The sequence below is a fragment of the Exiguobacterium sp. KKT215 genome, assembly GCF_055635335.1.
Window position 1 is genome coordinate 2,327,501 of sequence record NZ_CM145756.1, and the last position, 56,873, is coordinate 2,384,373.

The 56,873-nt window shown below is 52.6% G+C and carries 58 protein-coding genes (2 of these 58 running past the window's edge); 27 read left to right on the forward strand and 31 right to left on the reverse strand.

Translation table 11 applies throughout. The annotated features are described in order from the left end of the window. A protein-coding gene (locus ACZ2GZ_RS12125; protein WP_214715624.1) for a nucleotidyltransferase-like protein crosses the window boundary here: on the reverse strand, positions 1 to 716 show its 5' portion. The gene continues 151 nt to the left of window position 1, outside the view; the window shows 716 of its 867 coding nt (coding positions 1–716); its start codon is at positions 714 to 716; the stop codon falls past the left edge of the window. A gap of 167 nt (positions 717 to 883) precedes the next feature. Between ACZ2GZ_RS12125 and ACZ2GZ_RS12130 the strand changes: the two genes are divergently transcribed. Further along, positions 884 to 1,243: a YgzB family protein gene (locus tag ACZ2GZ_RS12130; RefSeq protein ID WP_021067733.1), complete on the forward strand. Its 360-nt coding sequence runs from the start codon at positions 884 to 886 to the stop codon at positions 1,241 to 1,243. 29 nt (positions 1,244 to 1,272) lie between these two features. Here the strand turns inward: ACZ2GZ_RS12130 and perR are convergent, their stop codons facing one another. Further along, positions 1,273 to 1,704: a peroxide-responsive transcriptional repressor PerR gene (gene perR, locus ACZ2GZ_RS12135; protein ID WP_029596002.1), complete on the reverse strand. Its 432-nt coding sequence runs from the start codon at positions 1,702 to 1,704 to the stop codon at positions 1,273 to 1,275. Positions 1,705 to 1,895: 191 nt separating this feature from the next. Here perR and ACZ2GZ_RS12140 point away from each other — a divergent pair, with 191 nt between their 5' ends. After that, entirely contained in the window at positions 1,896 to 3,194 is a 1,299-nt protein-coding gene (locus ACZ2GZ_RS12140; RefSeq protein WP_470295293.1) for a glutamate-1-semialdehyde 2,1-aminomutase, read from the forward strand. Positions 3,195 to 3,228: 34 nt separating this feature from the next. Here ACZ2GZ_RS12140 and ACZ2GZ_RS12145 read toward each other — a convergent pair whose 3' ends face one another. Next, positions 3,229 to 4,866, reverse strand: a complete 1,638-nt coding sequence (locus ACZ2GZ_RS12145) for an ABC transporter substrate-binding protein (protein WP_470295294.1) — start codon at positions 4,864 to 4,866, stop codon at positions 3,229 to 3,231. Between the two features lie 92 nt (positions 4,867 to 4,958). Between ACZ2GZ_RS12145 and ACZ2GZ_RS12150 the strand changes: the two genes are divergently transcribed. Together ACZ2GZ_RS12150 and ACZ2GZ_RS12155 are read left to right on the forward strand one after the other, a co-directional pair. Beyond that, positions 4,959 to 6,191: an MFS transporter gene (locus ACZ2GZ_RS12150; RefSeq protein ID WP_470295295.1), complete on the forward strand. Its 1,233-nt coding sequence runs from the start codon at positions 4,959 to 4,961 to the stop codon at positions 6,189 to 6,191. Positions 6,192 to 6,244: 53 nt separating this feature from the next. Then, positions 6,245 to 6,661: a thiol-disulfide oxidoreductase DCC family protein gene (locus ACZ2GZ_RS12155; protein ID WP_214715425.1), complete on the forward strand. Its 417-nt coding sequence runs from the start codon at positions 6,245 to 6,247 to the stop codon at positions 6,659 to 6,661. A 13-nt stretch (positions 6,662 to 6,674) separates the two neighbouring features. Here the strand turns inward: ACZ2GZ_RS12155 and ACZ2GZ_RS12160 are convergent, their stop codons facing one another. The 5 genes from ACZ2GZ_RS12160 to mutY form a co-directional block, all read right to left on the reverse strand. Continuing rightward, positions 6,675 to 7,823, reverse strand: a complete 1,149-nt coding sequence (locus ACZ2GZ_RS12160) for a DUF3238 domain-containing protein (protein WP_470295296.1) — start codon at positions 7,821 to 7,823, stop codon at positions 6,675 to 6,677. 93 nt (positions 7,824 to 7,916) lie between these two features. After that, complete coding sequence (locus ACZ2GZ_RS12165; protein ID WP_214715429.1) at positions 7,917 to 9,665, reverse strand: ABC transporter ATP-binding protein; 1,749 nt, start codon at positions 9,663 to 9,665, stop codon at positions 7,917 to 7,919. 37 nt (positions 9,666 to 9,702) lie between these two features. Beyond that, positions 9,703 to 10,245 (reverse strand): nucleoside tri-diphosphate phosphatase, encoded by a 543-nt coding sequence (gene ntdP / locus ACZ2GZ_RS12170; protein WP_021067741.1) that lies wholly within the window; start codon positions 10,243 to 10,245, stop codon positions 9,703 to 9,705. An 89-nt stretch (positions 10,246 to 10,334) separates the two neighbouring features. Further along, complete coding sequence (locus tag ACZ2GZ_RS12175; RefSeq protein ID WP_029596009.1) at positions 10,335 to 10,760, reverse strand: SRPBCC family protein; 426 nt, start codon at positions 10,758 to 10,760, stop codon at positions 10,335 to 10,337. After that, on the reverse strand, positions 10,747 to 11,781 hold the full coding sequence (gene mutY / locus ACZ2GZ_RS12180; RefSeq protein WP_214715431.1) for an A/G-specific adenine glycosylase: 1,035 nt from the start codon (positions 11,779 to 11,781) through the stop codon (positions 10,747 to 10,749). The genes ACZ2GZ_RS12175 and mutY overlap by 14 nt, the downstream gene beginning before the upstream one ends. Positions 11,782 to 11,868: 87 nt before the next feature. Between mutY and ACZ2GZ_RS12185 the strand changes: the two genes are divergently transcribed. Then, positions 11,869 to 12,852: a metal-dependent hydrolase gene (locus ACZ2GZ_RS12185; RefSeq protein WP_214715433.1), complete on the forward strand. Its 984-nt coding sequence runs from the start codon at positions 11,869 to 11,871 to the stop codon at positions 12,850 to 12,852. Between the two features lie 26 nt (positions 12,853 to 12,878). Here ACZ2GZ_RS12185 and ACZ2GZ_RS12190 read toward each other — a convergent pair whose 3' ends face one another. Then, a complete protein-coding gene (locus tag ACZ2GZ_RS12190; protein ID WP_021067745.1) occupies positions 12,879 to 13,412 on the reverse strand; it encodes a YceI family protein in 534 nt (177 codons plus the stop codon). 221 nt (positions 13,413 to 13,633) lie between these two features. On the opposite strand from ACZ2GZ_RS12190, the gene exaC reads away from it, so the two are divergent. The 3 genes from exaC to ACZ2GZ_RS12205 all read left to right on the forward strand — a co-directional run bounded on the left by exaC (position 13,634) and on the right by ACZ2GZ_RS12205 (position 16,384). Further along, entirely contained in the window at positions 13,634 to 15,154 is a 1,521-nt protein-coding gene (gene exaC / locus ACZ2GZ_RS12195; protein ID WP_029596012.1) for an acetaldehyde dehydrogenase ExaC, read from the forward strand. A gap of 1 nt (position 15,155) precedes the next feature. Continuing rightward, complete coding sequence (locus ACZ2GZ_RS12200) at positions 15,156 to 15,515, forward strand: DUF779 domain-containing protein (protein WP_021067747.1); 360 nt, start codon at positions 15,156 to 15,158, stop codon at positions 15,513 to 15,515. Positions 15,516 to 15,664: 149 nt separating this feature from the next. Then, positions 15,665 to 16,384 carry a nuclease-related domain-containing protein gene (locus tag ACZ2GZ_RS12205; RefSeq protein WP_214715435.1) on the forward strand — a complete coding sequence of 240 codons (720 nt, stop codon included), beginning with the start codon at positions 15,665 to 15,667 and terminating at the stop codon, positions 16,382 to 16,384. Between the two features lie 49 nt (positions 16,385 to 16,433). Here the strand turns inward: ACZ2GZ_RS12205 and ACZ2GZ_RS12210 are convergent, their stop codons facing one another. From ACZ2GZ_RS12210 to recX, 12 genes are all read right to left on the reverse strand, one after another. Further along, positions 16,434 to 17,504 carry an ABC transporter substrate-binding protein gene (locus tag ACZ2GZ_RS12210; RefSeq protein ID WP_021067749.1) on the reverse strand — a complete coding sequence of 357 codons (1,071 nt, stop codon included), beginning with the start codon at positions 17,502 to 17,504 and terminating at the stop codon, positions 16,434 to 16,436. Then, positions 17,501 to 18,301, reverse strand: a complete 801-nt coding sequence (locus ACZ2GZ_RS12215) for an ABC transporter permease (RefSeq protein WP_214715437.1) — start codon at positions 18,299 to 18,301, stop codon at positions 17,501 to 17,503. The genes ACZ2GZ_RS12210 and ACZ2GZ_RS12215 overlap by 4 nt, the downstream gene beginning before the upstream one ends. After that, positions 18,298 to 19,119: an ABC transporter permease gene (locus ACZ2GZ_RS12220; protein WP_034780994.1), complete on the reverse strand. Its 822-nt coding sequence runs from the start codon at positions 19,117 to 19,119 to the stop codon at positions 18,298 to 18,300. The genes ACZ2GZ_RS12215 and ACZ2GZ_RS12220 overlap by 4 nt, the downstream gene beginning before the upstream one ends. Continuing rightward, the gene (locus ACZ2GZ_RS12225; RefSeq protein WP_029596016.1) at positions 19,106 to 20,212 is read right to left on the reverse strand and encodes an ABC transporter ATP-binding protein; all 1,107 of its coding nucleotides are present in this window, start codon (positions 20,210 to 20,212) and stop codon (positions 19,106 to 19,108) included. Before ACZ2GZ_RS12225 ends, ACZ2GZ_RS12220 begins: the two co-directional genes overlap by 14 nt. 13 nt (positions 20,213 to 20,225) lie before the next feature. After that, complete coding sequence (locus ACZ2GZ_RS12230; RefSeq protein WP_021067753.1) at positions 20,226 to 20,765, reverse strand: helix-turn-helix domain-containing protein; 540 nt, start codon at positions 20,763 to 20,765, stop codon at positions 20,226 to 20,228. Between the two features lie 165 nt (positions 20,766 to 20,930). Next, positions 20,931 to 21,200 (reverse strand): YfhJ family protein, encoded by a 270-nt coding sequence (locus ACZ2GZ_RS12235; RefSeq protein WP_021067754.1) that lies wholly within the window; start codon positions 21,198 to 21,200, stop codon positions 20,931 to 20,933. Then, the gene (locus tag ACZ2GZ_RS12240; RefSeq protein WP_214715439.1) at positions 21,197 to 21,511 is read right to left on the reverse strand and encodes a YfhH family protein; all 315 of its coding nucleotides are present in this window, start codon (positions 21,509 to 21,511) and stop codon (positions 21,197 to 21,199) included. The genes ACZ2GZ_RS12235 and ACZ2GZ_RS12240 overlap by 4 nt, the downstream gene beginning before the upstream one ends. Before the next feature lie 68 nt (positions 21,512 to 21,579). Next, positions 21,580 to 22,758, reverse strand: a complete 1,179-nt coding sequence (locus ACZ2GZ_RS12245; protein ID WP_214715441.1) for an RtcB family protein — start codon at positions 22,756 to 22,758, stop codon at positions 21,580 to 21,582. Between the two features lie 9 nt (positions 22,759 to 22,767). After that, on the reverse strand, positions 22,768 to 24,813 hold the full coding sequence (locus ACZ2GZ_RS12250; protein ID WP_214715443.1) for an ABC transporter ATP-binding protein: 2,046 nt from the start codon (positions 24,811 to 24,813) through the stop codon (positions 22,768 to 22,770). A 22-nt stretch (positions 24,814 to 24,835) separates the two neighbouring features. Beyond that, a complete protein-coding gene (locus tag ACZ2GZ_RS12255) occupies positions 24,836 to 26,560 on the reverse strand; it encodes an ABC transporter ATP-binding protein (RefSeq protein ID WP_214715450.1) in 1,725 nt (574 codons plus the stop codon). 314 nt (positions 26,561 to 26,874) lie between these two features. Beyond that, entirely contained in the window at positions 26,875 to 28,512 is a 1,638-nt protein-coding gene (locus tag ACZ2GZ_RS12260) for an L-lactate permease (protein ID WP_082665790.1), read from the reverse strand. Between the two features lie 49 nt (positions 28,513 to 28,561). Beyond that, on the reverse strand, positions 28,562 to 29,374 hold the full coding sequence (recX, locus tag ACZ2GZ_RS12265) for a recombination regulator RecX (protein WP_021067760.1): 813 nt from the start codon (positions 29,372 to 29,374) through the stop codon (positions 28,562 to 28,564). A 152-nt stretch (positions 29,375 to 29,526) separates the two neighbouring features. Between recX and ACZ2GZ_RS12270 the strand changes: the two genes are divergently transcribed. The 5 genes from ACZ2GZ_RS12270 (at position 29,527) to ACZ2GZ_RS12290 (ending at position 34,762) form a co-directional block, all read left to right on the forward strand. Then, positions 29,527 to 30,435 carry a TIGR01777 family oxidoreductase gene (locus ACZ2GZ_RS12270; protein ID WP_214715452.1) on the forward strand — a complete coding sequence of 303 codons (909 nt, stop codon included), beginning with the start codon at positions 29,527 to 29,529 and terminating at the stop codon, positions 30,433 to 30,435. Between the two features lie 13 nt (positions 30,436 to 30,448). Next, entirely contained in the window at positions 30,449 to 31,753 is a 1,305-nt protein-coding gene (locus ACZ2GZ_RS12275) for an amidohydrolase (protein ID WP_470295297.1), read from the forward strand. 201 nt (positions 31,754 to 31,954) lie between these two features. Next, entirely contained in the window at positions 31,955 to 32,521 is a 567-nt protein-coding gene (locus tag ACZ2GZ_RS12280; RefSeq protein WP_021067763.1) for a GNAT family N-acetyltransferase, read from the forward strand. Positions 32,522 to 32,690: 169 nt separating this feature from the next. Continuing rightward, the gene (locus tag ACZ2GZ_RS12285; RefSeq protein ID WP_021067764.1) at positions 32,691 to 33,380 is read left to right on the forward strand and encodes a response regulator transcription factor; all 690 of its coding nucleotides are present in this window, start codon (positions 32,691 to 32,693) and stop codon (positions 33,378 to 33,380) included. Continuing rightward, positions 33,377 to 34,762: a sensor histidine kinase gene (locus ACZ2GZ_RS12290; RefSeq protein ID WP_214715458.1), complete on the forward strand. Its 1,386-nt coding sequence runs from the start codon at positions 33,377 to 33,379 to the stop codon at positions 34,760 to 34,762. The genes ACZ2GZ_RS12285 and ACZ2GZ_RS12290 overlap by 4 nt, the downstream gene beginning before the upstream one ends. Positions 34,763 to 34,792: 30 nt before the next feature. Here ACZ2GZ_RS12290 and ACZ2GZ_RS12295 read toward each other — a convergent pair whose 3' ends face one another. Beyond that, positions 34,793 to 35,080 (reverse strand): hypothetical protein, encoded by a 288-nt coding sequence (locus tag ACZ2GZ_RS12295; protein ID WP_021067766.1) that lies wholly within the window; start codon positions 35,078 to 35,080, stop codon positions 34,793 to 34,795. A 121-nt stretch (positions 35,081 to 35,201) separates the two neighbouring features. On the opposite strand from ACZ2GZ_RS12295, the gene ACZ2GZ_RS12300 reads away from it, so the two are divergent. Next, complete coding sequence (locus ACZ2GZ_RS12300; RefSeq protein WP_031200364.1) at positions 35,202 to 35,417, forward strand: hypothetical protein; 216 nt, start codon at positions 35,202 to 35,204, stop codon at positions 35,415 to 35,417. 31 nt (positions 35,418 to 35,448) lie between these two features. Here ACZ2GZ_RS12300 and ACZ2GZ_RS12305 read toward each other — a convergent pair whose 3' ends face one another. The 3 genes from ACZ2GZ_RS12305 to ACZ2GZ_RS12315 form a co-directional block, all read right to left on the reverse strand. Continuing rightward, positions 35,449 to 35,856: a cytidine deaminase gene (locus ACZ2GZ_RS12305; RefSeq protein ID WP_021067768.1), complete on the reverse strand. Its 408-nt coding sequence runs from the start codon at positions 35,854 to 35,856 to the stop codon at positions 35,449 to 35,451. A gap of 96 nt (positions 35,857 to 35,952) precedes the next feature. After that, entirely contained in the window at positions 35,953 to 37,329 is a 1,377-nt protein-coding gene (gene rlmD / locus ACZ2GZ_RS12310; RefSeq protein ID WP_131472984.1) for a 23S rRNA (uracil(1939)-C(5))-methyltransferase RlmD, read from the reverse strand. Beyond that, positions 37,326 to 37,535, reverse strand: a complete 210-nt coding sequence (locus tag ACZ2GZ_RS12315) for a hypothetical protein (protein WP_016510454.1) — start codon at positions 37,533 to 37,535, stop codon at positions 37,326 to 37,328. Before ACZ2GZ_RS12315 ends, rlmD begins: the two co-directional genes overlap by 4 nt. 85 nt (positions 37,536 to 37,620) lie before the next feature. Here ACZ2GZ_RS12315 and yfkAB point away from each other — a divergent pair, with 85 nt between their 5' ends. The 3 genes from yfkAB to ACZ2GZ_RS12330 are packed head-to-tail and all read left to right on the forward strand — an operon-like array spanning position 37,621 to position 40,163. Further along, positions 37,621 to 38,727 (forward strand): radical SAM/CxCxxxxC motif protein YfkAB, encoded by a 1,107-nt coding sequence (gene yfkAB, locus ACZ2GZ_RS12320; RefSeq protein ID WP_214715460.1) that lies wholly within the window; start codon positions 37,621 to 37,623, stop codon positions 38,725 to 38,727. A gap of 53 nt (positions 38,728 to 38,780) precedes the next feature. Beyond that, on the forward strand, positions 38,781 to 38,975 hold the full coding sequence (locus ACZ2GZ_RS12325) for a hypothetical protein (RefSeq protein ID WP_470295298.1): 195 nt from the start codon (positions 38,781 to 38,783) through the stop codon (positions 38,973 to 38,975). A 45-nt stretch (positions 38,976 to 39,020) separates the two neighbouring features. Beyond that, the gene (locus ACZ2GZ_RS12330) at positions 39,021 to 40,163 is read left to right on the forward strand and encodes an MFS transporter (protein ID WP_021067772.1); all 1,143 of its coding nucleotides are present in this window, start codon (positions 39,021 to 39,023) and stop codon (positions 40,161 to 40,163) included. 37 nt (positions 40,164 to 40,200) lie between these two features. Here ACZ2GZ_RS12330 and ACZ2GZ_RS12335 read toward each other — a convergent pair whose 3' ends face one another. Next, positions 40,201 to 40,503: a hypothetical protein gene (locus tag ACZ2GZ_RS12335; protein ID WP_058765743.1), complete on the reverse strand. Its 303-nt coding sequence runs from the start codon at positions 40,501 to 40,503 to the stop codon at positions 40,201 to 40,203. Between the two features lie 137 nt (positions 40,504 to 40,640). Beyond that, positions 40,641 to 41,576, reverse strand: a complete 936-nt coding sequence (locus ACZ2GZ_RS12340; protein WP_214715462.1) for a DMT family transporter — start codon at positions 41,574 to 41,576, stop codon at positions 40,641 to 40,643. A 199-nt stretch (positions 41,577 to 41,775) separates the two neighbouring features. On the opposite strand from ACZ2GZ_RS12340, the gene ACZ2GZ_RS12345 reads away from it, so the two are divergent. The 4 genes from ACZ2GZ_RS12345 to ACZ2GZ_RS12360 all read left to right on the forward strand — a co-directional run bounded on the left by ACZ2GZ_RS12345 (position 41,776) and on the right by ACZ2GZ_RS12360 (position 46,240). Further along, the gene (locus tag ACZ2GZ_RS12345) at positions 41,776 to 43,683 is read left to right on the forward strand and encodes a heavy metal translocating P-type ATPase (RefSeq protein WP_214715464.1); all 1,908 of its coding nucleotides are present in this window, start codon (positions 41,776 to 41,778) and stop codon (positions 43,681 to 43,683) included. Positions 43,684 to 43,793: 110 nt separating this feature from the next. Next, complete coding sequence (locus tag ACZ2GZ_RS12350) at positions 43,794 to 44,720, forward strand: carbohydrate kinase family protein (protein ID WP_021067776.1); 927 nt, start codon at positions 43,794 to 43,796, stop codon at positions 44,718 to 44,720. Between the two features lie 66 nt (positions 44,721 to 44,786). Next, positions 44,787 to 45,224 carry an NUDIX domain-containing protein gene (locus ACZ2GZ_RS12355; RefSeq protein ID WP_035385765.1) on the forward strand — a complete coding sequence of 146 codons (438 nt, stop codon included), beginning with the start codon at positions 44,787 to 44,789 and terminating at the stop codon, positions 45,222 to 45,224. Between the two features lie 68 nt (positions 45,225 to 45,292). Then, positions 45,293 to 46,240 (forward strand): YihY/virulence factor BrkB family protein, encoded by a 948-nt coding sequence (locus ACZ2GZ_RS12360; RefSeq protein WP_021067778.1) that lies wholly within the window; start codon positions 45,293 to 45,295, stop codon positions 46,238 to 46,240. A gap of 41 nt (positions 46,241 to 46,281) precedes the next feature. Here ACZ2GZ_RS12360 and ACZ2GZ_RS12365 read toward each other — a convergent pair whose 3' ends face one another. Beyond that, positions 46,282 to 46,833 (reverse strand): beta-class carbonic anhydrase, encoded by a 552-nt coding sequence (locus ACZ2GZ_RS12365; RefSeq protein ID WP_021067779.1) that lies wholly within the window; start codon positions 46,831 to 46,833, stop codon positions 46,282 to 46,284. Positions 46,834 to 46,851: 18 nt separating this feature from the next. Beyond that, complete coding sequence (locus ACZ2GZ_RS12370) at positions 46,852 to 47,751, reverse strand: 1,4-dihydroxy-2-naphthoate polyprenyltransferase (RefSeq protein WP_214715466.1); 900 nt, start codon at positions 47,749 to 47,751, stop codon at positions 46,852 to 46,854. Between the two features lie 166 nt (positions 47,752 to 47,917). Here ACZ2GZ_RS12370 and ACZ2GZ_RS12375 point away from each other — a divergent pair, with 166 nt between their 5' ends. From ACZ2GZ_RS12375 to menC, 6 genes are read left to right on the forward strand one after another with little or no spacing between them, the layout of a single operon-like run. Next, on the forward strand, positions 47,918 to 49,303 hold the full coding sequence (locus ACZ2GZ_RS12375; RefSeq protein WP_058765741.1) for an isochorismate synthase: 1,386 nt from the start codon (positions 47,918 to 47,920) through the stop codon (positions 49,301 to 49,303). Further along, positions 49,300 to 50,949 carry a 2-succinyl-5-enolpyruvyl-6-hydroxy-3-cyclohexene-1-carboxylic-acid synthase gene (gene menD / locus ACZ2GZ_RS12380; protein ID WP_214715468.1) on the forward strand — a complete coding sequence of 550 codons (1,650 nt, stop codon included), beginning with the start codon at positions 49,300 to 49,302 and terminating at the stop codon, positions 50,947 to 50,949. The genes ACZ2GZ_RS12375 and menD overlap by 4 nt, the downstream gene beginning before the upstream one ends. Beyond that, positions 50,949 to 51,722, forward strand: coding sequence for an alpha/beta fold hydrolase (locus ACZ2GZ_RS12385; protein WP_214715632.1), 774 nt, complete (start codon positions 50,949 to 50,951; stop codon positions 51,720 to 51,722). Before menD ends, ACZ2GZ_RS12385 begins: the two co-directional genes overlap by 1 nt. Beyond that, positions 51,723 to 52,547, forward strand: coding sequence for a 1,4-dihydroxy-2-naphthoyl-CoA synthase (gene menB / locus ACZ2GZ_RS12390; RefSeq protein ID WP_021067784.1), 825 nt, complete (start codon positions 51,723 to 51,725; stop codon positions 52,545 to 52,547). Positions 52,548 to 52,596: 49 nt separating this feature from the next. Beyond that, entirely contained in the window at positions 52,597 to 53,967 is a 1,371-nt protein-coding gene (gene menE, locus ACZ2GZ_RS12395; RefSeq protein ID WP_470295299.1) for an o-succinylbenzoate--CoA ligase, read from the forward strand. Next, positions 53,951 to 55,018 (forward strand): o-succinylbenzoate synthase, encoded by a 1,068-nt coding sequence (menC, locus tag ACZ2GZ_RS12400; RefSeq protein ID WP_214715471.1) that lies wholly within the window; start codon positions 53,951 to 53,953, stop codon positions 55,016 to 55,018. Before menE ends, menC begins: the two co-directional genes overlap by 17 nt. Positions 55,019 to 55,067: 49 nt before the next feature. On the opposite strand, the gene map is transcribed toward menC, so the two are convergent. Together map and ACZ2GZ_RS12410 are read right to left on the reverse strand one after the other, a co-directional pair. Continuing rightward, on the reverse strand, positions 55,068 to 55,817 hold the full coding sequence (map, locus tag ACZ2GZ_RS12405; protein ID WP_021067787.1) for a type I methionyl aminopeptidase: 750 nt from the start codon (positions 55,815 to 55,817) through the stop codon (positions 55,068 to 55,070). Positions 55,818 to 55,828: 11 nt separating this feature from the next. Further along, positions 55,829 to 56,873, reverse strand: the 3' portion of a protein-coding gene (locus ACZ2GZ_RS12410; protein WP_029596040.1) for an EAL-associated domain-containing protein. The gene runs 140 nt beyond the window's last position; the window shows 1,045 of its 1,185 coding nt (coding positions 141–1,185); the start codon falls outside the window, past its right edge; the stop codon is at positions 55,829 to 55,831.

Here is a 56,873-nt window from a genome sequence, read left to right on the forward strand (position 1 = left end):
AACGGCCACGGTTCGTCGCGTTGTTGCATCGTTTGCAGTAGCAGAAGCGTGCCCGGCAACACTTTTGATTGAATCAAATGTTCCATTCCGATAATCACCAAGTGAATCCGTTGTTCAAGCGACTCTTGTCCGCTCACGAGTTCCTCGTGGAGTTTATATATTTCTAAATCGAGTGTGCGTACTTGTTTCCATAATACGATTTCAGGATGAATCCCGGCCTCTAAGACCGATAATCTGGCCAAATGAGTCAAGGCATGATGAATTTGGGTGAAGGCGTCTTGGTGTTCCTCTTGCAAAAATAAGCTTCGGCCGTCTTCAAAGCGTCGCAGCAATTTCGCAAAAGCAAGCGATAGTTGCAGACGTTGCTCATCGTTTGAGAAATTACGAAGACGTTGTCGCAAGTCTAATAAAAACGTATTTCGTTCAAACAACACCATTCCATCTTCAATCCAGTGGATGGCCCGGCGATTCTCGTTCATCAAAATCCAGCGGTCCATCATCGAATCACTCACCAAATGGAGAATGATTTTTTCTTGTCCGACCTGATAGTGTTTCACTGTCCAGAACGGTTCTTCTTTGGCTTCAATCACAATCAACAACCGGTCCGATTGGTCGGTCAACGGATCGCGTGGTCGTTTCTTCTTCACTTCGATGATGCCAAGCGTCGTCTTCAAGGCTGCATATTCCGAATAGATCGTGCGTGTGGCATACTCCATAGTCACCTTGATACCTTCTTTCTATATGATGAACTTCAAACGTCCACCCAATAATCTGATACGAAAATGATTCGCCTTCTTTTAAAATTCTCCTGCCAGCGATTGTATGAACTTCTCACGATCGAGCAGATGAGCTATAGTAAAGACAGACATGGAGGGATTACGAAATGAAAAAACGGGGGAATAAAATCAACCGCGCTCGAAACCTTGCGTTGTTGCTCGTCTTTGCGGGAATCGGGGTCATGTATCTCGGCCTGTTGGCGAAAAGCATCACATGGCTGATGATTATTTTCATGTTGCTCGGCTTCGTGATGGTGTTATCGAGTTCAGCGCTCTACTTTATTATTGGGATGGCATCCACGAAAGCCATCGTCGTCACTTGCCCGAATTGTGAGAAACAGACAAAGATGCTCGGTCGGGTCGACTTATGTATGCATTGCGACGAACCGCTCACGATCGACCAATCGCTCGAAGGTAAAGAGTTCGACGAAAAATATAACAAACGCCAATCACATTCACACGAATAAAAAAACATCCTCAGGCAGAGGATGTTTTTTTAATGTTTATGCGCTTGTTCAGCTTGGCACGCCGGGCATGTCCCGTATACTTCGAGACGATGGCGGTCGACTTTGAACCCAGTCAATTGAGATGCGACCGATTCGATTTCATCGAGGACCGGGTAGTTGAAGTCAACGACTTTCCCACACGCATCACAGATGATGTGGTAGTGACGCGACGTCACGAAATCAAACCGGCTCGATGCGTCTCCGTAATTCATCTCTTGGACGAGACCGACTTCTTTAAAGACGCGCAAGTTGTTATAGACGGTAGCGACACTCATGTTCGGAAATCTCGCCGAAAGTGCCTTATAAATGTCATCCGCTGTCGGGTGACTGTGCTCCGTGACGAGGTACTCCAAAATGGCCTGGCGCTGAGGCGTCATTCTGACTCCATGTTCTCGGAGCGACTGAACAGCATGGTCAAGCATTTCGCTTCCCACGTCAATCCCTCATTTCTTCTATAGAATTCATTCGAAGTGTTAGTAGTAATTAACCTATTTCTTACATAGTAATCTTTATAAATAGTGTACTGATTTCTGGAACGGTCGTCAAACGTTGAGCTTAAGCGGTTGACGGCTGTGATACAATAAGTGCGAATTTGTAAAAGGAGGCAATACATATGGCAACATCATCTACACGTAACAATTCAGACGTTTTGTATACCGACGCCTTGACGCATATCGTCGGCGGGGTCAACAGCCCTTCCCGCTCATTCAAGGCAGTCGGCGGAGGTGCACCCGTCTATATGGAACGAGGAGACGGCACCTATTTCTATGACGTCGACGGCAATCGTTATATCGACTATTTGGCGGCGTACGGTCCGATTATCACGGGCCACGCCCATCCGCATATCCATAAAGCGTTAATCGCGGCTTCGTCTAAAGGACTCCTTTACGGGACACCGCATGCGCTTGAAGTCGAGTTCGCGAAAAAACTAAAGGCGGCCATCCCGTCAATGGACAAGGTCCGTTTCACCAACTCGGGGACCGAGGCGGTCATGACGACCGTACGTGTCGCCCGTGCTTACACGGGACGCGAACTCGTCGTCAAATTCAGCGGTTGCTATCATGGCCACTCGGACTTGATGCTCATCGCAGCAGGCAGCGGACCAGCCACGCTCGGCTCACCAGATTCGGCCGGCGTCACACGGGCCACGGCGAAAGAAGTCATCACCGTGCCGTTCAATGACGTCGAGGCGTTCCGAGACATGATGCGCGAATGGGGCAGTCAAATCGCCTGTGTCCTCGTCGAACCGATTGTCGGAAACTTCGGCATCGTCGAGCCGAAACCTGGATTCCTCCAGGCCATCAACGACATCACCCATGAACATGGCGCCCTCGTTATTTACGACGAAGTGATCACGGCGTTCCGCTTCACATACGGCAGTGCCCAGCAAGTATATGGCATCGAGCCGGATATGACCGCCCTCGGGAAAATCATCGGCGGAGGCTTGCCGATTGGTGCCTATGGAGGTAAAGCTGAAATTATGGAAACGGTCGCTCCGCTCGGTCCAGCTTATCAGGCCGGAACGATGGCCGGTAACCCGGCATCGATGGCAACAGGGATTGCTTGCCTCGAAGTACTCGAGCAACCGGGTGTGTATGAAAAGCTTGACGCGCTCGGTGCCCAGCTCGAGGCCGGGATTCGTGAAGCCGCTGAAACACACGGCGTGACCATCACATTGAACCGTCTAAAAGGCGCACTTACGGTGTACTTCACGGACGAGGTCGTGACCGACTATGAGGGAGCCGAGAAGTCGGACGGTGAAGTGTTCGGACGCTTCTTCAAATTGATGCTCGAGAACGGTGTCAATTTGGCCCCTTCTAAGTATGAGGCTTGGTTCTTGACGACTGAGCATAGCGAGGCAGATATCGAAGAGACGATTGACGCGGTGAATCGTGCCTTCGCCCAACTATAAGCAAAAGGAGATGCCGCGGCATCTCCTTTTTTAATTACACCGAAGGTCGAATCCACAGCTGATCGTAGCGTGGATGACCGAATATATCGACCGGCACGTCGCCTAGAAAACTTGGGAAGCTCCGCTCCCGCTCGACATGGTACAGCGGAATGACGAGCGCCGACTCCGTCAAATAGCGTTCGACTTCCCGATGGAGCAACGGCCAAGTGCTCATATCGGTTTGACGGTAGCGGTCCATCATCGTTCGCAGTTCCGTTTCATTCGCGACGAGCTTGCCGACGAGCGACAGTTCACTCGTCAAAAAAGCGAGAAACGCCAAATCCAAGTCTTCGCTCATCATCTCCCCGCATAAAATCAAATCGGCGCGGCGAAGTGTCTCCTCCTGCAGTAAACAACTTAGCGTATACGTCTCGGTCTCGACAATGAAACCAGCAGCCCGCAACTGTGATGCGACAAGCGCAGCGTCTTCCGTCGATACGTCGAACGGCAAGTGTAATAGTCGGAGCGGACGTTTGGAACTTCGACCTGGCTCGTCCAGTGGAATCGGGCGACTCGTTTCCGGGAAGAAGCCGTGGGCCACTTGATGACGCTCTCCACCCAATTCGACGAACGCCTGTTTATGAATCGCTCGTTGAATCGCGCGTCGCGCCGTCACGTCCTCTTTCAACCAGGAGTGCTGCAAGTTGAACATAAGATAGCGTGCTCCGGCCTCGGCAATCCATTTCACGACGCTATGATCGTCCCGGGCGCTCCATTTGGCGTGGTCCGCTTCCGAGAACGTGACAAATTCAACCACGTCCAATGACGGGCGCGGGCGCAACCCACGCTCGAACGCCCGTAAGCGCACGACGTCGCCGGATTGTTTCTCCAATTTGAAAGGCCCCGTCCCAACAATCCCTTCTGCTCCTTCATACGTAACGGATGCCGGTGTTTGAGCAAGCAAGCGCTCGATATAGGCCCGGTGTGCTTTCGTGTAGAGATCAATCACATACGGTGCGGGCGAATCGACCCAATCAATCGGCGCGAACAACCAGACTTGTTTGCCGCGAGCCAAGAGTCGGCTCAACGAGTAGACGACGTCTTTTGCCGTTAACGTCATCCCGTTGTGGAAAGCGACGCCTTTACGGATGTAACAGCGAAATCCAAATGGCGTCTCCTCCATATGATGGGCTAGCGACGGTTGAACCGTGGTCCCGTCCCATTCGAACAGGCGGTCGAAGACGTGACGCGATAACGACGCCTCCATCGCGATGTGGATATCAAGCGGATCAAGTGACTCGAGTGTCCGCGTCCTCGGGAAAATAAAACGGTCTTCTTCCGTCTGTTCGAAACCAAATCGGTTCCAAATCCGCGCTTGGATCAGTTCCCGTAATGCGGGTGGCCAATCCCACTCCAACCATTTGGCCGCCTGCGCCATTGTAGCCTCAGAAAATGAGGTTACGACCCACGCCTGGAGCGTCTCGTCAAAGTCCGACTGAAAACGAAGCATCGATTCATGGCCGCGCCCTTTGCCGGCTTGATAGGTCACCCACCCCACCGCCTCCCATGCCTTGATATCGCGCTTCACTTGTTTCTCACTATAGCCGACCACCTCGACGGCTTGCCGGAGTGTCACGTCCATTCTGTCTGCCTGTAACGCATAGCGATAAATGGCCACTAGTTTTGCATTCATGTCATTCCCCCTAAAAGTGGACATGTCCAGATAATTTGTCTCTTTTTACCAAGTGTAGTCCACGTTTAAAGTAGTGACAAGGAGGTGCTCACATGAAATTCAAAGATTTCCCAACTAACGTCCGACTTCGACTCGTCTGTGGATTTTTTATTCGCATCGTCGGCTCGGCCATCTTTCCCTTCATGGCTTTATATTTTTCAGAAGAACTCGGCAAAATCGCTGCCGGAATCATCATGACGTCATTCGTCATCGTCGGGTATATCACCGGTTTGTTCGGTGGGTACTTCTCGGACCGCTTTAATCGCAAGCACGTCTTACAAATCGGCCAACTCATTCAAATCCTTTGCTTCGTGGGGATGACAGTGGCGATTCACCCATCAAATAACTGGGCACTCGTCGTGGCCATCCTCTATTTCGGTCATGCCGTCGCCAACGGCTTGAATTATCCGGCTCTCGAAGCGATCGTCATCGACTCGATGGAACCATCGAATCGGAAAGCGATTTATGTATATGATTATTGGCTCGTCAATTTAGCGATCGCCGGCGGTGTCATGCTCGGCGGTGCGTTCTATCGCGACTACCGGTTTGGTTTATTTATCGGTATGACGCTCGTATTGACCATCACAACGGTCGTCTTGCAACGCTATCTCGTCGATTCACATCAAGGTAACCGGTCGACGCCGGCCAACCCGATCGTCGGCGTGATTCAAAACTATCGGATTGCCTTGAATGACCGACGCTGGATGCTCTTCGTGCTCGGTAGCATGCTCGTCTTCTCGACAGAGTTTCATATGGCAAACTATATCGGCGTTCATTTGGCCGAATCGTTCCAAGAACGTGCGATTATCGGCGTGCCGTTCGACGGTGTCCGGATGATGGCGTTCATGCAGCTCGAGAACACATTGCTCGTCGTCGCCATCACGTTCGCCGTCACCGCCTTTGTGAAACGGTACCGGGAGAAATACGTATTCTTCATCGGCTTGTCACTCTATATCACAGCGTATGCGGCCATCACATCGATGAACTCATTTCTGATTCTCGCCGTCTTGGCCGTCGTCTTCACGGTCGGCGAGTTGCTATACTCACCAATCCGCCAAGTGAAGCAAGTCGACCTGCTCGACCCAGAGCGTCGCGCTTCGTATCTCGCTTTTGGGGGACTCACATTCCATGGGGCCAAACTCGTGGCCGCGGCCGGCATCGTCGTCGGGGCGTTCATCGGACCTGTATTCATGAGCGGCTACATCTTCTTGTTCGGGGCGCTCGGGGCGTATCTTTATTACGTCTCGCTCTATAAAATGGAATCGGTGCGCCAGCTTGCCGCATGACGTTTGAACTGACTCCGGAACGGAAACAGGCAAGAGTGAAGGGGGCGAACCAAATGCTAGCCATTGTATTGTTTGATGGAGACTGTAATTTTTGCGACGCCAGCGTCCAATTCATCTTGAATCGGGACACAACAGGGAACTTCCACTTTGCCTCGCTTCAAGGCGACGCTGGGAAGACGCTACGTGAACGTCACCGCATCAGCGACTCGGTTGACAGCATCGTCTTGATTCGTGACGGCGTGCCTTATATCAAATCCGACGCGGCCATCCGGATTGCAGAAGGATTGGATGGGATGTGGCGATGGCTCCGGTTCGTGAAAATCGTCCCAAAACCGATTCGCGACTTCGGCTATGATGTCATCGCCAAGCATCGTTACGAATGGTTCGGACAAAAACAGACGTGTAAACTGCCGACACCGGAAGAACGAAGCCGGTTTCTCGATCAACAACCAAAACCGCCGACTCGATGAGTCGACGGTTTTTTTAGTCCATACACGTCAAGTACGTCCAATGGCACTCCGGCATCGGATTGCCCATGAAACTGACACCGAGGTCATCGGCCCGGTGAATCGTCGTCCACGGGGCATCCCCGACTTGAAGATACACTTCATGGTGCGGCGATTGCGTATGACTACCGGACAGTTTGAACGTGGCAGTGTCCTTCAATTGTGCGACAATCGTGTACTTGATGTCCGGCGCGATGACGAGCGGATTGCCGACCGAATGGTGCAAGCGGTATGCGGTCCGCCCCCGGTCAATATCGATATCGTCAAGATACACTTGATCGACCGAAGCGACATCTTCTCCTGTCAGTTGATGACGGGCGTTGTATCCGCGCGTCACTCCGGCATCTTTTTTGATAGAGACGATCGGAATGTCGTGCATCCCTTCGACTTTCACTTCCGTCCGCGTCCGATAGTCGTTCGCATGAACGTTGTATGGTCGTCCATCCCCTTCAAAATAAGGGTGAGGCGACAATAAGTTCGGATTTTTAATCATCGGCGGACGAATGAACGTCTGGACGCGAAGCTGAATCTGATTGACCGTCTCCAAATCAGGACGGAGCGGACTGACAAGAAAATACATGACGAACAGTTCTTTGTCGCGCCGCGTGTCCGTCTTCAGCTCTTTGGCGAGTGACATTGCTTTGCCGACAGCGTGAATGAGACGCGTCCCCGGTTTCGCGTCCCGCTTCACCGGGCGGAGCGCCCGAACTTCATACATCGTCGGTTCGTGTAGCGGTGTGTCGTCCAAATAGGCGTTCCCGACGACCTCGGCGATTCGTCGTCCTTGTCGATAGATCGCATACGTCTCGACGTCAGGAATCGGATCCCATTGGAGATGGGTACCGGTCGACGCGACGACGGCCGATGTGATATGTCGATTCCAATACAAATCATCGCTCGGGTCGACAGCGGCCGTATACACTTTCGCCACTTCCCCTTGCTCATCCGTGAGACGATAGGCGACTTGCTCTCCGACGGCCGTCTCATGGTCGACATAGTGCTGGTCAGTCCCTTCATACACATACTTCCCGTTCCGCGTAAGCCGGACCTTCCCCTCCACTGACCACGTCAGCTCGAGCGCATCCTTAAGCGGTTTTACTGTGATTAAACCTTCCCCGTTCATCATTGGACTCTCCCCCTTTTGGCATGTCGTTTCTTCATTCCCGTCTCACTGTCACGGAAAACAAAAAAAGGCCCCGAGTCTCCTCGAGGCCGCGTCTCATTCGACGACTGCCAAATCTTGAATCATATACAAATCGTAATAGGCTCCGCGGCGACGCATCAATTCTTCATGCGTCCCGGTCTCCATAATTTGTCCGTTATCGACGACGACAATCTTATCGGCATCGGTGATGGTCGACAATCGGTGCGCGACGATGAGCGTCGTTCTCCCTTTCGTCAAACGCGCGAGCGAATCCTGAATCATCGCCTCACTCTCAAGGTCCAGCGCACTCGTCGCTTCATCGAGAATGATGATTGGCGGATGTTTCAAGAAGACACGGGCGATGGCAAGCCGTTGTTTCTGACCGCCTGACAGTTTGACACCTTTTTCCCCGACCGGCGTATTGTAGCCATCCTGCAAGTTCGAGATGAACTCATGTGCGTTCGCTGCTTTCGCGGCGGCGATCACATCTTCGTCACTCGCTTCCGGATTCCCCATCCGGATGTTCATCGCGACCGATTCACTGAACAGAACCGAATCTTGCATGACCATCCCGATTTGATCGCGCAGAGCCCGCAATTTGAAATCACGGACGTCGGTGCCATCGATTTTGATGCTACCCGACGTGACGTCATAAAACCGTGGAATCAAGCTGACGAGCGTCGACTTTCCGCCACCGGACATGCCGACGAACGCAACCCGCTCTCCAGAGCGAATATGCAGGTTGACGTCACGGAGGGCGCGGGTACCGTCTTTCTCGTACGCAAAGCTGACCTGCTCGAGTTCGATCTCGCCTGCCGTTTTCACGGGAACGAACGCACTCGATTTTTCTTCGATGTCATACGGCTCATCGAGGAACTCGAAGACCCGGTCCATCGAAGCGACCGACTGCGTGAGCGTCGTCGCCGAGTTGACGAGACGACCGAGCGGTGCGTAGAGACGATCGATATACGCGATGAAGGCGACGAGTGTCCCGAGTGAAACTTGTTCTTGCAGGACGAGCCAAGAAGCCGATGTGAAGATTAAAATCGGGGCGATGTCCGTGATCGTCGAGACGACGACGTACGTCTTCGCGTTCCACCCTGTATGACGGAGCGCAGCCTTCAAGAAGCCACCGTTCTGTTCTTCGAACGCCTTGTTCTCATACGGTTCGAGGGCGAAGCTGCGGATGACGGCCATCCCGTTGACGCGTTCGGTCAAATGACCTTGAAGGTCCGCAAGGGCGGCCGAGCGTTCCCGCGTGAGCCGGCGCAGTCGTCCGTAGAAGTAACGGACGGCGATGGCGTAGAACGGGAGCGGCAAGATGGCGATGAGCGTCAATTGCGGGTCGATCGTGTACATGATGGCGATCGCGATTAAAATCGTGACCATATCGAGCCAAATGTTCATCAAACCGGTGATGACGAAGTCTTTCGTCTGTTCGACATCGTTGATGATGCGCGAGATAATCTGTCCCGTCTTATTGTTCGAATAATAGCGGAGCGATAGTTTTTGGACGTGGTCGAACAATCGGTTCCGGACGTCGAACAAAATCCGCGTCGCTGCCCATTGCGCCAAATATTGGCGCAAGTATTCAATTGGCGGCTTCAAGACGAGGAAGACGAAGAAGACGATGCTGAACAGCCAGACGAGCTCGGTATAATCTCTAGCCGGTTCCGGGTCTGTCAAATAGTTATCGATGACATATCTATAAAGGAGCGGCAACCCGAGTGGGATGGAAAATTTCAAAATCCCGACGAAAATGGTCAGTGCGATTTGTTTCTTATACGGTTTAACGAACTGTAAATAACGTTTAATACTACCCATTAGTTCCTCCTTCAAGAAAAAAAGCGGAGATGAGCGATCATCTCCGGTAACGTGCTTCGTATTCGCGATACCATTCATCGACGAATGTTGGGTTGAACGGCCCTTTCCGTCCTCGAATCCAGTTAATAAGTTCTTGAACGTTCTGTTTCAAGATTCGATCAATCGCTTTCGGATAATTCATCTCGCGACGATGCCGCTCATATTCATCCTCATCTAAAATCGTGTACGACATATCCGGGAACACCTTGATGTCCAAATCGTAATCGATGTACTTGATGGCACGTTCTGCCCCATCGAACGTTGTCGGCGAACCTAGATTACAGTAGTAGTAAATCCCATCTTCGCGAATCATGCAGATGACATTGAACCAAAACTCAGATGAAAAGTAGCAAATTGCCGGCTCACGTGTTCTCCATTGCCGGCCGTCTGACTCACTGACCATGATGCGGTCATTGAATCCGATCATATCCGTTTTTGACGACTGAAGGACGAGCGTTTCTTCCCAAACGCGATGCAAAGTTCCGTTGTGCTTGTAGCTCTGTATCTCGATCTTGCTACCTGCTTTGGGAAATAAGCTCATAAGCTCCTCCTTTCCGCTATGATGCTATACAATTCTCATATTTAATTATAGCGACTTTCAGAACCAATGAAAAAGGAAATCTCTTATTTTCACGAATTTAGTGTTTTTTGGAATGCCTCGGCTCGCGCTTTGAACATCGGCCGGAGCACGAAGTACTCGACGAGGACAGTCGGCACGTAACTGTCGAACGTGACCTCATCGACCATAACTGCTTGCCCGTCCACTTGTTCGACGCGGTGGACGTGACTGAAACGACGGAAAGGAAACGGCAACTTTACGCCTTGATCACAAAAGGCACGGTCTCCAGCCAATGTGATGGCGCTATTCCAAGGCAAAGAGACCGGCCCAACCCCGATACGGAGCTGAACGACGTTCCCCTCGACCGAAGCCCCATCTCCAACGAGCGTCACTTTCGGGAAGGACGTCAGTTTTGATAAGAGCGAAGCGTCTTGAAGCAACGTCCATAATGTGTCCACAGACGTGTCGAATGGTGTTCGTACGTCAAACTGTCTCATCTTTCGCACCTGCCATCTGCTCTAATTTTTGTTGGGCGACCGATACCGTCACCACGTCGCGTGCCTCTTCGTCGAGCCAAGCCCACTCGCCGTCCGGTAGCTTCTCGACCTCGTATAAGTCGATGTACCAGACGATATGGGAAAACACATGTTTCACTTGTCCAATATAGGTTCCGTTTAACTGTTCCCCCGTTCCGCGGTCTGTAAGCGGATATTGCCACATTCCAGCGAGAAGACCGGCATCCGGGCGCTTCACGTATGCGGTCCGGCCGTCCTGGCGACAGTAGAGCGCATCATACATCTCAATCCGAGCCGCCCCTTTTTTCGTCTTGACCGGGAGTTCATCTTGAACGTTATGGGTATAAGCATAACAATCATCTTGAACGGGACAGAGCGAACACATCGGGTTTTTCGGCGTACATACCGTCGCCCCGAGCTCCATGATGCCTTCGTTAAAGTCTGAGGCATGCGCCGGGTCCATGAGTCGGCGCACGACTTGCTCGAACAGTTTTCGAGTTTTCGGGACGGCGATGTCGTCATAAATCCCGAATTGACGGGACATGACGCGCATGACGTTGCCATCGACGGCCGGTTCCGGCTGATTGTAGGCAATCGATAACACCGCCCCAGTCGTATACGGTCCGACACCTTTCAGTTTTTCGAACCGTTCTTTTTCCTCGGGGACAATCCCGTCGTACACGGCAACGACTTCTCGGACGGCTTGATGAAGGTTTCGAACCCGTGAGTAATAACCGAGTCCTTCCCAATATTTGACGACCTCATCGGGTTCGGCCGCTGCCAATGCCTCAATCGTCGGGAACCGCTCCATGAAACGGTTATAGTATGGGATAACGGTATCGACGCGCGTCTGTTGGAGCATGACTTCGCTCACCCAGACCCGATATGGATTTTTTCCGTGACGCCATGGCAAATCACGCTTTTCGCGATTGAACCACGTCACTAAATTTGTGTTGAATTCTTGAATATTATAATTTGTGAACAATTTATCAACATCGAGCATTTTGTTTCCCCTCGTTTTAAAAATATTGTATGATGTAGTGGATTAAAATATGCGGTTTTTCTACTTTTATGGAGGTGCTGAAGCACATTGGATACTGCTACTCACATTGGGATGGGACTAGGTTTAAGTGCAATCGCGACACTCAGCCCGGAGGTGTCAGGCGACGCACAAATGTTTCTAGCCATGACAGCGACGGCGCTCGTCGGCTCACATGCTCCGGACTTTGACACGGTCTTCAAACTAAAAGGAAATAGCACGTATTTACGCCAGCACCGCGGTCGTTCACACGGAATAACCGCACTACTCGCCTGGCCGATCATCGTCAGCGCCGTCATCGGACTCGCGCTTGGCGTCAACCCCGCTTCATTATGGGTCATGGCACAAATCGCCGTGTTGTTACACGTTACGGTCGACTTGTTCAACGCCTACGGGACGCAGGCCCTTCAACCGTTTTCGAAAAAATGGATTGGCTGGGGCGTCATCGGGACGTTTGATCCGTATTTGTTCTCTGCCTATTATGGGGCATATGTATTATGGCTTATCACAGGGGCGACTGTCCCGATTTTTGCACTGCTCATTGCGCTCGTCATCAGCTATTACGCGATTCAATTCAAGTTGCGTAACCGCGCCCTCGCCACGGTCGCCCGTCACTTCGCTGGTGCACACGAACTGTTCATCTCGCCAGGTATCGGTTGGGATGACTGGCATGTCGCCGTTCGATTCCGCAACGGTTTAGGTGCCGTCAAAGTGAAAAAAGGAACAGTCATCGAATGTGGTAGTTTCCGTGACAAGCCGATGCCAGGTGAAGATGACCTTCACTTCGTGGAAGCCCGTAAAAATGCGGATCTTCAATCGTTCCTCGAATTCTCGAAGATTCACACGTATACGGTCACGCGTCACAACGGTATGATCGAGTATCGCTTCACGAACTTGCGCTATTTCGCGAAAGATATTTATCCGTTCGTCGCCGTCGTCATCGTCGACGAAGAATCGAATGAAGTGCTGTCTTCATTCACTGGCTGGGTGTTCAGTGAAGAGAGCTTGCAAAAGAAATTGGCCTACGAACAGTAAAAAGTCGCTCACAGGAGCGACTTTTTTTATGCCTCTGACTCCGTGAACTGGAGCTCAAAGTCAAATTTGACTTTTTTATCGACGAGAACGCCACCCGCTTCGAGCGCCTGGTTCCACGTCAATCCGTAATCTTCTCGGTTGATTGACCCGTCCCCGGTAAAAGCGTGTTTCATATTGCCCCACGGGTCTTTCGCGCTTCCCTCGTACTCGACTTCGAACGTCTCTTCCCGGGTCGTCCCGCGAATCGTTAAATTCCCGGTCAATTCGAATTCACCGCCACCCTTTGAGCGGAACGATGTCGATTCGAACACGATGTCCTCATGTTGCTCCACATCGAAGAAGTCTCCAGACCGCAAATGGTTGTCGCGGTCACTGTTATTCGTATCGATTGATGCCGCCTTGATCGTCACCTTCACGCTCGCGTTCGCGAGATCGTCCGGTTGTCCGTTCGCCTCGACGTGAAAATCTTTGAACTCCCCTTTTACTTTCGAAATCATCATATGCTTGACCGTAAATGTAATCGAACTGTGTGCCGGGTCGACTTGATATGTTTTTGCCATGAATCTGTCCACTCCTTCGATTTGGAATTGATACTAATATGATGTTTACCACAAATCTTGACTTCAAAACATTTCCGTTCAAATGTGACAAATTATTGTCGAAAAATTTTGACTTTTATCACGCCGACCCGTTACGATAAAAAAAGGGAGCTGTTGACTTACAGTAAAATGTAAGCGCATACATAGAATCCCTATACTTTACGGAAAAGGGAGGAACGACCATGATTTATGAAGTCCCAAACTCGACAGGCACGAAAGTTCACTTTAAAGACCGCTATGAGAATTACATCAACGGAAAGTGGACCGCGCCTGCAGGGGGAGAATATTTTGAGAACACCTCTCCGGTAAATGGTAAAGTTTTATGCGAAGTCGCCCGCTCAACGAAAGAAGATATCGAGCTCGCCTTGGATTCGGCCCATGCTGCCAAAGACGCCTGGGGCAAAACGTCGGTCACTGAACGCTCTGTCATTTTAAATAAAATCGCCGATCGTATGGAAACGAACCTCGAAATGCTCGCATACGCCGAGACGTGGGAAAACGGGAAAGCCGTCCGCGAGACGCTCAATGCCGATTTACCGCTCGCTATCGATCACTTCCGCTATTTTGCGGGCGTCATCCGGTCACAGGAAGGCGGCATCAGTGAACTCGACAACGACACGGTCGCTTATCATTTCAATGAACCGCTCGGTGTCGTCGCCCAAATCATCCCATGGAACTTCCCGATTTTAATGGCGGTCTGGAAAGTCGCGCCGGCTCTCGCTGCCGGAAACTGTATCGTATTGAAACCAGCCGAACAGACGCCGGCTTCGATCATGGTGCTCATGGAATTGATTGAAGACCTACTCCCGCCAGGCGTGTTGAATATCGTCAACGGGTTCGGACTCGAGGCCGGCAAACCGCTCGCGTCGAGCGACCGCGTCGACAAAGTCGCCTTCACGGGTGAGACGACGACAGGTCGACTCATCATGCAGTACGCCTCACAAAACATCATCCCGGTCACGCTCGAACTCGGTGGGAAGTCACCGAATATCTTCTTCGCGGACATCATGGATGCGGATGATGATTTCTTTGACAAGTCGATCGAAGGGCTGGTCATGTTCGCTTTGAACCAAGGCGAGGTATGCACGTGTCCATCACGCGCGCTCATTCACGAGTCGATTTATGAGCCGTTCATGGAACGGGTGCTCGAACGGGTCAAAGCCATCAAGCTCGGCAATCCGCTCGACCCTGACGTCATGATGGGTGCCCAAGCTTCGAATGAGCAGATGGAAAAGATCTTGTCGTATTTGGAGATCGGAAAGTCGGAGGGCGCGGAGTGCCTCATCGGCGGCGAACGCAACATGATGGACGGCGAACTCGCCGACGGCTATTATGTGCAGCCCACCATCTTCAAAGGTCATAACAAGATGCGCATCTTCCAAGAAGAGATCTTCGGACCGGTCTTATCGGTGACGACGTTCAAAGACGATGCCGAGGCGCTCGCCATCGCGAATGACACGTTATACGGACTCGGTGCCGGCGTCTGGACGCGTGACATGAACCGCGCCTACCGGTTCGGTCGCGAGATTCAAGCAGGTCGCGTCTGGATCAACTGCTATCACCAATATCCGGCCCATGCCGCGTTCGGCGGATACAAGATGTCTGGGATCGGCCGCGAGAACCATAAGATGATGCTCAACCATTATCAACGGACGAAAAACATGCTCGTCAGCTATAGCGAACAAAAACTCGGGTTCTTCTGAGATGGTGAACCGCGTCGAGGCCACCCCCGCCACGCTCGCGCTCCTCGAACAGCTGAAACGAAAACATGGACCGCTCTTGTTTCACCAGTCGGGCGGTTGTTGTGACGGGAGCTCCCCGATGTGTTTCCCGCAAGGCGAGTTCATGATTGGAGATCATGACGTCCTGCTCGGCGAAATCGGCGGTTGTCCGTTCTATATGCACGAGAAGCAATACGACTACTGGAAGCACACCCAGCTCATCATCGACGTCGTCGAGGGCCGGGGCGGTATGTTCTCGGTCGAGGGCGTCGAAGGAAAACGGTTTTTAAGCCGTTCCCGCGTGTTCACGGACGAAGAGCGGGCCGAGTTGCAACAGAGTTGAATGTAGAAGACCAGCCATCTCGAGGGCTGGTCTTTTTTTAGTCAAAGGGCACCCTTTTCTCAAAATCACATTTCCAATTTAACCCAAAAACCAACCTAACAATCGACTCGATTCGATATAGTAAAAAGAGACACGAAAGGAGGCAGCCTATGTCCGAGCTTCTCACGAGCATGCTTAACGGTATGATGATTTCATTGGTCAGTCTATTCGGTCCTCTGTTCCTGGTGATGAGCGGTATATTGTATACGAAGGTCAAGCGTTATAAACGGAGCCGCTATTACGCCCAGACCGGACACAGCTATTTCAAAGTCGTTCAAGACACCGGCTTATACGGCGAATATTTATGTGTCGCCGCCATCGAGGAGCGCGTCCCGAATCCTTTCATCTTGACGAATCTATATTTGCCCCATCCAAAAAATCGAGAGCGTACGACTGAAATCGATGTGGTCTTCATCAACCAGAGCGGTGTCCACGTGATTGAGTCGAAAAATTATAGCGGCTGGATTTTTGGACATGAACAAGAACGGCATTGGACCCAATCGATGCCGAACCGAAAGAAGTTCCGGTTTTTCAATCCGATCAAACAAAATGAGTTACATATGAAAGCGATGGAACAAACGCTTGCTGTGGAGCGGAGTCTATTACACTCTTGGATCGTCTTCAGCGACCGGTCGACCTTGAAACGCATCGACGTGGCGGACGTTCCCGTGTTGAACCGGAAGACATGGAAACAACAGATTGCCTTGCCAGGTGAGGCCCGGTTGACGTTGGCGGAACAGACGGCCATCTACGAGCACCTGCTCCAATTCGCATCTGCTGACGAAGCCGTCAAGGAAGCCCATATCGCCGCCAAGCAACGGGTGACGTGATGGGCTGTCCCATCCAAAAAAGTCCCGCTCACGGTGAGCGGGACTCCTTTTATTTACTCTGCATTTTAAAGCGCAAGTATAGTTCGTTGTAGTACGCGTTCATGCGTTTGCCTAAGTTCTCATACACTTCGAGCTCATCCGTCACTTCTTTTGTCGGATAAAAACGTTCGTCTGACGTCACTTCTTCATCTAAAAATTCAAGTGCCGCTTCGTTCGGTGTCGAATATCCGACATAATCGGTGTTTCGGGCCGCGATTTCCGCGTCAAGCATAAAGTCGATGAACTGGTGCGCGCCTTCGATGTTTTTCGATGTGTTCGGAATGACGAGGTTGTCGAACCAGAGATTCGTCCCTTCTTCCGGGATGACGTACGTCAGCTCTTCGTTCTCGTACATGATTTCGGAGGCGTCACCTGACCAGACGACGGCCGCGGCCGCTTCGCGATTGGCCATGAGCATCTTGATTTCATCGCCGACGATCGCTTTAATGTTCGGCCAGAGCGTCTCGAGCTTCTTCTCCGCTTCGAGCAACTCATCTTTGTCCGTCGTGTTGAGCGAGTAACCGAGTGAGTTCAGACCGAAGCCCATCACTTCACGAGTCCCGTCTGCAAGCAAGATGTCATTCTCGAGCGGCATGTCCCATAGGTCGTTCCACGACGTAATCTCACCGTCGACGAGTTCAGGGTTATACACGATGCCGACCGTCCCCCAGAAGTAAGGGACCGAGTACGTGTTGCCCGGGTCGAACGACTTGTCTAGGAAACGTGGGTCAATGTTATCGAAGTTCTCGAGCTTGTCATAATCAATCGGCAAGAGCAGGTCTTCTTCAATCATTTTACTGATGGCGTAATCCGATGGGACAGCGATGTCGAACGCCGTACCGCCTTGCTCGATTTTCGTGAGCATCGCCTCGTTCGAGTCGAACGTCTGATAGATGACTTTCAAGCCCGTCTCTTCCTCGAACTCTCCAATCAAGTCTTCATCGATATAATCGCCCCAGTTGTAGACGACGAGCGTGTTATCGCCGCCGAACCCTTGCGCCATATTGATTTGATACACCCAGAGCAAGAGGCCGAAACTGACGACGACCGGTACCGTCAACATGATGACCAATTTTTTCATCGTCTTACCTCCTTCGCTTTACCACCGCGTTGGGCGAGCACATAATACCCAAGGACGAGAATGAGTGTGAACAAGAACAAGATGGCTGACAAGGCATTAATCTCGAGCGAGATGCCTTGACGGGCGCGTGAGTAGACTTCAACGGCAAGTGTCGTGAAGCCGTTTCCGGTCACGAAGAACGTGACGGCAAAGTCATCGAGCGAATACGTGAGTGCCGTGAAGAACCCGGCAAAGATACCCGGTGTGATATATGGCAAGATGACTTTCGTCAAGACGTCCCACGTACTTGCCCCAAGGTCACGCGACGCATCGATGAGCGTCGGGCTCATCTCTTGCAGCTTCGGCAAGACCAAGATGACGACAATCGGTACCGAGAAGGCGATGTGCGCCAATAGAACCGAGTAAAAACCGAGCTGAATCCCGAGCATCGTGAACAAGATGAGGAACGACGCCCCGATGATGACATCCGGGCTGACGATCAACACGTTGTTGAGTGATAAGAGTGACGTCTTCGTGAAGCGTTGTCGCGCCGTATAGATAGCGAGCGCCCCGATGACGCCGAGCACGGTTGAAATCGTCGCCGACAGCAAGGCGATGACAATCGTGTTCAAGACGATGACGAGCAGGCGCGTGTCGGTAAAGAGCGACTTGTACCAATCGAGCGTAAAGCCTTCAAAGTTACTCATCGTCCCGCCACTGTTGAACGAGTAGACGACCAAATAGAGAATCGGTGCATAGAGGATGAAGAACACCGCCATCAAATAGAGGGTGGCTAATTTAAATTTTTTCGGTTTCATCGACGCACCGCTCCTTTCGCGCCCCAGTCACGTGTGATGACCATGACGAGGACCATCGCCAAAATCAAGAACACGGCAATCGTCGAGCCCATGCCCCAGTTTTGCGTGACGAGGAATTGTTGTTCAATCGCCGTCCCGAGCGTGATGACACGGTTTCCAGCAATCAGTCGAGTGATCATGAAGAGCGACAACGCCGGGATGAAGACGATTTGAATCCCCGACTTCACACCGTCGAGCGTGAGCGGGAAGATGACCCGGCGGAACGTCGTCCAGTTCGAGGCCCCGAGATCGCGCGACGCATAGACGAGCGACGGCGGGAGCTTCTCGATGGCGTTATAAATCGGCAAAATCATGAACGGGATGAAGATGTAAACTGACACGAACACAAAACTGAAGTCCGTAAACAAAATCTGTTGTGTCCCGATGCCGATCGCCTCTAAAAACTGGTTCGTGATGCCGTACGTCCCAAAAATGCCAAGGAACGCATAGGCTTTGAGCAATAGGTTAATCCATGATGGCAAAATGATGAGCAAAAGCCAAAGTTGCTTATGCTTTGTCTTCGTCAATAAATAGGCGGTCGGATACCCGATCAAAAGCGAGAAGAACGTAATCAAGAACGCATACCAGAAAGAAGATAACGTCATCGTCAAATACGTCGACGTGAAGAACATCTGATAGTTCTCTAAACTCAAGTTCCCTTCGATATCAAAAAACGAGTAGTAGACGACGAGCAGGAGCGGCGCGATGACGAACAGCGCAATCCATAACCAGTAGGTCGTCAAATAGACCGTCTTCGCGGTTTGACTAGTTTGATTCATGAGCGACCTCCTCATAGGACTCGAGACGACGGTCGAACTCTTCCTCCGTCTCTCCTAAGCGCATGACGTGAATCGCCTCATCATCAAACGTGAGGCCGATTTTCGAACCGACGACCGATTTTTTCGTCGAATGAACGAGCCATTCGTTGCCTTCTTGGTCATAGCAGCAAATCTCATAGTGAACGCCTCGGAACAGTTGCGAGTCGACGTCGACGACAAGTTTCGCAGATTCGACCGATGTCATCTCTAAATCTTCCGGACGGATGATGACCTCGACTTTCTCGTTGCGGTCAAACCCTTGGTCGACGCAATCGAATGTCTTCCCGGCGAACGTGACGACGTTATCTTCTGGCATGACGCCCGGTACGATGTTCGACTCCCCGATGAAATCGGCGACGAAACGGTTAATCGGCTCATCGTAAATATCAGTCGGTGTCCCGCTTTGTACAATTTTCCCGTTATTCATGACGAAAATCTCATCCGACATCGCGAGCGCTTCTTCTTGGTCATGCGTGACAAAGATGAACGTGATGCCGAGACGCTGTTGCAATTCGCGGAGCTCATATTGCATCTCGGTCCGGAGTTTCAAATCGAGCGCCGAGAGCGGTTCATCAAGCAAGATGACTTCCGGTTCGTTGACGATGGCCCGGGCGATGGCGACACGTTGGCGCTGCCCGCCTGACATTTCATCGATTTCACGTGACTCATACCCTTTCAAGTTGACGAATTTGAGCGCCTGTTCGACTTTCGTCTTCACGTCCGCTTCTTTCATCTTCTTGATGCGCAGACCGAACGCGACGTTCTCGAACACGTTCAAGTGCGGGAAGAGCGCATAGTCTTGGAACACGGTGTTCACTTGACGTTTGTTCGCCGGGACGTCGTTGATGCGTTTCCCGTTGAACTGGATATCGCCTGCTGACGCATCCGTGAAGCCGGCAATTAAGCGTAAAATCGTCGTCTTCCCACATCCAGATGGCCCGAGCAACGTGTAGAACTTCCCTTTCTCAATCTCGAAGCTGATGTTTTCTAAGACGACGGTGTCATCGTAACGCTTCGACACATTGTCAAAGCGAATAATCGTTTCTGGGTTCATTTCAGTTCCTCCCTTATAAATATGAATGGGTCGCGACGATTAAACATTCACTCTCGCCGTCGTAGTCATTGACGAGTTGATGCGAATCGGAGGCGACGTAATAGAGTGTTTCTCCGGTCTTGGCGAAGTACGTATGATTGCCAAGTTTTAGCGCGATGTGCCCCGATAGGACATAGACAAACGTCTCCGATCGCGACGGCTCATATCGTTTGAACTCGCCCTGCTTCGAGAACGTTAGTAAAATGGGTTCCATCTCTTTTTCGTTCGATTCCGGGATGAGCCATTCAGTCCGATATTTCCGCTCCTCGTCGACGTAGACGGTCCGATCGTCCTCGGTATAGATCACTTTTTGATTCACATCTTCATCAAAAAACTCTTTCGGCGAACATCCGAGCACTTCCAACAAGTCGAATAGCGTCTCAAGCGAAGGTGAACTCAAATCACGCTCGATTTGAGAAATGTAGCCTTTACTCAAATCCGTGCGCTCGGCCAACTCTTCTTGCGTCAGCCCTTTCTTGACGCGGAGCCGCTTGATTTTTTGACCGACTTCCAAGTCACAATCCCTCCTTTCAGCTTTGATTCAAGTTTAGTGAAAGATGATTCCAACTAAAGAAAGTTTATAAATACTTAACTACAAAGCGAACTAATAGCGACCTTTATTATAACGGATTGTGTGCAGTTTGCAAGTAAAAAATCACGCCGATTTCCGGCGTGATTTTTAATGGATGTCGCGCTTAGACATCAAATGTTTGAACTTCTCATTTTTTGTTTGAAACAGGTGGAGCTGGGGGCCGTACGCATCGATTTGTTGCACGACATATTGGAACGATTTTGCTTCCCCAGGATACGGTTCGCCGGCACGGGCAAGCGTCGTCTCAAAATCCTCCCACAGCACTTCAACCCACGTCAACGCCTCAAGCTCGCTCAAGACATCGTTTTTCTGTTTCAAGATTTCGGCCAAGCGCTCGTATTGTTCGGTCCGGTTCATGCTTTCACCTCCGACAACTCCGAGAGCGGAATCGCATGTTCAGCCGTCTCCCCTTCAAACGTCCCCCAGCCCATGACACCGTTCACGAACTTCAAGCGGAACGGGCGCTCGTTATAGTTGACGATATACGTCGCCCCCGGCTTGAACGATTTCGGGTCAATCAAATAACTCTCGGCAATCGCGATCCGTCGCAAGACGACCTCAGTCTCACTGACCATGCCCATCTGTTCGGCTTTCCGCTTCCGTTCATGGAGCGCTCGAATTTCTTGTTCAAGCTCATATTTTGATAAATCGCTTAATCGTTTTTCCATTTCGCTCACCTCTCTTGTAGCGTATCAGATTTTTCGTGGAAAAGAAAAAGGCGAAACTGAAACGATGTTCAGTTCGCCTTGAAGTTGTAGAGCGGTTTGATGATTTGATTGATGGTGACGGCCGGCTCGATATAACGGACGATTTCCTTCATCGACTTATAGACGAACGGTGACTCGTCAATCGTCGATGGTCGGACCGAACTTGACCAGACATCTGCCATCGACTTTTTAAATTCGTTGAAGTCGACGCGTTTTCGCGCGGCCGAGCGTGACATGACGCGACCGGCGCCGTGTGGTCCCGAGAAGTTCCAGTCGGGGTTGCCCTTGCCAGTACAGATGAGCGAGCCGTCGCGCATGTTCATCGGAATGATGACCCGCTCGCCGTCCCGCGCCGAGATGGCCCCTTTTCGAAGCATCATCGCGTCGTGATCGATGTAGTTGTGGACCGTATCGAATTGATCGACGACGTTCCAGTTCATCGCCTCGACGATGACGTCGGTCATGGCGAGACGGTTGGCGGCCGCATATTGCTGTGCGATGCGCACGTCGTGCATGTAATCTTCCATCGCTTCCCCTTCGACGTAGGCGAGGTCGCGGAAACGTTTCCGTGCCTCGCGCTCCGTCTCGAGATAGGCCGAGATGTCCTGCTGCCGCCCCGTTGCCTTCATCCGTTCAATCTCGTCCCGAATGTCGACCGTGTTCATCATGTGCTCGACCGCCAACTGTTGATAATGGTCAGCGATTTGGACACCGAGGTGGCGTGAGCCGGAGTGGATGACGAGAAACGTGCGTCCGGCTTCGTCCCGGTTCACTTCGATGAAATGATTGCCCGAGCCGAGCGTGCCGACTGAGCGGAGTGCCCGGTCCAGCTTATACGGCGCCCGCACGTCCTCGAGCGGGAGCTCAGAGGCGTACGGGTGTGCTGTATCCCGGATGCTCATCCCGCTCGGTACGTATTGACGGATGACGTCATCGAGCCGTTGAAAGTCGATTCGCTTCACCTTGATTTCCGTGCAGAGCATGCCACACCCGAGGTCGACGCCGACGAGGTTCGGTACGACCTTGTCGTGAATCGTCATCGTCGTCCCGACGACCGACCCTTTGCCGGCATGCATGTCCGGCATGATTCGAATCGAGGCGCCTTGCGTGAACGGTTGGTCGACAAGCGTTTGGATTTGGGCCCGCGTCGTATCGTCAATCCGTTCATTGAATACTTTGGCCCGGTTATGCTTTCCGATAATCTCCATAAGACCTCCTCAACTGATGGCTTGTTGTTTACTTTGCAGCTCATGCATCCGGGCGTAAACGCCGCCTGCCGCGATGAGCGACTGATGGTTGCCCCGCTCAATGATGTGACCGTGGTCGAGGACGAGGATTTGGTCCGCTTCCCGAATCGTCGAGAGACGGTGCGCGATGACGAACGTCGTCCGGCCGTACGTGAGCGTTTTGAGCGCGTCTTGGATGAGCGCTTCCGTCTCTGAATCGACGCTTGCCGTCGCTTCGTCTAAGACGAGGATGGCCGGGTCGAAGACGAGGGCGCGGGCGAAGCTGATCAACTGGCGTTCTCCGCTCGAGAGCGAGGCGCCGCGTTCGATGACCGGCTCGTCAAGCCTGTGTGGCAACTGTTTGACGAAACGATCGGCTCCGACCGCCGTCAATGCGCGCCATACGCGGTCGTCCGAGATCGTCTCGTCGCCGAGCGTCACGTTCGTCCGAATCGAGCCTGTGAACAAGAACGGGTCTTGAAGCACGATGCCGAGATGGGCCCGGACGGCTTGGGTCGGTAGTTTCGTCACGTCCATACCGTCAATGTTGAGCGTTCCTTCTGACGGGTCATAGAAGCGCATGAGCAAGTTCATGATCGAACTCTTACCGCTGCCGGTATGTCCGACGAGCGCCACCGTCTCACCTGGTGCCGCATGGATATCGATGTGTTGGAGTACCGGTTTCCCGGCTTCATAGCTGAACGACACGTCGTCGAACACGACCTCACCTTTAAAGCGTGCGATGCGTTCTGCCGACACGTCTTCCCCTTTCTCGTCAAGCAACTGGAACATCCGGTCTGCCGAGACGAGTGCCTGTTGGAGCGGAGACAGTTGGTTCATGATTTGCGTCACCGGCTCGAAAATCCGTGACACGTAATCGATATAGGCGTACAAAATCCCGAGCGTGAGCACGCTCCCCGTTCCGAGCGTCTGCGCACCGACGACCCAGATGAGTAAGGCGAGTGCCATGTTGCGGAAGAAGTTGACCAAGTTGTGCGACATGAGTGCATCCAGTTTGAGCAGCTTCCGTCTTGTTTGGAAGTTGTCACTGTTTTTCTCGTTGAACTCGTCATAGACGAGATCTTCTTTGACGTATGACTGAATGATTGGCATCGTTTGGATGCTCTCATTCAATTGGGCGTTCATATCCGCGACGAGGGCGCGGACACGAAAGTTGTTCCGGGTCGACAGGCGTTGGAACAATTTAATCCAAACGATGACGACCGGGATGATGATGAGCGAGACGAGACCGAGGCGCACGTCCAAGAAGAACATGGCGATCAAGACTCCGATCATCATGACGACGCTTTGGAAAACACGTGCGAGGACGCCCAAATATAGGTCGCGAATCGTCTCGGTGTCGTTCGTGACCCGGCTGACGATTTTCCCGATTGGTGTCTGGTCGAAGTAACGGACCGGAATCGTCTGCAAATGCCGCATGACGTCAAGGCGCATCGTTTTGACGATGTTATGGGCCGAGCGTTGGAGAAGCATCTGTTGCCCCCAGTTCAACCCTGCCGCGATAAGAAGCAAGACGACGTACAGACCAGACAGCAACAGCACGGCCCGCAAATCCGTCTCGTAAAAACGGAAGACGTCGGTCGACGAGAGCGGCACGATGTTGTCATACGTCGCCGTCTCTTCGCTTCGCGTGATGGTGAGCACGTCATCTTCGACCTCACGGACGCCACCACTCATGACGGCGTCAGGGACGAGATAATAGCCGTCTGTCGTCTGCACAATCGAGACGGGACGGACGACCGTCTCTCCGTCAATCCTCGTCTCTTTTTCATAGGAGTTTCCGTCAAAAGCGACACTCCCGCCTGACTCGACTTGTACCCAATCCCGCTCAATGGCGACAATGTGGTCGTCGATGATGATTTTGGCGATGTACGGTCCGGCCAATTCGGCGCCGACCGCTAAAAATAGTAAGGTCAAACCGAGGAAAATCGAGCGTCTCACTTGTTTGGCATAGCCGACGAGTGAACGGATCGTTTTCTTCCTGCGGACTGGATCTAATTCATATTGATCGATCATGAGAGATTCCCCCTTTCCCGGATTACTCCGACTCTCCTTGTCGAACGTATTGTTCATAATACCAACCGCGTCGTTTCATCAGTTGGTCATGCGTGCCCCGTTCCGTCACACGACCGTCTTGTAACACAAGAATCTGGTCGGCGTGGGCGACCGCGGATAGGCGGTGCGCGACGATGAACGTCGTCTGTTCGGCCCGGCTCGTCCGGACCGAATCGATGATGCGCGCTTCCGTCTTGGCGTCGACCGCTGAAAGCGAATCATCGAGCAAAAGGATCTCTGGATCTTTCAAGAGGGCGCGGGCAATCGAGAGCCGTTGTTTCTGACCGCCCGAGAGCATAACCCCTTGCTCCCCGACGACCGTGTCGAGACCGTTTTCCAAATGTTCGATATCGGTATCGAACGCCGCGAGCCGGATGGCCGTCTCGAGATCTTGTGCCGACGCATCGTTTGAGCCGAACAAGATGTTGTCGCGGACCGTCTTCGAGAACAGCAAATGTTCTTGCGAGACGTAACCGCTCCAACCGCGTACCGTATCGAGTTTGATGTCTTGAATCGGGACACCGTTGACGAGTAACGAGTCATCAATCGGATACTCCCGAAGCAATTGACGCAACAGCGTCGTCTTGCCGGCCCCGGTCGGTCCGACGACCCCAATCGTCTCACCACGCGACACGTGCAAAACGATGTCTTCGAGCGAGGCGCGGGTCGATCCTGGATATTGGAACGACAATGATTTGAACGTGATTTTCTCCGGGACGCCGACTTCGACCGTGCCGGTCGAGACGACATCCGGTGTCTCGTTCATCGTCGCTTCGATTCGTTCGAGGCTAGCCGTTCCCCGTTGTACGACGTTAATCAGTTCCCCGAACGCGTACATTGGCCAAATGAGCATCCCGAGATAAATATTGAACGAGACGAGCTGTCCGAGCGTGATGTCATTCGTGAACACGAGGTACGTGCCGAACGACAACCCGATCAAATAGCTCAAGCCGACGAGCAGTTTAATGACCGGTTCGAACAAGACGTCGATTTTGGCGACGTGCATGTTTTTGGCCATGACGTCGTCGGTGATTGTATCGAACTTTTTCGTATCCGCGTCTTCTTGGACGAACGAGCGGACGACCCGAAGGCCTGAAATCGATTCGACGACTTGGTCGTTCATCACGCCAAACGCATCCTGCGCCGCTGTGAAGCGGGCATGGATTTGGCGGCCAAGCTTATTCATCGACCAGGCAAGGAGCGGCATCGGCAGGAGTGCCGCGAGCGTCAATTTCCAATCGATGAACACTCCCATGATGGTGAGAGCGATGAGTGTCATATTGAACGAGTCGACGAGTGTCATGACACCGAATCCAGCCGTCCGTTCCACCGCTTTTAAATCGTTCGTCGCGAGCGCCATCAAATCACCCGTGCGGTGCTGTTGATAAAAGCGCGGTGTCTGCCGGAGCAGATGTCCGAAGAATCGGGCCCGCAGTTTTTTCTCGAGCAGGAACGCCGTCCCGAAGAGGCGGGCAATCCATACATACGAAAGGACGTACGATAATACCATGATGCCGAGCAATGACCCGACAATCATAACAAGCCGTTCTGTCGTCAGGCTGCCTTCGCGAATCGCATCAATCGCCTGTCCGATGATCCACGGCGGGAGCATATCGACAACCCCGGTGATAATCAACAAGATGATGGCGACGATATACGTCCGCTTTTGTCTTTTAATAAACCAATCTAATTGTTTAATCAGTTTCATGACTGATTCCCCCTTTCGTCCTTTCCGCGCACGCAAAAAAGCGCACGTCACCTGATTGTGCAACCAATCGGATGAAGTACGCTTCTGAGTCTTCAGTCTTTTGCATGGTCAGGGAAAGGACACTACCCCTATCCAGCTGCCAAATTACGCAGTCAAATACGAGTAGCCATATGATGTTGTGTGTGTGCGTTGTAGTGTTGGGATGTACTTCATCATGCTGGCTCCTCTCTGTTCATAGTTTGAAAATCTACTAAAACCTTAGCAGACTGTTCAGAAAATTGTCAATATTATTGTCGTAAATAATTTGTAACTTTTTACAAGAAGAATGCAGCGAGCATCAAACCGACAAGACCGGTCGCTGTCACGTAATAAATCATTGGCATGAGCGTATAGCGGATAATCGTTCCTTCTTTTCCGAGGAGCCCTGCCACTGAGGCGACTGCGACGACGTTCAAGACGCAAATCATGTTACCGGCGTTCGCCCCCGCCATCTGCATCGACAAGGCAAGTGTCTCGTTGACTCCAACCGACTCGGCGACATTCGTCGTTAAACTCGAGAACATCATGTTTGAGAACGTAGCCGACCCGGAAACGAACGCCCCGAGCGCACCAATCCACGGTGCGACGAGCGGCCAGACGCCACCGAACGTGTCGGCCGCAGCCGTTGCGAGTTCGACCGGCATCGAAGCGAGACCTGCCCCACCGTTTTCCGAATGAATGAAAATCCGAACCATCGGTACTGAAGCAGCGAGCGTGATCGCCGTCCCGACGACACCGAGCGTCGTCGCTTTAAACACCGAGGTCACTTGCGACCAACTCATGTTATGGAGGAAGAACGTCGCAATCATCGTCAAGATGAACATGAAGCCTGGTGAATAGAACGGTTCCCACGATGTCGAGATGCCTTCGATACTCAAAATGTTCGGCAAATCGATGCGGACGCTACGCGTCAGTTCGTTCAAGAACGGCACGGTCCGCGTCAACACGAGGAAAATCGTTAAAATCAAGTAAGGGGCCCACGCTTTCCATTGCGGAAGCTCGCGTTTGCCTTTGCCGACAGACGGCTTCTCGAGCGGTTGATCGATTTCATCGGCATAACCGTCGAACGTCCATAACCGTTTCGGCATGAGGATGCCTTTGCGTGCCATCGTGACGAGAATGATGAGACCCGTCAGTGCACCAAGCATACCCCCGAACTCGAATCCGAGGATGAGCGTCCAGATATAGGCCGGGATGCTATAGACGAGCGCCGCGACGATCGCGATCGGGAATACTTCGAGCGCCGGCTTAATCGATTTTTCTTTACTGAAGAATCGCGTCAGCATCAAGATTAAAATGAATGGGATAAAAAGACCAACGAACATATCGATGAGTACCGTCTGCAAGACGACGGTTGTCAAAAACTCAATCGTCTCGGGTTGGTTGACGTCAAGTGACAGCCCGTTCCCAATCCCGATTAAGGCCGGTGTCCCGACCGCGCCGAACGTGACGGCCGATACGTCTGCCGACAAGGCGATGACAACGGCAGCGATTGGCGGGAAGCCGAGTGCGATTAACAGTGGTGCCGCAACCGTGGCCGGTGTACCGAAACCTGATGCGCCTTCGATGAATGAGACGAACAACCAACCGACGATGAGCACTTGAATCCGGGGATCGGGCGTAATGTTGATGAAGCCGGAACGGATGGCGTTCATGCCGCCGCCCTCTTTCATCGTATTCATCATTCCAATCGCACCGTAAACAATCCAGACTGTCGTGACGGCGATGACAAGTCCTTGTAGCGTCGCCGCCATGATTCGCGTCGCGTCGAGCTGCCAGACGAAGAACGCAAGTCCAGCCGTCAAGACGAGAGATAGTGGCATCGCAACCGACGCCGGTAAACGCATAATGACCAATAAGATGAGCACTGCCACAATCGGCATCAGTGCTGTAATCCATTCAAAAATCGTCAATGTAGACCCACCTTTTCAGTTTTTTCCCCTACCGTAAAAACATCTCCCATTATGACTCTTGTTCAGCGAGCCTCTCTAACGCCCTCTCGATCACCTCATACGGAAAACCTTTGCGACGAAGCTGCATCTTCATCCGTTGTTTCCGCTCATATGGAGCGTACCCGCTAAACTTTCGATTCAGTTTTTCAGCCTGTGTCAGACAAGCTGAAAGTTCAACGTCCTCATCCTCGTTCTCCCAAAACGTGAGAATCGCCTCTGAAATGATATCAAACGAAAATCCCCTTTGCATCAGGGTTTGTTGAATTCTTTGTTGCACTTCTGTGGCGGAACGGCGATTTGTTTCCATTTGTTTCCGATTTACGAACTTTCCGGCCTTTTCAAGCTGGTCTTCGTGCGAGATGGCGGCGATGACGTCTTCGATAAGATCCGGAGCGATTTGAAGCTGAGCGAGTTCTCGTTTGATTTTCACGGGTCCGCTCGGGCTCGTATTGAACTTTGTCTGGGTGTAAGCTTTGGCGAACTCGGCATCGTTCAAATAGCGCTGTTCAATCAAGCGTTCAATGACGCGTTTGATGGCTGACTCATCTATCTCTTTCTTCACGAGGTAGTCACGCACCTCTGAGACGGCACGCATTCGATACGATAAATAGTTGACGGCCGCTTTGTACGCTTTCTGTTCTTCTTCCGCTTGAAGGACGTCCCGGACGAAATCGTCCTCGAGTTCCATCCCTTTCGTCAATTCGTATTTGATGAAGACGTCGAGGTCGATGGCAAACGCGAATTCCTCACGTCCGTCTTTTTCGACAAAGACGTTCAATCGATCTTGATTTTTCTTCTGGGTCGTAAACTTGGCGATTTTCACAAAATCCCTCCATTTCCTGCTTCTAACATATCACGTTCCCCGTTCGGGCAGGATTTTTGATAAGTTAGAAGAAGGGGTATTATCTGTACAAGACATTCCTATAGTCCTCATACCCGTTTTGAAATCGCTTAAAGGATATTGGAGGGAGACCCATGAAAATAGCAATCACTGGTGGTACCGGATTGATTGGCCGACCGCTCGTACGCGCGCTCGCCGAAGCCGGACATCAAGTCGTCGTATTGACGCGCCACCCACGTCCGCGGCAAGGAGGGATCTCGTTCGTCGAATGGATGACGCCCGATAGTCATCCTGAATCCGAGCTTCAAGACGTCGATGCCATCGTCCATTTGGCAGGAGCCTCGATCAACGACGGACGTTGGACGCACAAACAAAAGCAAGCCATTCTTCAAAGTCGGATCGATGGGACGAAAGAAGTCGTCCGCATCATTAAAAATATGAAACGCAAGCCGAGCGTCGTCATCAGCGGGTCCGCCATCGGGATATACGGTGAAGATCGATCCATCACGTATTCGGAAGCGACACCGCTCCCCGACCGAACCAACTTTTTAGGCAACGTCTGCGTGTTGTGGGAGAAAGAGGCGCAACCCGTTCAAGACATGGGCATCCGTCTCGTCACGATGCGGACCGGTGTCGTCTTATCGAATGACGGCGGCGCCTTCCCACTCATGAAGTTGCCGTACACGCTTGGTGTCGGTGGACGACTCGGCTCCGGTAAGCAATGGGTGCCGTGGATTCATTTAGACGATCTCGTCCGTCTGTTCGTCCATATCCTCGAGACGAGTACAATCGAGGGACCCGTCAATGGCACGGCACCGACGCCTGTCACGATGGACGAATTCGGGAAGACGCTCGGCCGGGTGATGCATCGTCCCCACTGGGCACCCGCCCCAGCGCCGCTCCTCAAGCTCGCACTCGGAGAGAAAAGCGTCATCGTCCTCGAAGGAGCGAAAGTCGTTCCGACGAAAGCCCTCAATCACGGTTTCCGGTTCCGCTACGAAACGTTAGAACCTGCCCTGAAACAACTACTTCATTTGACTTGAAAGGAGCCAGCACGTGAGTAATTTGTTAATTCGTAACGCCCATATCTATCCGATCACCGCACCACATTTTTACGGGGACCTTCGCGTCAAAGACGGCAAAATCGTCGAGATGGCGGACTTGTTGGACCCGCTCGACGGAGAGACGGTCATCGAAGCCGAAGGCAACTTCTTGTTCCCCGGCTTCATCGATGCCCACACCCATCTCGGACTGTATGACGAAGGGACGGGTTCAGTCGGGAACGATGCGAACGAGACCGTCGAGGCGATGACCCCGCACGCACGGGCCATCGATGGCGTCTATCCGCTCGATGAGGGCTTCCGGGAAGCGCTCATGGCCGGGGTGACGGCCGTCCAAGTCATGCCTGGCAGTATGAACGTCATCGGCGGCGTGACGAGTGTCATCAAAACCCATGGCCGCTTCATCGAGGACATGGTGCTCCGCCGCTATGCCGGCCTGAAACTCGCGCTCGGCGAGAACCCGAAGCGCGTCCACAGCATGGGGAAATCCGGCGAGTTGACCCGGATGGGAATCATGGGCTTGTTGCGTGAAGCGTTCCGGACCGTTGATTCGACAAAGACGATCGGCACGTTCGGTAGCCAGATGATTCAACTGGCGCTCGATCGCAAGATGCCGATTCGTGTCCACAGCATGGGGAAATCCGGCGAGTTGACCCGGATGGGAATCATGGGCTTGTTGCGTGAAGCGTTCCGGACCGTTGATTCGACAAAGACGATCGGCACGTTCGGTAGCCAGATGATTCAACTGGCGCTCGATCGCAAGATGCCGATTCGTGTCCACGCCCACCGCGCCGACGATATTTTATCGGTTGTCCGCTTCGCACAAGAGTTTGACCTCGATTATCGGATCGAGCACTGTACGGAAGGACATCTCGTCGCCGAAAAGTTGCGCGAACTCGGTGTCAAACATGTCACTGTCGGACCAACGTTCACACGGAAGTCGAAAATCGAGCTCCAAAACAAGACGTGGGAGACGTACCGAATCTTACATGAGCACGATATGATCGTCTCCATCACGACGGATCATCCTTATACGCCGGTTCAATATTTGAATTTGTGCGCCGGTCTTGCTGCCCGCGAAGGGCTTCCCGTCGACGTCGCGCTCCGCGCCATCACGATTCATCCGGCTGAATCGCTCGGAGTAGACGACCGCATCGGCTCGCTCGAAATCGGCAAAGATGCCGATCTTGTCCTATGGAGCCACTTCCCGCTCGACTACATGTCGAAGCCGATTATGACCATCGTCGACGGTCACATCGTTTACTCGACGAGCCGCTCGAAAACGCATCACGAGATGTGAGTGACACCAGTCGTGAAAGCGCTCTTATTATTTTTTTGTGAAGTTGCATTTTATTTACTTGCTTTTTTAAAAAAACTATATAAAATAATCTTGTAACTTCATAAAAGGGAGCAGCCAAGGCAAGTTCGAACAACGAAGCCAGAAGTATGCTTTCGTTACAACTATTCTTCAGCGGTCTGAAATAGGAGGAGGAATGTAAAGGTGCTCAAATTTCGTGAGCTTACCGACTGCGCGGAGTTGTTCGAACTGATGCAACACCCAGATGTCTTTCCATATGTCCGTCAAAAGACGGTCCACTTTGACGAGTTTTTATTTAGCACGAAGCAAATCATCGAGCTAGAAGAGCAAGGAAACATCATCTCACGTACCATCACGAACGAGTTTGGTACCCCAATCGGGACAATCAGCTTGTTCGATGTGGAATCCGGCTATGGATTCCTCGGGACGTGGCTTGGCAAACCGTATCACGGCAAAGGTTACAATCAAGTCGCGAAAGAAGCGTTCTTCTCAGAACTTTTCTTCGAACTTGACATTGAAAGTGTATTTTTGAAAATCCGTCAATCGAATGAGCGTTCAATCGCGGCGGCGGAAAAACTGCCGTACGCTTTCTGCGCCAATGAGATTCGGTCTGAATTACTAACTGAAATCAATCAAGGTGATGTCGAATACGTGCTGTATGAAGTGTCGAAGTCGAGTTTCCAACTTTACTTGCACTCACTCCATGCGCCTGAATTTGACCATACGTACGAAGCCCAGCTCGAAGCATAAGCCAATTCTGACAAAGAATTGGCTTTTTTGTGGCGTTTTTGTGTGGATTTCATGAGGACAACTTTACGACAATGAATATTTCTGTTCTAATTCGGAGAGATAGGTATGATAGAAGTATGAGGGAATTATCACACGTCCCCGTTAACCGTTTTGTAAAGGAGAATGCCCAATGTCAGAACCAACGTTTCGCATCTTAGTGACCGATGATGAAGAGCAAATGCGGGATTTACTCGTTTCGAACTTAGAGAAGGAAGGATACGAGACCGTCACAGCAACGAACGGTCTCGAGGCAATCGACTTATTGAAAGAACAGTCGTTCCACCTCGTGCTGCTCGACGTGATGATGCCTGAACTCGACGGCCTCACGGCATGCATGCGCATCCGTGAGTTCTCGAACGTGCCGATCATTATGCTAACGGCCCGCTCAGAAGAACTCGATCGCATCCACGGCTTGAAGATTGGCGCGGACGACTATATCACGAAGCCGTTCAGCCCCCGCGAGTTGCTCGCTCGAATCGAAGCGACGCTTCGTCGGACGCATAATTTCTCGAAAGAACAAGAAGCGACGTTCGATACCGGAGTCTTGTCCATCGATATCGATGGCCGTGCGGTCAGCGTGAAAGGCAAAACGGTCAACTTGACCCGGAAAGAGTTCGATTTGCTCTACTTGTTCATCACGAACGAAGAGAAAGTGTTCTCGCGTGAACAATTGCTTGACCAAATTTGGGGGACCGAGTATCACGGCAACCTCCGAACGGTCGACACACATATCAAGACACTTCGTCTCAAGCTCGGCGAAGCGGGTGGCTACATCCAAACCGTCTGGGGGATCGGCTATAAGTTCGAGGCGACCGTATGAAGCAATACACGATCCGGAAGCGGATTTGGATCACCATCTGGACCGCAAGCCTTTTCTCCGCGTTCGTGTTCATCATCATGACGTTTTACTTGTATGACAAGTTTTATATTCAGACGCAAGAAGAACTGCTCATCAACCGCGGAGAGAAGCTCGTCACCATCTATAAGGCGGACGGCTTCTCTGACGCGTTTTCCGACAGTATGACGTACACGAACGAACTGACCGAGACGAAAGTGTTTCTCTCGTCCGTCCGGGAAGACAGTCTCGGATCGGGCAAGACGTTTTTACGGGAGCAGGACCTCGCCAAGTTGCAAGACGGCTATGCGATTTCTGTTACCCGCAAGCACCCGACCGAAGACGTCGACATCCTCATGTCCGCCTTCCCGCTCATCCGAGACGGCGAACTCGATAATGCGCTCATCCTGTATATGGAGCTGAGTAAAATCAGTGAACCGTTCCAACCGATTCGGCTCATGATCACGTTCTTGCTCATCTTGATGATCGTGAACTTACTCATTTTCGGCACTCAGATTATCGATACAATCATCCAACCGCTGATTCAAATGAAACGAGCGTCCCAAGTGTATGCCAAAGGTGATTTCTCGCACCGCATCCCCATCTATTACGATGATGAGATTGGTGAGCTTGCCGAGACACTGAACCGGATGGCCGAATCGCTCGGTCTCGTCGAAGAACAACGGAAAGAGTTCTTGGCGAACGTGAGCCACGAATTGCGGACGCCACTGTCGTATATTCGTGGTTATACCGAGATGCTCCAAGACCCGTCGCTCGATGAGAAAACGAAAAATCAATATTATGAAATTATCGAGAACGAGACCGAACGGTTGCAACGGCTCGTCAACGATTTGCTCGACTTGGCCCAACTCGAGCGTGATTCGTATCCGATGACGAAAGAACCAGTCGTCTATTCGCAAGTGCTCGAAGACGTTCTCTATCGCTTCGAGCCGATCGCGCGGGCGAAAGGCGTCACCATCGAGACGGACCTCGACTTCGACTTGATTATTCTCGGGGACCACGATCGACTCGAGCAAGTCGTCGGGAATTTGCTCGATAACGCGCTCCGCTATACGGAAGCCGGCAAATCGATTCATGTGAAGACGTATGCGACCGCGAACAATGCCGTCACCGAAATTCATGACGAAGGCCGGGGCATCCCGAAAGAAGACCTCGATCAGCTGACGAAACGATTCTATCGCGTCAATAAGTCACGGACACGCGAAGACGGCGGGACCGGACTCGGGCTCGCCATCGCCAAACATATTATGGAGCGCCACGGCGGCTCGATGCACTTCGCCTCAGAAGTCGGCAACGGGACGACCGTCACACTCACGCTCCCCCTTTTACCGGACGAAGATATTTAAAAAACAGACAGCCGCGATGGCTGTCTGTTTTTAGATGTCCTTCCCTTTATAGGCATCATCTGATTCATTCATGAGACGCTCCCGCTCAGCGTGCGTCTGCGGAAAGCCGTTCGCTTGCCACTCGGCCCGGTGATTCGAGTCAAGTTGAGTGAGACCCGCTTCCGCCTCGTCTTTATCTGAATCGACACTTTCCATGCGATCCATCTTGCTCCATGTATCCTCATCGTGGTCTTGCGTCAAGAGCGCTGCCACTTTCGGCGCGACGAGCGCAGCCCCGGCCACACCGAGTACGATTCCCATTAAGACTTTCTTATCCATCCGAATACCCCTCCTTAGTCACTATGTACCGATAATTCCACTGTTCCGCAAAATCGAAACCCGTTTCCTAAAGCGTTTACACAATTTAACAGAGTGGAATAACAATCAACACAAGGAGGCGATGAGGATGAAGAAATCACAGAACCCGTCAAAGCGACCGTTCGATAATCCGGATGCTGTCGATACCGACAAGGAGAGCATCTTCGACCAGGAGGGCATGGAGACCGTCGACCCGATTCCGGTGGAAGAGCTGAACCAAAAAGTGAAAGATGAAAAACAGAAACGACACTCGAAGGACGACTCGGCCAGCGAGAAAAAATATGACGGCAACAAATAAAGATGCGGACGAATTCGTCCGCATCTTTATTTCACGTTAAATCTTTTGGCGAGAAGCCGTATGGTAGCATCTCTTCTTTTGTCATCACTTTCGTCTCTCCGGCCATGTTCGCGAGAATCAACGTAAAGTCGTCACTCGCAAACTCGGCAATGACTTGACGGCAAGCACCGCACGGCGAGATTGGGCCCGCTGTGTCTCCAACGACAACGACCGTCTCGATTGCCTTGCTGCCTTCCGATACCGCTTTGAAGATGGCGGTCCGTTCTGCACACATCGACAACCCGTACGAAGCGTTTTCGACGTTGCAACCTAAAATTTCTTTGCCGGTCTCGTCAATGACGACGGCCCCGACATTGAATTTCGAATACGGTGTATAGGCACGCGACCGTGCATCAATTGCTTTATGGACAAGCTCGTTCACTTTTTCTTGTGGGATCATCTGATGTTCCTCCGCTTCTTAACGTTTATCAAAAGAAGTCTGACATCTGAACTATAGCGTGAAAACACTGTTTTTGCAAGCGTTTTCACAACCCCGTCAATACTTTTTCTTTTTCTTCTTCTCGAAGACGACGATTGACTCGACGTGCGCCGTCTGCGGGAACATATCGTACGGCTGGATATAGTTGATTTTATAGTCGGCTTTCATGAGTTGGTCCGCATCCCGTGCGAGTGTCTGTGGGTTACATGACACGTACACGATGCGTTTCGCTTTCGATGAGATCATTGCGTTGAGGAGCTGATGATCGACACCAGTGCGCGGCGGATCGACGACGATGACATCTGGAATCCAACCGTCCTTGACCCAGCGCGGAATCCAGTGCTCGGCCCGGCCTTCAACATAGGTTGCATGGCTGAACCCGTTCTCACGCATGTGCGCATTCGCATCTTCGACTGCTTCTGGGACGACTTCCATCCCGCGAATCTCTTTTGCATGTGGCGCGAGCCATAGCCCGATTGAACCGACACCAGCGTACGCATCGATGACCCGTTCTTGACCCGTTAGGCCAGCCGCCTCGACGACTTCCCGATACATGACTTCCGTCTGAGCCGGATTGAGTTGGAAGAACGCACGCGGTGACAAGTGGTAATGGACGTCGTCAAGCTGTTCGTCCATCTTGTCTTGCCCGGCGATATGAACCGTGCGGTACCCGAAGATGACGCCTGAACGGTTCGAGTTAATATTCAAGTGGAACGACACGACGTTCGGCAACGCCATGATGCGGTCACTCAGTTCGTCCAAACGCGGGACATCTTCATTCCCGACGACGAGTACGACTTGGACGTCATCCGTCTTATAGCCCGAGCGGACGATGACGGTACGGGCAAAACCGACGTCACGGCGCGCATCGTATACAGGGATGTCGAGTTCGTTCAAAATACGGACGATGGCGTTGTTGATGTTCGTCGTGTCGCGCTGCTGCACCATGCAGTGTTCGATTGGCACGAGCTCATTCGTGTTCGGCTTGTAGAGCCCTGACACGATTTCACCGCGGCGCGTCGAGAGCGGGAATTGTGACTTGTTGCGGTAATACCAAGGGTTGTCCATCCCTTTCGTACCACGGATATCCGATTTGTCGACGTTCAATTTCGTCTTTTGACGGAAGGCGTTGCGGACGATTTCTTCTTTATAGTCCATCTGCAGGCGCGGACTCATATGTTGAATCTGGCAACCGCCACACTCGTCATAAATCGGACATGGTGGCTTGACCCGGTCCGGTGAATCATTATCGCGCTTGATGACGCGTGCCTCGGCGTAGTTCCGCTCGACGCGCGTAATTTCGACTTTCGCCTTTTCTCCAGGTAATAAGTTCGGAATGAAGATGACCATGCGATCAATCGTCGCGATGCCCTCTCCGTTAATCCCTAGCCGCTCGGCTTGGGCGCTTGTGTATTCTCCTACGATCAGTTTCAATGTGTTTCATCCTTTCGAGATACTTGTTCTAAATCTTTGGCGTAACGTACGACTTTCGCACGTAAGGAATCAATATCAGCTAACAATCGATGCAAATCCTCTGGCGTCGTGAATTCGTCCAACGTATTGACTGATAAGCACAGTAATTCCGTTCTCGATTTTAACACGTTCATTTTTCCTGCCGTATCTGTTCGTGATTTACCCATCTCGTGATCGCTCCTTTGGTTCGTGACAAAGAGTTGTTATTATAGCATACTATTTCGTGTGACTTGATGAAAAGGTGGAATTGATATGCAAAACATCTCGACAACGTTTGATCCGTGGGAAGCATACCTCGATCAAACCGAGTTCGGTCGCCTCGTCCTTTCGAACGTAGAAGTGACGACGACCAAACTATGCAATATGCGCTGCGAGCATTGCGCGGTCGGCTATATGCTCGACCAGACAGAAGAACCCGAAGTCCCGCTCGACTTATTGATTTCGCGTTTGGATGAAATCGAGCATTTACGCGCATTTTCGATTACGGGCGGCGAACCGATGCTGTCGATGAAATCGGTGCGCAACTACGTCGTCCCACTCTTGCGTTACGCTAAGGAGCGCGGCGCCCGCACGCAAATCAACTCAAACTTGACGCTCCCGCTCTCTCGCTACCATCTTATTACCCCTTACCTCGACGTTTTGCACATTTCGCATAACTGGGGAACGGACGCCGACTTCTTAGAGGGCGGTTTCGCGATGATGGACCGAAAACCGAGCGCGGAGGCACGTTTGAAGATGCTTCAGACGATGAAAGACAACGCCCGTGCGCTTACGGCCGAGGGTGTGATCGTATCGGACGAGACGATGCTCAACAAACGGACGATTCCGCACTTGAAGGAAATCCATGAAGAGATTGTCGCACTCGGCTGTCAACGTCATGAAGTGCACCCAATGTACCCCGCCGATTTTGCCAGTGCGCTCGAGTCGGCGTCGCTCCCTGACACTCGCCAGGCGATTCACGACCTGCTCGATGTCCGGGACGAGAACGTTTGGATGCTGTTCGGAACGTTGCCGTTCTATGCTTGTTCCGAGTTACCGGAAGACCGCGCTTTATTGAAACGGCTCCACGAGGCGAAGAACGTGACCGTGCGAAACGACCCGGATGGCCGCTCACGCCTCAACACGAACATCTTCGACGGCCAAATCATCGTCACCGACTTCGGCGATGAGCTCGGCACGCTCGGGACGTTGTATGACACCTCGTTCCAAGACGCGTATGAGGCGTGGACGAACAGCAGTTTGAACGCCACACTGTCCTGCCACTGTCCGGCTGTCAAATGCCTCGGCCCGAACGCACTCGTCAAACAAGCGTACTATCCTGAAGTGAACTTCCGGGAACGTGTGGCCGAACCGTTTTAATTACTTCGATTCGGGAAATGTTCAGTATATAAACTGAATCGAGGTGTTTGAAGATGACAGCCATCTATGTATTTATGATCACCGTCATGGCCATCATCATTTTCGGTGGTGTGCTCAGCATCTTATTGACAGCCACATTCGTTTCAGACAAAGTAGACCGTGATGAAGTATTCAGTCAAGGCAGTTGGGACGATGAACTCTTACACTTGAACCATGTACCCCAACCGATTGACGAGCCAAAAAGCTGAGACTCTTCTCAGCTTTTTACTATGCAATCAATGATGAGGTGAACTATGCAACGCTTTCGATTTTCAATTTTATTACTTGTCGTCTTTATCTCCGGCTTGATTCAAGGTGCGCTCATCCCGCTCTTGTCGACACTCATCGAACGGGACGGCAACCCGGCCTGGTTGAACGGGTTGAACGCGACCATGCTCTATCTCGGGGTCATCGTCTCCGCCCCGCTACTCGAACGGTTCGTCCGCAAGTACGGATTTCGTCCGACCATCGTCCTTGGCATCATCTTGACGGCGCTCGCTACGTTCTTCTTGCCGCTCTGGCCGTCCCTGCTCATGTGGGCGCTCATGCGTTTCGTCATCGGCTTCGGTGACTCGGCGCTCCATTACGGATCCCAAGTGTGGGTCACGTCCGCGAGCGACAAGCGAAGCCTGGGACGAGCAATGGCGTATTACGGGATGGCGTTCAGCCTCGGTTTCGCGGTCGGTCCGCTTATCGCGCCGCTCGTCGACCTTCACTTTTGGCTGCCGTTCCTCGTCTTGATCGTCTTCTGTCTCGCATCCTTGTTCTTGATCTTCAAGGTCGACAATGAGTATCCTGAGGCCGAGAAAGTGAAGACCGACTCGAAAGGACGCATCCGACTCGTCCTCATCGGCGGCGGGTATACGCTCTTACCTGCTTTTACATACGGGTTCCTTGAAGCGAGCTTGAATGCCAACTTACCGATTTTCACAGTCCGCAACGATATCGGGCTCACGCAGACGAGCACGCTCATCACGACGTTCATCGTCGCCTCGATTGTCGTGCAATTACCACTCGGTCGGCTCGCCGATCACTTCGGGAAAAAGCGGATTCTTCAAATCGTCCTGACACTCGGCACGCTCGTTTTTGCGATCGCCAACCTGGCTGTCGACCATTACGTCTGGCTCCTCGTCTTGTTCGCGCTCGCAGGCGCCGGGCTCGGCTCGACATATTCGCTCGGACTGGCCCATATGACGGAAGTGTTGCCACGTTCGTTGTTACCGACCGGCAATATGCTCTATAGCATCTCGTTCAGCGTAGGTTCGATTAGCGGACCGATGATTGGCGCATTTTGGATCGCGTTACCAAAAGAAGTGTATTTCTTGATGTATACGCTCATTCTTGGGATTCTGGCCGTCAGTTTATTCACGGCGAAAGCCAAGCCGATTGACATCTAAAAGGGAGGGTCTCCGCCGAGACCCTCCCTGTTTCACGTTATTCTTTCAGCGGACCGAGCCTGACATCGTTTCGTTCGAACGCCCGCATGAACACCTCATCGAGCGCGAACGGTTCCGTCTCGAGCGAGGCCAACACATCGGACTTGAGCGTGACTTCAATGACTCGATCATTGATTTGCCATTTCGTCTGAATGTCTTCGCCATGCCTCATAGCACGCGCGTCCACTTGCTCATGATGTTCCTTCAACCCGCGACTTACGCACTTCATCACGTATTTGACATACTCGTCTCGCGGTTGGCGAGAGATGAGTATGTTTCGGACGATTGGATTTCTTGCCACGGTAGCACCCTCCTTTCTTTTCGATTCGCACGCAAGTCTTTACAACGAAGACCGATTTCAACTGAAAGAATTCAGAATTTTTAATATATTTTGCCATGGGAACAAGATTCCGTCAACCATGCCTCTCCCTCACTTTGTCATCGCACTCCCCGATTCGCTCGTCCTTGAAAATATGTGGAGAGATAAATCCCAGCGATGACGAACAACAACCCGACGAGCGCGTTCCATGGAATTGTCTCCCCGAGTAACACGCTCGATAGGACGACACCGAATAAGGGAACAAAGAACATATAGAGCGATACCCGGCTGACCGGATTATATTTCATCAGCGTATTCCATAATGTGAACCCGACCGCCGACAAGAGGGCGAGATACAACAAGAAGAAGAGGGTCGTCACGGTGTAAGGCAGGAACACATCCCCTGGCGCAAGCACGTAACCGACGATGAGTAGTCCGAGCGAGCCAATCACCATCGCCCAAGCCGTCATCGGAGCGACGTCATGCGAGCGCGAATAATCTTTGGCAATCAAATTCCCGAACGCGCCTGAGATCATCGCCATAATGAGCAGAATCTCTCCAATCCCAAACCCGACTTCCGCGCTTGCCGTCGGCCAGTTGGCGATGACGATTCCGGAGAATCCGAGCGTAAGGGCAATCCCTTTCAAGCGATTCAAGCGATCATCCTCATAACGAAAATGAGCGAGTGCCATCTGGAAAAATGACGTCGACCCCGCGATAATCGAGCCCTGCACCCCCGTCGAGATCGAAAGACCGATATAGAAGAACAAATATTGTAAGAACGTCAGAAATGCCCCTAAATGCGCATACGCCTTTAGCTTTTCAGCAGTTAAGCGAATCGGACGCTTGAAGACGAGTCGACTGATGACGAGTAAGAGCAGACCGGCCAATAAAAAGCGTTCCCCGGCAAAGAACAGCTGTTGCCCGTATTCGTTTTCCTGGATATCGAGCGCTTCGTAGCTCAGTTTGATGAACGGAAAAGCGCTCCCCCATAAGAACGTGTTGAATAGGGCTAAGAACGTGACCGTCCAAGGGCGTTGAAATACATTCGACATGACACAAAAACTCCTTAATCTTTTAGTTTGTGAGTGATTACGTTTGGTGCTAAAATAGACTTACACGATAATCATTATAAATAAGGGATTCACCTTTAATTCGCGTAAAACCTAATAATATCAACAATAGATAATGATAATCATCCTCATTCATTATCATTTAACTGATATATATTCTCAATTAGAAAGAGGTGCTCACATGAACACATCAACCGTCACACACGAAAAAAGCCACGTCTTCAAACGGGCCAGCTGGGTCGAACATATCGAGCTCATCATGGCGCTCATCAGTGGTGTATTGATTGTACTCGCATATATCGCGGAAAGACAAGACGGAGCTCCTGCGCTCTACGTCACTCTGTATTTGACCGCCTTTTTAATCGGCGGATATGCCAAAGCCAAGGAAGGCTTGACCGATACATGGGAGACGCGCTCCTTGAACGTCGAGCTACTCATGATTATCGCCGCCATCGGTGCTGCTTCAATCGGGTACTGGATGGAAGGCGCCATCCTAATCTTCATCTTCGCGTTATCAGGCGCCCTTGAGACGTATACGATGAATAAAAATGAGCGTGCCCTTGAATCGCTCATGGAACTCCAACCTGAGCAGGCGACCCGATTGAACAGCTCGGGCGGCCTCGAGGTCGTCCATATCGACGAACTGCGCGTCGGTGACCACATCTACGTAAGACCCGGCGAGCGCATCCCGGTCGACGGTCAGATTTTGAAAGGTAGCGCCTCGATTGAGGAAGCCGCCATCACCGGTGAATCGATTCCGGTCGACCGGAACGTCGGCGATGAGGTATATGGATCAAGCGTAAACTTGAACGGTGTCTTGACGCTCGAAGTGACAAAGCTCGCCACAGAGACATTGTTCCAAAAAATCATTCAAATGGTCCAACAGGCGCAAGAAGAAAAATCACCGTCCGCCCAGTTCATCGACCGGTACGAGGGACGCTACGTTCAAGTCGTGCTCGCTTCCGTCACGGCAATCATCTTGCTCGGCCCGGTATTGACGTCATGGTCGCTCGAGACGAGCATTTACCGCGGGATGATCCTTCTCGTTGTCGCTTCGCCGTGTGCACTCGTTGCCGCCATCACGCCGGCGGCACTCGCAGCCATTGCCTCGTCTGCTAAACACGGGATTTTATTCAAAGGCGGTGTCCATATCGAAAATATGGGACGTTTGAAAGCCGTCGCGTTCGATAAGACCGGTACGCTCACAATCGGTAAACCAGAAGTCCAAGCGGCGTTGATTCATCCCGATACGACACAAGAACACGTGTATCGCATTGTCAGCTTGATTGAAGAACATTCGATGCATCCGCTCGCCGAGGCGCTCGTTCAGTACACGGGCAGTTATACGGGGGCGATGGAACACTTTAAAGACGTGACCGGGTCTGGGATTGAAGCGACCATCGACGGTGTCGCTTACCGGGTCGGTAAACAGAAATTCGCCGATCGCAGCCACGACTTTTTCCGCGACGAAGTCGAACGTTTGAAAGCGGCCGGCCACACACTCGTATTCATCAGTGACGAAGAGAAGACAATTGGGGCGTTCGCGCTTCGAGACACGTTACGTCCCGAGGCCAAGCAAGCGATCGAGCGACTCAACCACCTCGGCATCGCCACCATCATGATCACGGGTGACAACGAGGCAACAGCACGCGCCATCGCCTCCGAGGCCGGCTTGACCCGCTATATTGCCGAATGTCTTCCGGAAGAGAAAGTCGAGCACATTAAACGATTGAAACAAGAGTATGGCAGCATCGGCATGATTGGTGACGGGATTAATGACGCCCCTGCCCTCGCGACGGCCGATGTCGGGATTGCGATGGGAGAAGGGACGGACGCCGCTCTCGAGACGGCCGACGTCGTCTTGATGAAGAACGACTTGAACCGCCTAAGCTCGGCCATCAAACAGTCGCGTAAGTTGAATCGGGTCGTCCTCCAAAACGTCGTGTTCGCATTAGGGGTCATCCTCGTCTTGATTGCGACGAACATCTTCGAATTGCTCGTCATGCCATTCGCCGTCGTCGGGCACGAAGGATCGACCATCCTCGTCATTTTGAACGGCCTACGCTTGCTCAGCACGTCATGGGACTGACAAAAATCGACACCGTCATTGAAAGCCGTTGGCGATTTCGCTATAATTGAAACAATGTGTCTAATTAGACCGGAACTGATTAGGAAGATTGGCTAAAGGTGGTACAGTGTATGAATACGATAGCAGTAATCGGCAAAGTGTTTGTCGATATTAAAGGAACCTCGTTCGCCCCGCTCCATAAAGATGCCAAGAACGTCGGTGACATCGCGTTCTCAAACGGCGGAACCGGCCGTAACGTCGCTCAAAATTTAGGTGTCCTCGGCAATGATGTCCGTTTCGTGTCGACCGTGACGAACGATCAAATCGGGATGGGTGTCCTCGAGGAACTCCGCGGTTTGAATGTGAACGTCGATCACGTCGATTTGCTCGATGACAACGGCATGGGCATGTGGCTGGCCGTCATGGATAACAACGGCGATCTTCAAACGTCGATCTCGAAGCAACCGGACGAGGCGATGATGGAAGAATGTATCCTTCGTCGCATCGATACGGTGTTCGCCGAAAGTCAGGCGGTCGCCATCGACCTCGACTTGTCGGTCAACGTGCTCAACGAGACGATTGAGCTATGCCGCGAGATGAAACTCCCGCTTTACGGCGTGTGTGGCCATCTGTCTGTCATCGAACGGAACCGCCATTTGCTTCAAGGCTTCACCGGCTTCATCTGTAGCCGTGAAGAAGCAGAGATTTTATCTGACATGTCGATCGTCACGGTGGACGATGCGTTACGTGTCGCCGAAGTGCTCGCCATGAAAGGTGCCCCGCTCACAATCGTCACGATGAGTGAACTCGGTGCGGTCTATGTCGACTTGCGTACGAACGAACAAGGCCACGTCCCGACGACGAAAGTGAAAGTCGCCGACTCGACCGGTGCCGGTGACTCGTTCTTCTCCGCTGTCATCTCCGAGTTGATGAAACGTCATCCGATTGAGGATGCGCTCCGACTCGGCATGCGCGTCGCCGGGAAAGTCATCGCCTCGCACGATAACGGCCTGACGCCTGATATGTATGCATCACTCGAACAACCAGCAGCAGATTAACCAAAACGCATCGGCCGCGAGTCGATGCGTTTTGTTCACGATTCGAAATCGAAAGGAACGATTCCATTGGTCAGAACGAAATTACGCAGTGCCATCATCCTCGTGAATGAACATGACGAAGTCGCGCTCATTCGCCGAGAAAAAGAGAACCTCTTGTATTATGTCTTCCCAGGTGGCGGAGTCGAATTCGGCCATACCGCCGAAGAGACGGCCGTCCGTGAGGCGTTCGAAGAGCTCGGCGTCCACGTCGAACTCGAAGGGGTCGCCGCTCACGTCGCTTTCAATGGCGAGTTGAACCCGTATTACTGGGCTCGCGTGACCGGTGGCGAATTCGGCACCGGCACAGGCGAAGAGTTTCAAGCCGAACAGACGAACGGTTCATACACACCGATGTGGGTGAAACGCAGCGCGCTCAGCCATTTGCCGGTACGACCGCCGTCACTCGCCGACTTGCTCGCGAACGAGGCCGAGCGCTTTTTCAATAAAACGCTGGCCGAAGACTGATTTTATGTGTAGCCTCCTGACATTTCGGGAAAGAAAGTTTCTAACGATAACGTTCAGGAGGCTCATACATGGATACTACAGAAGTGAAAGAAAAAAAGAATTGGTTCGCCTTCGGGAAGGAGCTGCTTCGTCGCTTCAAAGAACATGATGTTCAAGATTACGGCGCGACGCTCGCTTTTTTTTGGTTCTTATCGATTTTCCCGGGCATCATCTTCATTCTCGCGTTGCTGTCATTTTTCGACATTTCACAGGCGTCGTTCCAAGAACAGTTGAACAACTTGGCGCCTGGGGCGGCCGCGACTGATTTTTTGACCGGGATTTTTGACGCGATTGGCGAACCGCGCGGCGGACTCCTCTCAATCGGTGCGATTTTGGCGATTTGGTCGGCCGCTAAAGGGGTCGAACGCTTGATTAACATGGCGATTCACGCATACGGGGAAGACAACGAACGAAACTTCTTCGTCAGCAAAGGCATCGCGCTCGGCTTGACGCTCTTGCTCGGTGTCGGCGTACTGTTGCTCATTGTCTCGAACGTGTTCGGTTCACAAATCATCGACTTTTTGATGCGCTTCATCCCCATCTCAGGGGCTGACGTCATCTTGATTAACGTGTTCCGCTACGTGTTGACGACCGTCATCTTGATTTTGACGCTCTCGATTTTTTATAAGATTGCTCCTCAACAACACGTGTTTTGGAAGAGCACGATTCCAGGCGCGATCTTCGGCGTCATCGCCTGGCAGCTCGTCTCGCTCGGATTCAGCCTGTACGTCTCAAACTTCGGCAACTACGATTCGACATACGGTTCACTCGGGGGGATTATCGTCACGTTGCTCTGGTTACAATTGACCGGCATGATCATTTTGATCGGGTCAGAAATCAATGCTACTTGGCAACGTTTCTTCAAAACGCCGAGCGAACGTGAGTACGAGAAAAACTATAAGAAAAATAAAAAGTCCAAATCGAAAGATTCGGACGAGGACGAGTATAAAGACATTCCCGTCAACACATACGGGTAACCAAAGAAAGGCGGTCTCTGCAGGAGAGACCGCCTTTTACGTTATGCTTCGACGACATCGAGACGTCCTGTCGCCGGATCGATGACGAATCCGTGGACGTTCGTGCCCGGTGGCAAGAGCGGATGATTTTTGATGAGACTGACCGAGTTGACGACGTTCGCTTCGACCGAGTCAAACCCGTGTAGCCACTTCTCCAAATCCATACCCGACGATTTGAGCGTCTGGAGCGTTTGCGGTTCGATCCCGCGACGCTCCATTTCGCCGATGACCGCGTTTGGGTCGATGGCCGCCATCCCGCAATCATAGTGCCCGATGACGATGACTTCTTCCGCTCCGAGCGCATACAGCGCGACAAGAATGGAACGCATGACCGAACCGAACGGATGTGATAGGACAGCACCCGCATTTTTTATAATTTTAGCATCCCCGTTTTTCAAACCGAGAGCTTTCGGCAGTAACGCCGTCAGACGTGTATCCATACATGTTAAAATGACAATTTTCTTATCGGGGAACTTGTCCGAGACGAACTCTTCGTATTGTTTCTCCGAGACGAATTTTTCATTGAACGCTAACATTTCTTGAACGACTGACATATGGTTCCCTCCTTTTATTTACGCGATGAATCGCGCGACCATCAAACCGATGACCATCCAAGCACCGAACAACGTGTTCACTTTTGCGGTCATCGCCATCGCTGGCATCAATTGAGCCGGTTCCTGTTTGACCCAAAAGCGTTTCACCGCCCGAATCATAATCGGAATGGTCAAGAGTGACAACAGCACCCAAGGCGTCACGCCAAACCCGACGACAGCGACGATAATGCCAATCAACGCCGCGATAAAGAATCCAGCTAAGACGAGAACCGCACGTCGATGTCCGACGAGACAGGCAATCGTTTTGCGCCCGTTCACTTTATCGTTATCTAAGTCGCGAATATTGTTCGCGAGCAAGATGGCCCCGATTAAAAGCGCCATCGGGAACGACACGAGCAACAGCTCCGTCGTCACCGTTCTGATTTGGATGTATCCTGAAATCCCGATAATGACATAGCCCATGAACAGACCGGCGACGAGTTCACCGAACGGCGTATAGGCGATGGGAAGCGGACCTCCTGTATAGAGGAACCCGACGACCATCGACAACACACCGATCCAAATCAAGTGCCAGCTTGTCGAAGCGGCGATATAAAGACCGAGCACGGCCGCTACCCCGTACATCCCAAGGGCAATCCCGAGAACTTGGCCCGGTGTGAATCCATCGCGTACGATTGAACCGCCGATTCCGATTGACCCTTCATGGTCGAGCCCGCGCTTATAATCGTAATACTCATTGAATAAATTCGTCGCGATTTGAATCAAGACCGAGGCGATGAGCATCGCCAGGAACAGTCCCCATTTCAATTCGACTTGCCCGAGGACGATGAACGTCCCTAACAGCACCGGTATGAAGCTCGCCGTCAATGTGTGCGGACGAATCATGCGCCAATAGGCACCTTTCTCTCTCTTCTTCATGCACTTCCCTCCCTTCGTTAGTTTACGTCTCTTTAAAAAAATCTGTCAATGCCCGTCGCTCGAACGGTTCCCTTCACTTTCCCGAGCATTTGACGGCCAGTTCTGCCGTGAAGTCATGATACACTAAAGAATGAGAATTCCATTGGATTGAGGAGGCTTTTCTTACATGCCAGATACTCAAACACACATTAAACAACGAATCGAGCAAGCCCATAAACGGGCACGTGCTTGGCAACGGCCGGTCTTGGCCTCCTACACGTGGGAGATCCCTTCGTTCGATGCGTTTCATATCATTCAAAACACGGAAACGTCCCATTATTATTTTTCGACACCCGACCGCTCCCTCGAGATGCTCGGATGTGCCGATGCGCTCGTGTTGACGGCTTCTGGCCCGGAACGGTTCCAACGGTTGCAATATGATTGGAGCCTGCACCGCCGGGACGTCGACGCGGTCATTTATGCGTTCTCGGGCTTCTCGTTCGACACGTTCATCCGCCCCCAGAAAAATATGTGGGAAGCGTTCGGCGAAGCGTCATTGGTCGTGCCTAAATTTTTATATCGCCGTTCGGGTGACAAACACACGTTGACCGTCTCGACGCTCGTGTCGGCGAAACGTTCGGTCGAACAATATTTGATTCAACTGGCCGATCAGCTCGCCCAGTTCAACGCGTTGCACGCTCCCGACGAGCAGGCACCGACCTACTCTCAAGTGAAAGATGGCGTCGACCACTTCAAGTCGAGCTTCCAACAAGCCAAATTGAACATCTCGGAAGAACGTGTCGAGAAAATCGTCATCGCCCGTGAAGAGATTTATCAAACATCAGAAGAGCCGTTCCCGTTCGCGACGACGTTACGCCATTTGTCAGAACATCAAACGGGCAGTTACGTCTTCTTATATCAACCAAAGCGAGAAATCGGCTTTTTCGGGGCGACCCCGGAGCGCCTCGTCAAAAAACAAGGACCGTACATCGAAACGGCAGCCATCGCCGGAACGATTAAACGACCGGACACAGAAATCGAGGCGGATGTAGCCAAACAGACGCTGTTGCACGATGCGAAGAATTTAGATGAGCATCAAATTGTCGTGAAGGACATTAAAAACGCCCTCACTCCATACGCGGCTACTATCAAGGCACCCGAAACGCCGCGTATATTAGAAAATCGCTCGGTGTTCCATCTGCATACACCCATTCAAGCGACGCTCGATACGAACGCGTCATTGCTGTCCATCATCGAGTCGCTCCACCCGACCCCCGCGCTCGGCGGTTCACCGAAACGGACGTCTGTCCGCTTATTGCGTGAGATTGAGCGCTTCGACCGCGGTTGGTACGGTTCGCCGTTCGGCTGGTTGAATACGGAAGGAGAAGGCGAATTCGTCGTCTCAATCCGATCCGCCCTCGTGCATCACCAATTCGTGGCGCTATACGCAGGCTGTGGAATCGTCCAAGAGTCTGAGCTCGAAGCGGAACTCGCCGAGACGGAAATCAAGCTCAGTCCAATCAAGCAAGCACTCGGGTTGGACAAAGTAAGCGCAGGAGGCAATCAAGCATGAATGAAACGTTAACGGATTGGGTCGCCCAGATGATGAACCGGCTCGTCGAACAAGGCGTCGAGGATATCGTCATCAGTCCCGGTTCGCGCTCGACCCCGCTGGCCATGGCCGCTTATCTTCATCAGAGCGTCCGTCATCATATCATCGTCGATGAACGTTCGGCCGCCTTCTTCGCTCTCGGCTTGACCCGCTCGACCTCATCGTTGCGACCGGTCGCGCTCATCTGCACGAGTGGCACCGCTGCGACCAACTACTTTTCCGCGGTGGCCGAGGCAAACATCTCGCAGTTGCCGCTCATCGTATTGACGACAGACCGTCCGCATGAACTACGGAACGTCGGCGCTCCTCAAGCAATCGATCAAGTCCGGCTGTACGGCGAGCACGTCAAAGCGAGCATCGACCTCCCTGTTCCTGAAGCTGCCAGCCAGCGCTACATGGAACAAGCGGTGACACGGCTCGTTCGAACGAGCATGCACGCGCCGTTCGGACCAGTCCACGTGAACATCCCGTTCCGCGAGCCGTTATTGCCGGACATCGAACGCTTAACGTCACTGCTTGAAGGGGACACCGAATTGTCTGAACCGACCTATCTCAAACCGACAACAAGTGACGTCAACCGCTTCAAACGAGACATCGATGTTGACCGTCTCGCCTTCCTCGTCGGTCCCGGGACACCGGCGTCATGGCTTGAGCCGATTTATAAAGCGGCGCGAACGTATCATATCCCAATTTTCGCCGACCCGTTGAGCGGGATGCGCCGATTTGATCACGTGCTGACGAACTACGACACATGGCTCGCGAGCGAGCATCGGACGGAATGGACGCCTGACACGGTCGTCCGCTTCGGCGCCGCTCCTGTCTCGAAACGATTGAACCAGTGGCTCCAGGACGTCCCGTGCGTCTTGATTGAGCAACCGGGCTCGTTCCGCGACCCGTCAAATCATGCTACGGTCGTGTACGGAGATGCGATTGATTATGTAGCCGCCATCAACAAAAACTATGACGTCGACTTATTCGATCGGTTCGCGTTGTTCGAACAGATCACCGAATCCGCGAAACCTGCTTTGAGCGGAGAAAGTGCATTGACGCGTCATTTGCTAGCGTCACGTCTCGAACGCATCTTCGTTAGCAATAGCATGCCGATTCGTGATATCGATACGACACTTTCAGCCGGTCAGTCGATTGACGTCGTCGCCAACCGCGGGGCGAATGGGATTGACGGCATCATCTCGAGCGCGCTCGGTGCCTGTCACGATACGGACAAGGCTGCCCTGTTAATTGGCGACTTGGCGTTTTATCATGACAGCAACGCGCTCCAACTCGTCAAATCGCACCCAGGTACGTTCTCCATCGTCGTCGTCAACAACGACGGGGGCGGCATCTTCTCCTTCTTGCCACAAGCTTCGATTGCACCGCAAATGTTCGAGGACTTGTTCGGGACGCCGCTGCAGTTGAATCTACGTGGATTCGCTGACACGTACGGGCTCAGCTATCAACGGCTCGAGCAGCCTGAAGACGTCACGGCCGCCATCGAGGCGGGCGTCCAACTCATCGAGTTTCCATCCGACCGTACGACGAACGTGGCGGAGCACCGTCGTTGGACTGCTTCGCTCACGGACCGCTTGGCGACGGGGAATGAGTCGTGATGCGTCCGCTGCGAGGCGTCTCGTACGAGGTGCTCGAACGCGGCAACGGCCGGCCGGTCTTGCTGTTGCACGGCTTCACAGGAAACGCGGGATGGCTTTCCCGCTTCCCGGAACTACCCGTCCGACTTGTCGCCCCGACACTGTTGCAACATGGTGAAACGGGCCATCAGCCGGTCGAGCGTGCCAAGATGAGTCAACAGGTAAAAGACTTGTCGGCGCTACTCGATACGGACGAAAGTCCGTGGACGGTCGTCGGTTACTCGCTCGGCGGACGTGTCGGCATGACACTCGCCGCCTATGATGATCGGGTCACCCATTTCATTGGCATTAGCACGACGCCCGGACTCAGTGCGGCCGAACGTCGACAACGCCGGCTTCAAGACGAAAAGCTCGCCGAATTCATCGAGCAAGCAGGACTTGAGGCGTTCGTCGACCGTTGGGAACAGCTTCCGCTCTGGCATCAGACTGATGAGATGCGTGCCGCACTCCGTCCTGAGCGGTTGGCCCAACGTCCAGCCGCACTCGCGGACAGCCTCCGCGCTATCGGGACGGGCAGCATGCCGTCGCTCTGGCCACTACTCGACCGTTTACCTCGCACCGATTTGATCGTCGGGGAACACGATGTGAAGTTTCAACAGATTGCTAGGAACATGCAGTTGATTCGTCCCGATATTGAAATTCATGAAATTTCGGACGCATCTCATGCTCCACATGTCGAGAATGCCCAACAATTTGGTACAATGATAGAGAAATTGATTTTAGGGGGAATTTAAATGGAATCAGTAGCAAACTGGACATCGGTCCGCACGTACGAAGATATCAAGTACGAGAAGTGGAATGGCATCGCCAAAATCACCATCAACCGCCCGGAAGTACGGAACGCGTTCCGTCCACTCACGGTAAACGAGCTCATCGACGCGTTCGCACGCGCCCGTGACGATAAAGAAGTCGGTGCCATCATCTTGACTGGTGAAGGCGATCAAGCCTTCTGCTCAGGCGGCGACCAAAAAGTACGAGGCCACGGCGGCTACGTCGGTGACGACGAGATTCCACGCTTGAACGTCCTCGACCTTCAACGCTTGATTCGCGTCATCCCGAAACCAGTTATCGCCATGGTAGCCGGTTATGCGATCGGTGGCGGACACGTCTTGCACGTCGTCTGTGACTTGACGATTGCAGCCGATAACGCCCGTTTCGGTCAAACTGGACCAAAAGTGGGCTCGTTCGATGCCGGTTACGGTTCAGGTTACTTGGCTCGCATCATCGGCCACAAGAAAGCACGCGAAATCTGGTACCTCTGCCGTCAATACGACGCACAGCAAGCGCTTGACATGGGACTCGTCAACACGGTCGTCCCACTCGAGCAACTTGAAGCCGAGACGATCCAATGGTGCCAAGAGATCTTGCAACACTCTCCGACGGCACTTCGCTTCTTGAAGGCAGCGATGAACGCCGACACGGACGGACTTGCAGGACTTCAACAGCTTGCCGGCGACGCGACGCTTCTCTACTACACGACAGACGAAGCGAAAGAAGGACGCGACGCTTTCAAAGAAAAACGCGACCCAGACTTCGGTCAGTTCCCGCGTTTCCCGTAAATCGACAAAGAGTAGCGACTTCGCTACTCTTTTTTTGGAGGTCCTGATGATGAATCGTTATGTGACACAATATCGACGTGACGCCATGGCACTCGTCACCGCGTCCGTCAGTTTGACCTGGGCCGAGTTAAGCACGGAAAGTGCCCGTTTGGCCCACTTCCTGGAACGAGTCGCACCCGAAGCCCGCCATATTGGATTACGCGCCGCGAACAGCGCTGATTATGTCATCGCTGTCCACGCCATCCAGTTACTCGGAAAAGTGCTCGTTCCGCTCAACACACGGTTGACGATGAGCGAACTGGCAGGACAAATCGAGACGGCCGATATCGATGTATTGCTCGTCGATGAACCGATTGACCTGTCAATCACCCAATTCGAGTTGACGTCACGAGATGAGGCGTCACTCGCCACATCGCACGAATGGGCAGACGATGAAGTCATGTCGCTCATGTTCACCTCAGGCACGACCGGGCGGGCCAAGGCCGTAAAGCAGACGTTCGGCAATCACATCGCGAGCGCCGACGCTGCCAAGACGCGCCTCGGATATGGGACGCGTGACCGGATGCTCATCGTCACGCCACTCTTCCATATGAGCGGACTCGCCCAAGTGTATCGGAGCGCCCGTTTCGGTTCGACATTATACGTCGAACCGAAGTTCGATGTCGTCCGGACACTCGAGTTGATTGAGACGGCAAGAATCACCCACATCTCGCTTGTCGCCGTCATGCTTCAGCGTCTCCTCGACGCAGGTCTTTCCCGCCATCAGCTACGACTTCTGCTCGTCGGCGGTGGTCCCGTACCGCGCCCGTTGCTCGAAGAAGCCGAGCGGCGGCAGTTACCGGTCGCCCAGACGTACGGAATGACGGAGACGTGTTCGCAAGTCGCGACGCTCTTGCCATCTGAGGCGCTCGCCCACATCGGTTCGAGTGGTCAAGCAATCGCGCCGACCCAACTCCGCATCAATGCGGATGGGGAGATTGAAGTGAACGGACCGACGGTGACCCTTGGTTACTATAAACAGCCAGAGGCCGACGCCTGGACGCCCGACGGCTATTGGCAGACCGGTGACCTCGGCACAATCAAGGACGGTTACTTGTACGTCCATGACCGTCGCAGTGACTTGATTATCTCTGGCGGCGAGAACATTTATCCGGCCGAAATCGAGAGCGTGTTATTGCGTTGCCCGGGCATTCAAGACGTAGGGGTCGTCGGTCGTCCCGACCCGACTTGGGGAGCGATACCTGTCGCCTTCACGGTCGGTACGTTCGATTTCGATGAGGCAATTCAGCTGTTGCACGACAATCTGGCGTCTTATAAACATCCGAAAGCATGGATTGCCGTCGACGAGTTGCCTCGTAACGCCAACGGTAAATTGATGCGTCATCGCTTAAAGGAGGCTGACCATGATTCGTCGCGCTGAACTGTATATCGTCCCCCTCACGTTCAAACATCCGATTGTCACCGCCCACGCCGTGTTGACGACGAGACGGACGGTCATTCTCCGTCTGGAGACGGTCGACGGCGTTGTCGGCTACGGGGAAGGTGTCGCGTTCGAGACGCCATGGTATACGGCTGAGACCGTCCGCTCCGTCATCGATACGTCCGCTTTAATTATCCAACTGTTGAAAGGGAGGACGTTGTCCGCCGCCTCGTTCGGTACCCATGTCAGCTCCATCATCGGCCACCCGATGGCGAAAGCGATGTGGGAGAGCGCTCTATGGGAGGTGGAAGCGGCCCGAGCGAATCAGACATTAAAACAATACGTCCAAGCCGGCGACACCGTGGCCTGTGGCCGGACCATCGGCATCGGTCTGCTCAGTCAAACATTGAACGCCATCGAGTCTGCGCTCGCGTCCGGATTCGACCGGATCAAGTTAAAAGCGTCCCCGCATGAACTACTCCCTGCGCTCAGCGAGATTCGGAACAATTTTCCGGACGCCCCGCTCATGATTGATTTGAACGGAAGTGGCTCCGAGCAACCGCTTGACTGGTTCGAGGCATTAGATACCTACCGTCTCTTGATGATCGAGCAGCCTTATCCGAGCACACATTGGGTCGAGACAGCAGACTTGCAGGCACGGCTCACCACACCGATTTGTCTCGATGAATCGATTAGCTCGGCTCAAGACGTGGCGACGATGCATCGACTTCGAGCCGGTCGCATCGTCAATATCAAACCGGCCCGCGTAGGCGGCTGGAGCGAGGCACTCGCGATTCGCGATAGCGGCACCCCCTACTGGGTTGGTGGTATGTATGAGTCCTCCATCGGCCGTTATCACACGCTCTTATTCGCCTCAATGAGCGGAGCCGCCTACCCGGCCGATATGGCCGGGACGAGCGCTTACTTCGAGACCGATTTGCTCGATACCCCGCTCGAGGTCGAGAACGGACAGTTGATGCTTCCCAATCAAGTCGCACCGGATTGGACGACAATCGAGCAACTGAGCGAACAGACGATTCGACTCCTGTAAAAACTCCGCAAAAAAGGCGGCAGACCTCGCGTCTGCCGCCTTTTCATCGTTAACGGAACGTGCCCGTCAACACTTCATAGCCGTCTTTCGTGACGACGACCGTGTGCTCGAATTGAGAGACGAGGCTGTTGTTCGGGGTGAACAATGACCAGCCGTCTTCTTCCGATTGATAGACGATTTCGTCTTGCGTCGAGATGAACGTCTCGACGGCAATGACTTGACCTTCTTTCAAGATGTCGTTTTCTTCACGACTATAGTAGTTCGAGATCGTCTCCGGCTCCCCGTGAAGGGTGCGCCCAAGACCATGGCCCGCTAAGTTGCGGATGACCGTGAAGCCGTTCTTCCGGGCATCGGCATAAATCGCCTTGCCGATTTGGTTGACCTTGACGCCCGCCTTCACTTTACTGAGACCTGCTTCGAGCGAGGTCAATGATACTTCGACCAAACGCTCGTGTTTAGCCGATTTCGGCGTGCCCGCGATGACCGTACGCCCAGTGTCGGCATAGTAGCCATCCTTCACGGCCGATACATCGACGTTGACCACGTCCCCGTCTTGGATGACAAGGTCGCCCGGAATCCCGTGGGCTGCGACTTCATTGATGGAGATGCACGTGTAGCCTGGGAACTCATACATCGTAATCGGGGCCGAGGCGGCCCCTTCCGCTTCCAAAATACGTTGTCCAATCTCATCCAACTGTTTCGTCGTCATGCCCGGTTTGACCGCTTTCGCCATCTCGTCGCGCGCCAAGGCGACAATCCGTCCAATCTCACGCAATGCATCGTAATCATAATCTAACATCGTTTTCCCTCTCAATCTAATAGTCGATTTTGATATAAGAACTCTTCTGATAAATCCGCAAACAAGAACATGCCATCCGGTAACGGATAACTGAACGTCCGTGTCACTTCGTTCGAGCTGAAGTCACGATAATCCTCGGACAAGTAGCCTCGTCCGCGCACGTCCATCGCCGCCATCGTGCGAATGAAGTACGGCCGGAAACTCCAGTTATAGCCGCGATACGTATTGTCGACCGTCCAATTCGACTGCGCCTGATAGACGTTCGCGCTCGTCTGGAACCCGGTTTGGTCCGTCAAATAGTAGCGGACGAACGTTCCTTCGAGTTTCGGCGCAATATGGAGCAACCATTCATCTTTTTTATCGCGCGACCACTTCCCGCTTTGGACGAGGTCGTGAATTTGTTTATGGAGTTCGAACTCAAGCTCATACAATCGCTTGATCCGCTCTTGATCGTGCAAGAAGAATGACGGCACTTCTTGTGTCAAGACGCTCATGCCTTTCGCTTCGCGCGGCGGTGTCGCATCACCTTGACCCAGGAGTCCACCCATATAATAACGTCCGCCATGACGCCACGCATAACGCAGCTGCCCGAGGTGATCAATTGATTTGTACAAGAGCGGAGCCCCGAGACGGGAAGCGATATATTCCATCGTCTGAAGCATTTGCGGATACGTGACCGATAACGTCTTCTTCTCGACCATCGTCGCCAAATCGACGAGTAGCATCTCAGGCGCCACCGTCATGATATCTTCAATGCTTGTCGACTCAGCGAAGTCGAGCGCGACTTTGACACCGGACGAACGATAATATTGGACGACTCGTGACAAACGTGACACGTCGACGAGGTCAGTCCCTTGAAGTGTCACGTAAATGCGATGGAGCGGGAAGTTCAACTCCCGCAGCGGGGCCAAAAACGCCTCGCCGCCTTGATCGAGAATCCATTCCGACCGACATCGGAACGTGACGAATTGCGTTTCGTCCCGCAACTGTTCGGCCGCAAGACGCTCCATTCGTTTAGCGATATCGAGCTGGTACTCAAGCGGAACGTCATCGTCA

Coding starts and splice junctions, on each gene's coding strand:
- ACZ2GZ_RS12130 (WP_021067733.1), top strand. CDS start 884: ATGAAAAAACGGGGGAATAAAATCAACCGCGCTCGAAACCTTGCGTTG.
- perR (WP_029596002.1), bottom strand. CDS start 1,704: ATGCTTGACCATGCTGTTCAGTCGCTCCGAGAACATGGAGTCAGAATG.
- ACZ2GZ_RS12140 (WP_470295293.1), top strand. CDS start 1,896: ATGGCAACATCATCTACACGTAACAATTCAGACGTTTTGTATACCGAC.
- ACZ2GZ_RS12145 (WP_470295294.1), bottom strand. CDS start 4,866: ATGAATGCAAAACTAGTGGCCATTTATCGCTATGCGTTACAGGCAGAC.
- ACZ2GZ_RS12150 (WP_470295295.1), top strand. CDS start 4,959: ATGAAATTCAAAGATTTCCCAACTAACGTCCGACTTCGACTCGTCTGT.
- ACZ2GZ_RS12155 (WP_214715425.1), top strand. CDS start 6,245: ATGCTAGCCATTGTATTGTTTGATGGAGACTGTAATTTTTGCGACGCC.
- ACZ2GZ_RS12160 (WP_470295296.1), bottom strand. CDS start 7,823: ATGATGAACGGGGAAGGTTTAATCACAGTAAAACCGCTTAAGGATGCG.
- ACZ2GZ_RS12165 (WP_214715429.1), bottom strand. CDS start 9,665: ATGGGTAGTATTAAACGTTATTTACAGTTCGTTAAACCGTATAAGAAA.
- ntdP (WP_021067741.1), bottom strand. CDS start 10,245: ATGAGCTTATTTCCCAAAGCAGGTAGCAAGATCGAGATACAGAGCTAC.
- ACZ2GZ_RS12175 (WP_029596009.1), bottom strand. CDS start 10,760: ATGAGACAGTTTGACGTACGAACACCATTCGACACGTCTGTGGACACA.
- mutY (WP_214715431.1), bottom strand. CDS start 11,781: ATGCTCGATGTTGATAAATTGTTCACAAATTATAATATTCAAGAATTC.
- ACZ2GZ_RS12190 (WP_021067745.1), bottom strand. CDS start 13,412: ATGGCAAAAACATATCAAGTCGACCCGGCACACAGTTCGATTACATTT.
- exaC (WP_029596012.1), top strand. CDS start 13,634: ATGATTTATGAAGTCCCAAACTCGACAGGCACGAAAGTTCACTTTAAA.
- ACZ2GZ_RS12200 (WP_021067747.1), top strand. CDS start 15,156: ATGGTGAACCGCGTCGAGGCCACCCCCGCCACGCTCGCGCTCCTCGAA.
- ACZ2GZ_RS12205 (WP_214715435.1), top strand. CDS start 15,665: ATGTCCGAGCTTCTCACGAGCATGCTTAACGGTATGATGATTTCATTG.
- ACZ2GZ_RS12210 (WP_021067749.1), bottom strand. CDS start 17,504: ATGAAAAAATTGGTCATCATGTTGACGGTACCGGTCGTCGTCAGTTTC.
- ACZ2GZ_RS12215 (WP_214715437.1), bottom strand. CDS start 18,301: ATGAAACCGAAAAAATTTAAATTAGCCACCCTCTATTTGATGGCGGTG.
- ACZ2GZ_RS12220 (WP_034780994.1), bottom strand. CDS start 19,119: ATGAATCAAACTAGTCAAACCGCGAAGACGGTCTATTTGACGACCTAC.
- ACZ2GZ_RS12225 (WP_029596016.1), bottom strand. CDS start 20,212: ATGAACCCAGAAACGATTATTCGCTTTGACAATGTGTCGAAGCGTTAC.
- ACZ2GZ_RS12235 (WP_021067754.1), bottom strand. CDS start 21,200: ATGAACCGGACCGAACAATACGAGCGCTTGGCCGAAATCTTGAAACAG.
- ACZ2GZ_RS12240 (WP_214715439.1), bottom strand. CDS start 21,511: ATGGAAAAACGATTAAGCGATTTATCAAAATATGAGCTTGAACAAGAA.
- ACZ2GZ_RS12245 (WP_214715441.1), bottom strand. CDS start 22,758: ATGGAGATTATCGGAAAGCATAACCGGGCCAAAGTATTCAATGAACGG.
- ACZ2GZ_RS12250 (WP_214715443.1), bottom strand. CDS start 24,813: ATGATCGATCAATATGAATTAGATCCAGTCCGCAGGAAGAAAACGATC.
- ACZ2GZ_RS12255 (WP_214715450.1), bottom strand. CDS start 26,560: ATGAAACTGATTAAACAATTAGATTGGTTTATTAAAAGACAAAAGCGG.
- ACZ2GZ_RS12270 (WP_214715452.1), top strand. CDS start 29,527: ATGAAAATAGCAATCACTGGTGGTACCGGATTGATTGGCCGACCGCTC.
- ACZ2GZ_RS12285 (WP_021067764.1), top strand. CDS start 32,691: ATGTCAGAACCAACGTTTCGCATCTTAGTGACCGATGATGAAGAGCAA.
- ACZ2GZ_RS12290 (WP_214715458.1), top strand. CDS start 33,377: ATGAAGCAATACACGATCCGGAAGCGGATTTGGATCACCATCTGGACC.
- ACZ2GZ_RS12295 (WP_021067766.1), bottom strand. CDS start 35,080: ATGGATAAGAAAGTCTTAATGGGAATCGTACTCGGTGTGGCCGGGGCT.
- ACZ2GZ_RS12300 (WP_031200364.1), top strand. CDS start 35,202: ATGAGGATGAAGAAATCACAGAACCCGTCAAAGCGACCGTTCGATAAT.
- ACZ2GZ_RS12305 (WP_021067768.1), bottom strand. CDS start 35,856: ATGATCCCACAAGAAAAAGTGAACGAGCTTGTCCATAAAGCAATTGAT.
- ACZ2GZ_RS12315 (WP_016510454.1), bottom strand. CDS start 37,535: ATGGGTAAATCACGAACAGATACGGCAGGAAAAATGAACGTGTTAAAA.
- yfkAB (WP_214715460.1), top strand. CDS start 37,621: ATGCAAAACATCTCGACAACGTTTGATCCGTGGGAAGCATACCTCGAT.
- ACZ2GZ_RS12325 (WP_470295298.1), top strand. CDS start 38,781: ATGACAGCCATCTATGTATTTATGATCACCGTCATGGCCATCATCATT.
- ACZ2GZ_RS12330 (WP_021067772.1), top strand. CDS start 39,021: ATGCAACGCTTTCGATTTTCAATTTTATTACTTGTCGTCTTTATCTCC.
- ACZ2GZ_RS12340 (WP_214715462.1), bottom strand. CDS start 41,576: ATGTCGAATGTATTTCAACGCCCTTGGACGGTCACGTTCTTAGCCCTA.
- ACZ2GZ_RS12345 (WP_214715464.1), top strand. CDS start 41,776: ATGAACACATCAACCGTCACACACGAAAAAAGCCACGTCTTCAAACGG.
- ACZ2GZ_RS12350 (WP_021067776.1), top strand. CDS start 43,794: ATGAATACGATAGCAGTAATCGGCAAAGTGTTTGTCGATATTAAAGGA.
- ACZ2GZ_RS12360 (WP_021067778.1), top strand. CDS start 45,293: ATGGATACTACAGAAGTGAAAGAAAAAAAGAATTGGTTCGCCTTCGGG.
- ACZ2GZ_RS12365 (WP_021067779.1), bottom strand. CDS start 46,833: ATGTCAGTCGTTCAAGAAATGTTAGCGTTCAATGAAAAATTCGTCTCG.
- ACZ2GZ_RS12370 (WP_214715466.1), bottom strand. CDS start 47,751: ATGAAGAAGAGAGAGAAAGGTGCCTATTGGCGCATGATTCGTCCGCAC.
- ACZ2GZ_RS12375 (WP_058765741.1), top strand. CDS start 47,918: ATGCCAGATACTCAAACACACATTAAACAACGAATCGAGCAAGCCCAT.
- menD (WP_214715468.1), top strand. CDS start 49,300: ATGAATGAAACGTTAACGGATTGGGTCGCCCAGATGATGAACCGGCTC.
- ACZ2GZ_RS12385 (WP_214715632.1), top strand. CDS start 50,949: ATGCGTCCGCTGCGAGGCGTCTCGTACGAGGTGCTCGAACGCGGCAAC.
- menB (WP_021067784.1), top strand. CDS start 51,723: ATGGAATCAGTAGCAAACTGGACATCGGTCCGCACGTACGAAGATATC.
- menE (WP_470295299.1), top strand. CDS start 52,597: ATGAATCGTTATGTGACACAATATCGACGTGACGCCATGGCACTCGTC.
- menC (WP_214715471.1), top strand. CDS start 53,951: ATGATTCGTCGCGCTGAACTGTATATCGTCCCCCTCACGTTCAAACAT.
- map (WP_021067787.1), bottom strand. CDS start 55,817: ATGTTAGATTATGATTACGATGCATTGCGTGAGATTGGACGGATTGTC.